At 31.3% G+C, this 57,671-nt stretch carries 50 protein-coding genes and 1 riboswitch (1 of these 51 running past the window's edge); of the genes, 11 read left to right on the forward strand and 39 right to left on the reverse strand.

Annotated elements, in window-relative coordinates; all coding sequences use genetic code 11:
• Positions 1 to 196: 196 nt before the first annotated feature.
• From EV214_RS12110 to bioF, 19 genes are all read right to left on the reverse strand, one after another.
• Entirely contained in the window at positions 197 to 1,300 is a 1,104-nt protein-coding gene (locus EV214_RS12110; RefSeq protein WP_132246147.1) for an NAD/NADP-dependent octopine/nopaline dehydrogenase family protein, read from the reverse strand.
• A 520-nt stretch (positions 1,301 to 1,820) separates the two neighbouring features.
• Positions 1,821 to 2,006 (reverse strand): YibE/F family protein, encoded by a 186-nt coding sequence (locus tag EV214_RS12115; protein ID WP_132246149.1) that lies wholly within the window; start codon positions 2,004 to 2,006, stop codon positions 1,821 to 1,823.
• A complete protein-coding gene (locus EV214_RS18950; RefSeq protein ID WP_207669685.1) occupies positions 1,999 to 2,349 on the reverse strand; it encodes a hypothetical protein in 351 nt (116 codons plus the stop codon). The genes EV214_RS12115 and EV214_RS18950 overlap by 8 nt, the downstream gene beginning before the upstream one ends.
• On the reverse strand, positions 2,306 to 2,695 hold the full coding sequence (locus EV214_RS18955) for an alkaline phosphatase (protein ID WP_243116647.1): 390 nt from the start codon (positions 2,693 to 2,695) through the stop codon (positions 2,306 to 2,308). Before EV214_RS18955 ends, EV214_RS18950 begins: the two co-directional genes overlap by 44 nt.
• Positions 2,649 to 2,807, reverse strand: coding sequence for a hypothetical protein (locus EV214_RS18765; protein ID WP_165916355.1), 159 nt, complete (start codon positions 2,805 to 2,807; stop codon positions 2,649 to 2,651). The genes EV214_RS18955 and EV214_RS18765 overlap by 47 nt, the downstream gene beginning before the upstream one ends.
• 66 nt (positions 2,808 to 2,873) lie before the next feature.
• On the reverse strand, positions 2,874 to 3,923 hold the full coding sequence (locus EV214_RS12125; protein ID WP_132246151.1) for an aldose epimerase family protein: 1,050 nt from the start codon (positions 3,921 to 3,923) through the stop codon (positions 2,874 to 2,876).
• Positions 3,924 to 3,925: 2 nt separating this feature from the next.
• Entirely contained in the window at positions 3,926 to 5,437 is a 1,512-nt protein-coding gene (galT, locus tag EV214_RS12130; RefSeq protein WP_132246153.1) for a UDP-glucose--hexose-1-phosphate uridylyltransferase, read from the reverse strand.
• Positions 5,438 to 5,450: 13 nt separating this feature from the next.
• Complete coding sequence (gene galE, locus EV214_RS12135; RefSeq protein WP_132246155.1) at positions 5,451 to 6,437, reverse strand: UDP-glucose 4-epimerase GalE; 987 nt, start codon at positions 6,435 to 6,437, stop codon at positions 5,451 to 5,453.
• Between the two features lie 14 nt (positions 6,438 to 6,451).
• Positions 6,452 to 7,627: a galactokinase gene (locus tag EV214_RS12140; RefSeq protein WP_132246157.1), complete on the reverse strand. Its 1,176-nt coding sequence runs from the start codon at positions 7,625 to 7,627 to the stop codon at positions 6,452 to 6,454.
• A 140-nt stretch (positions 7,628 to 7,767) separates the two neighbouring features.
• Entirely contained in the window at positions 7,768 to 8,571 is an 804-nt protein-coding gene (locus tag EV214_RS12145) for a GTP pyrophosphokinase (protein WP_132246159.1), read from the reverse strand.
• Positions 8,572 to 8,752: 181 nt separating this feature from the next.
• The gene (locus EV214_RS12150; protein ID WP_132246161.1) at positions 8,753 to 9,430 is read right to left on the reverse strand and encodes an HAD family hydrolase; all 678 of its coding nucleotides are present in this window, start codon (positions 9,428 to 9,430) and stop codon (positions 8,753 to 8,755) included.
• Positions 9,431 to 9,546: 116 nt separating this feature from the next.
• The gene (gap, locus tag EV214_RS12155; protein WP_132246163.1) at positions 9,547 to 10,608 is read right to left on the reverse strand and encodes a type I glyceraldehyde-3-phosphate dehydrogenase; all 1,062 of its coding nucleotides are present in this window, start codon (positions 10,606 to 10,608) and stop codon (positions 9,547 to 9,549) included.
• A gap of 179 nt (positions 10,609 to 10,787) precedes the next feature.
• Complete coding sequence (locus EV214_RS12160; RefSeq protein WP_132246165.1) at positions 10,788 to 11,744, reverse strand: TIGR01212 family radical SAM protein; 957 nt, start codon at positions 11,742 to 11,744, stop codon at positions 10,788 to 10,790.
• A 49-nt stretch (positions 11,745 to 11,793) separates the two neighbouring features.
• Positions 11,794 to 12,198, reverse strand: a complete 405-nt coding sequence (locus tag EV214_RS12165) for a universal stress protein (RefSeq protein ID WP_132246167.1) — start codon at positions 12,196 to 12,198, stop codon at positions 11,794 to 11,796.
• A 285-nt stretch (positions 12,199 to 12,483) separates the two neighbouring features.
• Positions 12,484 to 16,746 (reverse strand): glutamate synthase central domain-containing protein, encoded by a 4,263-nt coding sequence (locus EV214_RS12170; RefSeq protein ID WP_132246169.1) that lies wholly within the window; start codon positions 16,744 to 16,746, stop codon positions 12,484 to 12,486.
• A 336-nt stretch (positions 16,747 to 17,082) separates the two neighbouring features.
• On the reverse strand, positions 17,083 to 18,354 hold the full coding sequence (locus EV214_RS12175; RefSeq protein WP_132246171.1) for a M14 family metallopeptidase: 1,272 nt from the start codon (positions 18,352 to 18,354) through the stop codon (positions 17,083 to 17,085).
• A gap of 77 nt (positions 18,355 to 18,431) precedes the next feature.
• Complete coding sequence (gene bioC / locus EV214_RS12180; protein WP_132246173.1) at positions 18,432 to 19,274, reverse strand: malonyl-ACP O-methyltransferase BioC; 843 nt, start codon at positions 19,272 to 19,274, stop codon at positions 18,432 to 18,434.
• Between the two features lie 107 nt (positions 19,275 to 19,381).
• Positions 19,382 to 20,113, reverse strand: a complete 732-nt coding sequence (locus tag EV214_RS12185) for an alpha/beta fold hydrolase (RefSeq protein ID WP_132246175.1) — start codon at positions 20,111 to 20,113, stop codon at positions 19,382 to 19,384.
• A gap of 4 nt (positions 20,114 to 20,117) precedes the next feature.
• Positions 20,118 to 21,287, reverse strand: coding sequence for an 8-amino-7-oxononanoate synthase (gene bioF, locus EV214_RS12190; RefSeq protein ID WP_132246177.1), 1,170 nt, complete (start codon positions 21,285 to 21,287; stop codon positions 20,118 to 20,120).
• Between the two features lie 158 nt (positions 21,288 to 21,445).
• On the opposite strand from bioF, the gene EV214_RS12195 reads away from it, so the two are divergent.
• The 3 genes from EV214_RS12195 to EV214_RS12205 all read left to right on the forward strand — a co-directional run bounded on the left by EV214_RS12195 (position 21,446) and on the right by EV214_RS12205 (position 24,354).
• Complete coding sequence (locus tag EV214_RS12195) at positions 21,446 to 21,679, forward strand: acyl carrier protein (RefSeq protein ID WP_132246179.1); 234 nt, start codon at positions 21,446 to 21,448, stop codon at positions 21,677 to 21,679.
• Positions 21,680 to 21,694: 15 nt separating this feature from the next.
• Positions 21,695 to 22,936 (forward strand): beta-ketoacyl-ACP synthase II, encoded by a 1,242-nt coding sequence (fabF, locus tag EV214_RS12200; RefSeq protein ID WP_132246181.1) that lies wholly within the window; start codon positions 21,695 to 21,697, stop codon positions 22,934 to 22,936.
• Positions 22,937 to 23,103: 167 nt separating this feature from the next.
• Positions 23,104 to 24,354: an NAD(P)-dependent oxidoreductase gene (locus EV214_RS12205; RefSeq protein WP_132246183.1), complete on the forward strand. Its 1,251-nt coding sequence runs from the start codon at positions 23,104 to 23,106 to the stop codon at positions 24,352 to 24,354.
• Positions 24,355 to 24,450: 96 nt separating this feature from the next.
• On the opposite strand, the gene EV214_RS12210 is transcribed toward EV214_RS12205, so the two are convergent.
• From EV214_RS12210 to EV214_RS12250, 8 genes are all read right to left on the reverse strand, one after another.
• Complete coding sequence (locus tag EV214_RS12210; protein WP_132246185.1) at positions 24,451 to 24,798, reverse strand: hypothetical protein; 348 nt, start codon at positions 24,796 to 24,798, stop codon at positions 24,451 to 24,453.
• Positions 24,799 to 24,838: 40 nt separating this feature from the next.
• A complete protein-coding gene (locus EV214_RS12215; protein ID WP_132246187.1) occupies positions 24,839 to 27,913 on the reverse strand; it encodes an efflux RND transporter permease subunit in 3,075 nt (1,024 codons plus the stop codon).
• Between the two features lie 12 nt (positions 27,914 to 27,925).
• Positions 27,926 to 29,023 carry an efflux RND transporter periplasmic adaptor subunit gene (locus EV214_RS12220; protein WP_132246189.1) on the reverse strand — a complete coding sequence of 366 codons (1,098 nt, stop codon included), beginning with the start codon at positions 29,021 to 29,023 and terminating at the stop codon, positions 27,926 to 27,928.
• A gap of 97 nt (positions 29,024 to 29,120) precedes the next feature.
• Positions 29,121 to 29,705, reverse strand: coding sequence for a TetR/AcrR family transcriptional regulator (locus tag EV214_RS12225; RefSeq protein ID WP_132246191.1), 585 nt, complete (start codon positions 29,703 to 29,705; stop codon positions 29,121 to 29,123).
• 113 nt (positions 29,706 to 29,818) lie between these two features.
• Positions 29,819 to 31,261 (reverse strand): ABC transporter substrate-binding protein, encoded by a 1,443-nt coding sequence (locus tag EV214_RS12230; protein ID WP_132246193.1) that lies wholly within the window; start codon positions 31,259 to 31,261, stop codon positions 29,819 to 29,821.
• A 235-nt stretch (positions 31,262 to 31,496) separates the two neighbouring features.
• Positions 31,497 to 33,242 carry a sirohydrochlorin cobaltochelatase gene (locus EV214_RS19505; protein WP_330571306.1) on the reverse strand — a complete coding sequence of 582 codons (1,746 nt, stop codon included), beginning with the start codon at positions 33,240 to 33,242 and terminating at the stop codon, positions 31,497 to 31,499.
• A 142-nt stretch (positions 33,243 to 33,384) separates the two neighbouring features.
• Positions 33,385 to 34,146 carry an ABC transporter ATP-binding protein gene (locus tag EV214_RS12245; RefSeq protein ID WP_132246195.1) on the reverse strand — a complete coding sequence of 254 codons (762 nt, stop codon included), beginning with the start codon at positions 34,144 to 34,146 and terminating at the stop codon, positions 33,385 to 33,387.
• Positions 34,147 to 34,162: 16 nt separating this feature from the next.
• Positions 34,163 to 35,221, reverse strand: a complete 1,059-nt coding sequence (locus tag EV214_RS12250; protein ID WP_132246197.1) for a FecCD family ABC transporter permease — start codon at positions 35,219 to 35,221, stop codon at positions 34,163 to 34,165.
• A 146-nt stretch (positions 35,222 to 35,367) separates the two neighbouring features.
• Positions 35,368 to 35,545: riboswitch (cobalamin riboswitch) on the reverse strand.
• Between the two features lie 334 nt (positions 35,546 to 35,879).
• Between EV214_RS12250 and EV214_RS12255 the strand changes: the two genes are divergently transcribed.
• Genes EV214_RS12255 through EV214_RS12265 form a run of 3 tightly spaced genes read left to right on the forward strand, consistent with a single transcriptional unit; the run spans position 35,880 to position 38,178 of the window.
• Positions 35,880 to 36,728 (forward strand): ABC transporter ATP-binding protein, encoded by an 849-nt coding sequence (locus EV214_RS12255; RefSeq protein ID WP_243116648.1) that lies wholly within the window; start codon positions 35,880 to 35,882, stop codon positions 36,726 to 36,728.
• Positions 36,729 to 37,460 (forward strand): ABC transporter permease, encoded by a 732-nt coding sequence (locus tag EV214_RS12260; protein ID WP_132246199.1) that lies wholly within the window; start codon positions 36,729 to 36,731, stop codon positions 37,458 to 37,460.
• A 22-nt stretch (positions 37,461 to 37,482) separates the two neighbouring features.
• Positions 37,483 to 38,178, forward strand: coding sequence for a cobalt-factor II C(20)-methyltransferase (locus EV214_RS12265; RefSeq protein WP_132246201.1), 696 nt, complete (start codon positions 37,483 to 37,485; stop codon positions 38,176 to 38,178).
• Between the two features lie 34 nt (positions 38,179 to 38,212).
• Here the strand turns inward: EV214_RS12265 and fabI are convergent, their stop codons facing one another.
• The 5 genes from fabI to pepF all read right to left on the reverse strand — a co-directional run bounded on the left by fabI (position 38,213) and on the right by pepF (position 44,078).
• A complete protein-coding gene (gene fabI, locus EV214_RS12270; RefSeq protein WP_132246203.1) occupies positions 38,213 to 38,989 on the reverse strand; it encodes an enoyl-ACP reductase FabI in 777 nt (258 codons plus the stop codon).
• A gap of 18 nt (positions 38,990 to 39,007) precedes the next feature.
• The gene (locus tag EV214_RS12275; protein WP_132246205.1) at positions 39,008 to 40,411 is read right to left on the reverse strand and encodes a peptidoglycan D,D-transpeptidase FtsI family protein; all 1,404 of its coding nucleotides are present in this window, start codon (positions 40,409 to 40,411) and stop codon (positions 39,008 to 39,010) included.
• Complete coding sequence (locus tag EV214_RS12280; protein WP_243116649.1) at positions 40,404 to 41,630, reverse strand: FtsW/RodA/SpoVE family cell cycle protein; 1,227 nt, start codon at positions 41,628 to 41,630, stop codon at positions 40,404 to 40,406. The genes EV214_RS12275 and EV214_RS12280 overlap by 8 nt, the downstream gene beginning before the upstream one ends.
• Entirely contained in the window at positions 41,627 to 41,986 is a 360-nt protein-coding gene (locus EV214_RS12285) for an FHA domain-containing protein (RefSeq protein WP_243116650.1), read from the reverse strand. Before EV214_RS12285 ends, EV214_RS12280 begins: the two co-directional genes overlap by 4 nt.
• Before the next feature lie 265 nt (positions 41,987 to 42,251).
• The gene (pepF, locus tag EV214_RS12290; RefSeq protein ID WP_330571307.1) at positions 42,252 to 44,078 is read right to left on the reverse strand and encodes an oligoendopeptidase F; all 1,827 of its coding nucleotides are present in this window, start codon (positions 44,076 to 44,078) and stop codon (positions 42,252 to 42,254) included.
• 190 nt (positions 44,079 to 44,268) lie between these two features.
• Here pepF and EV214_RS12295 point away from each other — a divergent pair, with 190 nt between their 5' ends.
• Both EV214_RS12295 and EV214_RS12300 read left to right on the forward strand, forming a co-directional pair.
• Complete coding sequence (locus EV214_RS12295; protein ID WP_132246211.1) at positions 44,269 to 44,607, forward strand: hypothetical protein; 339 nt, start codon at positions 44,269 to 44,271, stop codon at positions 44,605 to 44,607.
• Between the two features lie 11 nt (positions 44,608 to 44,618).
• The gene (locus EV214_RS12300; RefSeq protein WP_132246213.1) at positions 44,619 to 45,911 is read left to right on the forward strand and encodes a [Fe-Fe] hydrogenase large subunit C-terminal domain-containing protein; all 1,293 of its coding nucleotides are present in this window, start codon (positions 44,619 to 44,621) and stop codon (positions 45,909 to 45,911) included.
• Between the two features lie 280 nt (positions 45,912 to 46,191).
• Here the strand turns inward: EV214_RS12300 and EV214_RS18770 are convergent, their stop codons facing one another.
• Positions 46,192 to 46,344 (reverse strand): hypothetical protein, encoded by a 153-nt coding sequence (locus tag EV214_RS18770; protein WP_165916356.1) that lies wholly within the window; start codon positions 46,342 to 46,344, stop codon positions 46,192 to 46,194.
• 372 nt (positions 46,345 to 46,716) lie between these two features.
• Here EV214_RS18770 and ytvI point away from each other — a divergent pair, with 372 nt between their 5' ends.
• The 3 genes from ytvI (at position 46,717) to EV214_RS12315 (ending at position 51,099) form a co-directional block, all read left to right on the forward strand.
• Positions 46,717 to 47,784 carry a sporulation integral membrane protein YtvI gene (gene ytvI / locus EV214_RS12305; RefSeq protein WP_132246215.1) on the forward strand — a complete coding sequence of 356 codons (1,068 nt, stop codon included), beginning with the start codon at positions 46,717 to 46,719 and terminating at the stop codon, positions 47,782 to 47,784.
• A gap of 388 nt (positions 47,785 to 48,172) precedes the next feature.
• On the forward strand, positions 48,173 to 50,107 hold the full coding sequence (locus tag EV214_RS12310) for a type I glutamate--ammonia ligase (RefSeq protein ID WP_132246217.1): 1,935 nt from the start codon (positions 48,173 to 48,175) through the stop codon (positions 50,105 to 50,107).
• A gap of 137 nt (positions 50,108 to 50,244) precedes the next feature.
• Positions 50,245 to 51,099, forward strand: a complete 855-nt coding sequence (locus tag EV214_RS12315) for a mechanosensitive ion channel family protein (RefSeq protein ID WP_165916357.1) — start codon at positions 50,245 to 50,247, stop codon at positions 51,097 to 51,099.
• A 106-nt stretch (positions 51,100 to 51,205) separates the two neighbouring features.
• Here EV214_RS12315 and EV214_RS12320 read toward each other — a convergent pair whose 3' ends face one another.
• From EV214_RS12320 to EV214_RS12345, 6 genes are all read right to left on the reverse strand, one after another.
• Entirely contained in the window at positions 51,206 to 52,291 is a 1,086-nt protein-coding gene (locus EV214_RS12320; RefSeq protein ID WP_330571308.1) for a putative NPN-dependent ornithine cyclodeaminase, read from the reverse strand.
• 193 nt (positions 52,292 to 52,484) lie between these two features.
• On the reverse strand, positions 52,485 to 53,435 hold the full coding sequence (locus EV214_RS12325; protein WP_132246223.1) for a hypothetical protein: 951 nt from the start codon (positions 53,433 to 53,435) through the stop codon (positions 52,485 to 52,487).
• 22 nt (positions 53,436 to 53,457) lie between these two features.
• Positions 53,458 to 53,904 (reverse strand): GrpB family protein, encoded by a 447-nt coding sequence (locus tag EV214_RS12330; protein WP_132246225.1) that lies wholly within the window; start codon positions 53,902 to 53,904, stop codon positions 53,458 to 53,460.
• Positions 53,905 to 53,991: 87 nt separating this feature from the next.
• The gene (locus tag EV214_RS12335) at positions 53,992 to 54,450 is read right to left on the reverse strand and encodes a GNAT family N-acetyltransferase (RefSeq protein WP_132246227.1); all 459 of its coding nucleotides are present in this window, start codon (positions 54,448 to 54,450) and stop codon (positions 53,992 to 53,994) included.
• A gap of 198 nt (positions 54,451 to 54,648) precedes the next feature.
• Complete coding sequence (locus EV214_RS12340; RefSeq protein WP_132246229.1) at positions 54,649 to 56,997, reverse strand: ATP-dependent DNA helicase; 2,349 nt, start codon at positions 56,995 to 56,997, stop codon at positions 54,649 to 54,651.
• An 82-nt stretch (positions 56,998 to 57,079) separates the two neighbouring features.
• Positions 57,080 to 57,671, reverse strand: the final stretch of a protein-coding gene (locus tag EV214_RS12345; protein ID WP_132246231.1) for a sensor domain-containing diguanylate cyclase. It continues 1,301 nt past the right edge of the window; the window shows 592 of its 1,893 coding nt (coding positions 1,302-1,893); its start codon lies off the right edge, out of view; the stop codon is at positions 57,080 to 57,082.

A 57,671-nucleotide genomic window follows, 5' to 3' on the forward strand; every position in this document is an offset into this window, starting at 1 on the left:
CAATATCTATAGGATAAAAGAAATAACGCTCGAAGCCAACACGTTTCATAGCGTTTTGTGCCTTGAGCGAAGCGAAAGGAATGGATATAATTATGTATAAAATTGCCTATTACTTTTTCGAAAATAAAAAAACGAGATATTTTTCCTCGTTTTTTTTAAGATTCTACTTTAAAAATATAATTCACTCAGATTGATCCTATTTTTTATATCCATTTTGTAGAAAATCTTTTATTTCTTCCAAATTCATTCCACTAAACCCTAACGCTTCAATTGTATTCCCACTTTCCCAATAGTTTTCATCTTTTAGCGCAGAAGCTAGTGTGATTACAGAATCCATTACAGGTGTTTTAACACCCACTAGATCTCCCATACTAGATAAGGCTACTAGAGAACAAGGAGTATCTTCTGTCAGATATCGACTATTCAAATCATTTGGTCCCTTAATTCCACCAAAAGTCTCACTGTCTCTATAACTTTCGTACAAGGTTTCTCTTTTAGGCGCATAGCCCATTTTATTTAATCGATCTCTCACATCAATAGGCATATATCCGAATTTTTCACAAATTGCTTGTCGTTCTTTATCAATTTTTCCAATAACTCTCGCAACAGATGGTGTAATGCCTTCTCTATAATGATAATGCTCCTCTTCAAAATACTCAATTTTACCAGCATTTAATACAACAGGGGCTGGATGTGATACAGGGTTTCCATTGTTTAGTGAACTTTCTAAAACATCCTTTACCAACTCAACTGCTGGATAGCATGGCTTTACACAATCAAACATTTCTTGGTTATATTTAGCTGGAAAAGCAGCAAAATATAATTTTTTACATTCTAATATGATGTGTACACTCGTTGCGCTTGTCTTTCTACAAGCATATGGCAATGTATTTATTTCAGCAATTTTTATCCCATCTAATTTACCTTTTTCATGTAATGCTTTTGCTACAATTAATGCCCCACCTGTGCTTCCTGGCGTTAAAACGATTTTATCTCCTTTTTTCAGATAAGAGGCTATTTCTTCTGCAAACCCTTTTAATGCATAGGATGGTAGTACTGGCATAATTAAATCTGTATCTTTTATAGCTTCCTCTAAATCTGTTGTTACTTTATGAAGCGTTGCTTCCCCCGATTTTGTGGCACCTGTTAAGGTAATCGTTTTCGTTTTTAATAATTCTTCTATATGTCTTTTATGCTTTTCATCCGCATATAATGTAATTTCATATCCCCTTAATGTTAAATCAGCTGCAGCAGCAAAAGCCCCATTTCCTACGCCAATAATGGTAATCTTTTTTGTCATAATATTTATCTCCTTCTTTCATAAATATAATAATAAAACCACTATAAACTATAAGCAGCTCGTAAAAATAGTAACTATTACACACCCATTAAAGCTTGGGTATTTATTAATTATACAAAGCGCAATTCTATGATAGTTCCTTCGTTATTGACAGTATGAATACAATAGAAGGCCTCCTATAATAGGATTTTTTATACAACAATTAAACTTTCATGCAATATACAATCAAAAATATTGGTAGTATAGCACATAATTTTCTGTACTATTTTTAGGCAAAAAAAGTGGACAAAATGTTCATACATTTTGAAAAACAATGATGTGTTATATAATAGTTTTCCTATTGAAAGGATCATATGATGAGAAAATAAACAAATATACAAAGCTTTCTTGAAGAATTTGGAAAAGCTTAATTTTTGCGTAGTTATAAAAAGAAACGTAATTTATTCAACTTTTGATACAATTATACTATATTTTTAGAGGTTTGTACACAATTTTCTGTGAATTATCCATAATATGTATATTATATCTTTTTAAATCTATTTTTGTTCTGTTCTTTAGTAAAATCATAACTTAAAATCACTCCTGCAACAATTGCTGTGATCGGTGCAACTAAAACTAATCCAATACTGCCAACAATGGTCCGCATCATCTCTGCTGTTACAATTTGTAGATTAATCATTCTAACAAAGCTCGTATTCTTACTCATAAAAAGCAAATCCTGACTGTATTAATCCTTTCATGTTTATGTCAGGTTTTTTATATTTAGCAAGCTGCCAATCTTGTCTGTAAAGTTCTATGGCTACAGGACCATATCCTCCGTATTCATTACCTCCTAGTTCTGTTCCTTTATCTACCATATCCATAGTTTTTTCAATTTTTCCTTTTTCTTCAGCTTTTAAAGCATCTAATCCAAAGTTTTCTTTTATATACCCAAAATATGCATCTCTATCTCCTGTATATTTATTTTGCAAAACATCTTCAACAGAAATTTTCACATCTAGAAGTTCATTCATTTTTAAGAAATAATTGTTTCCAAAGCCTAATCCCATACCTCCAGCCCATACCTCCAGTTTCATGATCTCCAACAACTACAATTAAAGTTTCATCTGGATGTTTTTTGTAAAATACATAAGCTTTTTTTACAGCTTCATCAAATGCAAGGGTGTCATATATTGCGCCTGGCGCATCATTGGCATGACAAGCATGGTCAATTCTTCCACCCTCAACCATTAAGAAAAATCCATTTTCATATTTAGATAAAACATCTATTCCCTTTTCTGTTATTTCTGATAAGCTTGGTATTTCTTTCTTTTGCATTCGATCTATTTCATTTTCATTATCTCTGCTTTTATTGTGAGATGCAAATACTACTTGCAATCTGTCTTTGTGATGCACCTAAACCATCTCCTATGAAATAAAATACATATTTAGGTACTTCTTTCGATACTGCTTCTGTTACATTTCCAGAAAAGGTACTGCTTCTAGAAAAGATCCTATTCTCGTCCATAAGAATATCTCTAATAAATAGATGTTTTACACTACTATCTCCCTAAGTTTTTTGATAATACCTTGACTATTTTATATGAAATTTATATTTTGTATAAGCTTCATATGCTTCTGCTGGACGATATATTTTCGTAGGAAAATGATCTTGATTAATCGCATCTGGATAATCTTGTGTTTCAAGGCATATCCCTAAATTTTTCTCTGATTTTCTATTGCCACTTAATATTAAATCTTCTCCTATTTGGTTTCCTGCATAGCATACAACGATTGGTCGATCTGTAGTGACTTCCATGCTTCTTCCGCTGTTTTCGTCTTCCAGTTTTACTTGGAATGCATGATCTTTATTTAGTATCCAAGGATGATCATAACCCCCACAATGAATCAATTGCACTTCTTCTTTTTTCATATCTGTTCCTACTTTTTTTCCTTGTCTAAAATCAAAAACACCTTTTTCTACATCTACAAACTCTCCTGTAGGTATAGTTTCTTTATCTACAAAAGCCACTTGATCTGCATTAATCATTAATTTATGATTTAATATATCTTCTTTTAGATTTCCTGAAAGATTAAAGTACGTATGATTGGTTAAATTAATGATTGTTTTTTGATCACTTACGGCACTATATCTTATTTCTAATTCATCTTGGTTATTTAAAGTATAAGTCACTTCTACACTTAGATTTCCTGGAAATCCTTCTTCTCCATCACAGCTTAAATAACCCATCTTGAGCCTAATATGATTTTTCTGTATGATTTCTTCTACTTTCCAAATAACCTTATCAAATCCTTTATTGCCTCCATGAATATGATGTTTTCCATTATTTTTGACTAATTTATATGTATTGTTATCTATTTTAAATGAAGCATTTGATATTCTACCTGCAACTCTTCCAACGATTGCGCCAAAATAGGGTGATTTTTCTTCATAATCTCTTATATGATCAAAGCCTAAAACAATATTTTCAAATTGTCCATGCTTATTTGGGGCAAGCATTGCTCTTATAATTCCACCATAATTCAATATTTTCACTTTAAAACCATTTTCGTTTATCATGCTATATTCTAAAACTTCTTCACCACTTTTTAATTGCCCAAAACATTCCTTTAGAATCTTCATCCTTATTCTCTCCCTATACCTTCTAAAAACTTCATAAATCCTTGTTGTCCTTTTGGATCACGTTTAAACACTCCAGCATGTTCAAGTCCTGTCATAAACTTTTTGCCTACTTCATTATTTAGTATTTCTTCTACATTGTTTCCGTTGATCTCTGGATATTTAGATTTTAAATCATAAAGCCATTCCTCATGTTTTACCATGTCTTCATCTTGATTGATTCCTCGTTGATCTTTTAATAAAAACTGAGCAATCTTTTCTAATTCATCTTTTAATCTTGCAGGTAATACAGCTAATCCCATCACCTCTATCAAACCGATATTCTCTTTTTTTATGTGGTGAATCTCATCATGAGGATGAAAAATTCCTAAAGGATGTTCATTACTGGTTCTATTATTTCTAAGGACTAAATCTAATTGAAATTCCTTTCCTCTTATTCTAGCAATTGGTGTGATTGTGTTGTGTGGCATATCATCCGTATGGGATAATATTTGAACCGCTTCATCCGTATAGCTTCTCCAGCTATTTAAAATAATCCCTGCTAGTTCTGAAATTTTTCCTTTGTTTTCGCCTTGTAATCGAATAACAGACATTGGCCATTTCACAATACCTACTTCAATATCAGCATACTGCCTATATTGAATATTTCTTTCTATATATGTCTTTGCCATAGGAAATTCATAATTTCCACTTTGGAAATGATCATGGGAGAGAATAGAGCCTCCTACTATCGGTAAATCTGCATTCGATCCTATAAAATAATGCGGGAATTTTTCTGTAAATGATAATAATCTATCAAAAGTATTTTGAGATATTTTCATAGGTGTATGGACTGCCTTTAAAACAATACTATGTTCATTATAATAAGCATACGGGGAATATTGCAAAAACCACATTTCATTTTCTAATGTGATGGGAATAATTCTATGATTTTGTCTAGCTGGGTGATTCACACTTCCAGCATATCCTTCATTCTCCTTACATAGCAAGCATTTAGGATACCCTGTCGCTTTCATAGCTTTGACTGCTGCAATGGCTTTAGGATCTTTTTCTGGCTTAGAAAGATTAATCGTTATATCGATCCCTCCATAAGGCGTTTCTACTTGCCAAATCTTATTTTTAGCAATCCTCGCTGTTCGAATATAGTTCGAATCTTTACTCACTTTGTAGTAGTATTCTGTTGCCTTTTGGGGACTTTCTTCATAATTTTTATAAAAGTTTGCGATTACTTCAGAAGGTCTTGGCATAACACAATTCATTATTTTTGTATCTAATAGATCTCTATAAACAGAACTATCATGTTTTAATACCCCCTGATTATAGGCTAAATTAAGTATATTCTCTATAATTTCTACTGGATTTTCTAATCCTTCTTTAGGAACTTTTACTTCTTGATAATCTTTTAAGCTTAAAACTTCTAAAATCATATTCCTAGAATAGATGCGATCTTCTTCTTTCATCAACCCTTTACCTAATGCATATTGTAGTAATCTTTCGATTTGTACATAAATGTCCATCTACACTCACCTCTTACTCTTCAAATCCATTAGGTTTATTTTGATGCCATTTCCATGCACTTAAAATAATATCTTCTATATTTGTATACTTAAGATGCCATTTTAATTCATTCGTAGCCTTTTTTGCAGATGCTACTAATGTTGCAGGATCTCCTGCTCGCCTATCTGCACTAACTGTTTTAATCGGATGATTCGTTACTTTTCTTGCGGCTTCTATCATTTCTTTGACGCTAAAACCTTCTCCATTTCCTAAATTGTAAATCTTACTATTGCTTCCTGTTCTCAATTTTTCTACGGCTAAGATATGTGCATTTGCTAGATCTGTTACATGGATATAGTCTCGAACGCACGTTCCATCATAGGTATCATAGTCCTCTCCAAATATAGATATATGTTCTCTCTTCCCTAATGGCACTTGTAAAATCAATGGAATTAAATGGGTTTCTGGATTGTGATCCTCTCCAATTTGTGCACTTACATGTGCTCCTGCCACATTGAAATATCTTAAAGAAATATATTTAATGCCATATGCAAAATCAGCCCATTTAAACATTTTTTCCATCGCTAACTTCGTTTCCCCATATGCATTGGTTGGTTCTGTTCTATCATTTTCCCTAATCGGAATATTTTCAGGTTCTCCATATGTTGCAGCAGTTGATGAAAATACAATTTTCTTCACATGATGCTTATGCAAAGCTTCTAACAACACTTGTGTACCATATACATTATTATCATAATACTTAAGAGGATTTTCCATGCTTTCCCCTACTAAAGAGTTTGCTGCAAAATGAATGACTGCATCTATTTCATTTTCACGAAATACTCTATCTAAAAATGTTCTATCTTTAATATTGCCTTCATAAAATTTGGCTTTTTTATGAATTGCACCTTTATGACCTGTTTGTAAATTGTCTACAATAATCACTTCTTCTCCTTGATCAATTAATTCAAATACTGTATGACTACCAATATATCCTGCGCCTCCACATACTAAAATCATACGATCACTCCTTTTTATTCTAGTTCTCTCGCGCCATCCCCAATTGAAACCACATAAAAACTTGCTTCATAACCAATTATTTCAGCATATTGACTGCCTACATTTTTTATAAATGCATCGACCTGATCATTTTTTACAATGCTTACTGTGCAACCACCAAATCCAGCGCCTGTCATTCTTGACCCAATCGTACCTTCTTGCTTCCATGCTAATGCGGCTAAAGTATCTAATTCTTTCCCTGTTACTTCATAATCATCTCTTAAAGATACATGCGAAGCATTCATGAGTTTTCCAAACTCTTCAACACCTCCTTTTTCAAGTACTTCAACGGCTTTCAATGTACGTAAATTTTCATATACAGCATGTTTTGCACGCCTTCTATCTATTTCATGATCAATCAAATGTTTATTTTTTTCAAATTGTTCTTCCGTTAACTCTCCTAATGATTGTATATCTAATTGTTTTTGTAGCTGAGAAAGCGCCCGATCACATTCTGTTCTTCTTTCATTGTATTTTGAATCTGCTAAGTCTCTTCTCTTATTAGAATTTGCAATGATAATGGATGTATCTTTTAAGGCTATATTTGAATATTTGTATTCTAAAGTATTGCAATTTAGTAAAATGGCCTTTCCTTCTTTCCCCATACCAATAGCAAATTGATCCATAATACCACAGTTTACCCCTATAAACTCATTTTCAGCTCTTTGGCTCATCTTAATCATTGAAATCATATCTGCATCTATGTCAAGTAGTCCTTTTAGTACTACAGAAGTAACCAATTCTATAGATGCTGATGACGATACGCCAGCACCATTTGGAATATCACCAAAAAATAAAATATCTATGCCATAATCAATATTATATCCTTCATCTTTAAAAGCTTTTATGATGCCTTTAGGATAATTGGCCCATGCATGATTTTCTTCAAAGACTAATTGATCTAAAGTGAATTCAATGATTCCTAAATCCTTAAAATTATTCGAATAAACCCTTACTTTTTGATCATCTCTTTTCATTGCAACTGCATAGGTTCCAAAATTAAGTGCACAAGGAAATACGTGCCCCCCATTATAATCTGTATGCTCACCGATCAAATTCACACGTCCAGGAGCAAAAAAAAATCTTGTTTTTATCCCTTCATTATTAAATATATTCGTGAAATCTTTATTAATGTCTTGAATCGAAGTCATAATATCATTCCTTTCTCTCTGATCTTCCCTTTGAACGATTTCATTATTCTTGTAATTTATATTTTAGAAATATTACCTTATTCTAGAAATATTTGTATCAAGTATGTGAAAAAAATAAAGAGATGTGCAACCATCTCTTTCTAGTCAAATGCTTTGTATTTGTCAACCATATATTTTATATCATCTGATAAATCATTCAATTCAACAATATTTCCCTTTCCTAGGACTTTATCAAATTTTTCTTGAAATGCATTTACTTCGTTTTCCTTTCCTATATATTGCAGAATTTGAATATTATTTACAATACTAGAAACCGTATTGGATTTTATTTCAAACAATTTTTGTGCATTAATCACTTCATGTCTAATCTCCCACATTTCCTTATCTAGATGATAAGCAGCTTCTGCAGATTTTTTCAATCTTTCTTTAATAGGCTCTGGCACATTTTTTTTGTACTTATAATTAATTGAATGTTCAATGGTAGCCCAGAAATTCATAGCTAGCGTACGTATTTGAATTTCAGCCAAGATCTCTTTGTTTCCAAAGGCAGTTTGTATAGGATATTTTATAATCATGTGATAACTCCTATAGCCACTTTCCTTACGATTTTTTATATAATCTTTCACATAAACAATCTTCAAATCTTTTCCATCTCTTTGTTCAATCAATTCTACTACTTTATATATGTCATCCACAAATTGGCACATGATTCTGATTCCAGCAATATCTTCTATCTTTTCTTCAATTTCATTCTCTGCAAATCCATATTTTTTTGCCTTTTCTAAGATACTAGATACTTTCTTCACCCTTCCTGTCACAAATTCTATTGGAGAATACTCACTAATTTCTCTCAATTCATTTCGAATGGCCTTAAATTTTACTTTTAACTCTTCTACTGCTTGTTCATAAGGTATGAGGATCTTTTTCCAATGTCTCAATCCCATCCCACCTCTCATTCAATTTCTTATGCTTTTTTTATAATAATTTAAACTTTTATTCCATTCAAATAATATCTGCTAACTCTTCCTTTGATACCTCTATTATACATGATTATCCAATATTATTGTAAGATAACACCAACAATTATTCAAGATATTCCTTATCTGTAAATACACGGTGTCCATTCTATTTAAATATGCTTAAAAACCTCACTATATTTCCTAAATTTTCAAACATATAATCTGGTCTATGTTTTATTAATTCTTCTGCACCATGTGCTCCTGTGCATACAGCAATACTTTTTATTCCTAATATTTTTCCACATTCAATATCAAGTGGCGTATCCCCTATTACATAAATATTGTCATAATCATATGTTATACCCTTGAATTCTTGTGCATTTTCTACCGCTTTATGTATAATATTCCACCTTTCTAATGCTTCATCCCCAAAACCTCCGGTCTGAAAATATTTATTTAAATCATGAGATTCCAGTTTTATTCTTGCACCTTTTTCAAGATTTCCTGTTCCTAAAGCATGAAAAAAATTGTAGTTTTCACTACCATATTCAAGAATCTTTTTTACTCCTGGTAAAACTTCAATATATGTTTCTACCTTAAGTAGATCCGTAAGTATATTACAATAGGTATCAAAAAACAATGATATATCTGCATCTATAATATTATTTTTTTGAAAGGCATCCTTTACAATCATAGCATCTAATCTTCCTGCCATTTTTATATCTGTGAAACCATTTTCTACACCAAACATGGTATGAAATGCTTTTTCCATGGCCTCTCTGCCACAACCCCTACTATTGATCAATGTGCCATCAATATCCCATACAATTAAAATTTCTTTCATATGTAGCCCCCCCTTTCAAAAATTTATTTCTTCTCTATTATATCATTTTCTTCCTAGAATTCATTAAAAAATAATCCTGCTTTTCATAAGCAGGATTATTTTTTCTTTCGTCATTATTATGCCATACAATAACTTTCAACATATATTTTACAGTTCTCACAATTATGAATACATTCCATTTCTCCCATATATGAAGCTAAATCAATCACACGATTAGAATATCCCCACTCATTGTCATACCATGCAACAACTTTTAACATATTATCCCCAGTCATCATCGTAGATAAAGCATCTACTATAGATGAACGATAATCCTTTTTGTAATCTATTGAAACCAATGGTTCTTCTGAATATCCAAGGATTCCATAAAGCGAACCTTCTGCTGCTTCTCTTAATTTTTCATTTACCTCTTTTGCTGTAGTAGATTTTTCTAATTCAACCACCAAATCGACTACTGAAACCACTGGAATCGGTACTCTCATAGCCATTCCATTTAGTTTGCCTTTTAAATCTGGCAATACTTTTGCTACCGCTTTTGCAGCCCCCGTTGTTGTAGGAATAATAGATTCAGCTGCAGCCCTTGCTCTTCTCAAGTCTTCATGAGGTAAATCTAATACATTTTGATCGTTTGTATAAGCATGTACAGTTGTCATCAAACCCTTTACGATTTTAAATTCATCGTTAAGCACTTTTGCAACTGGCGCTAAACAGTTTGTTGTACAGGATGCATTAGACACAACATGATGTTTCTCTGGGTCATACTCAATATGATTTACACCCATAACAATTGTTTTATCTTCATTTTTCCCTGGTGCCGTAATAATTACCTTCTTTGCACCTGCTTCAATATGTTTTTGGCAGTCTTCTTTGCTTGTAAATTTCCCAGTAGATTCAATTACAATATCAACACCTAATTCTTTCCAAGGAATTTGCGCAGGGTCTCTATGCGCTGTAAATATGATTTCCTTTTCTCCTATTATAATTGAGTTTTCGGTAGCTTTCACTTCATAAGGAAGGATTCCATATAAGGAATCATATTTAAATATATGTGCATGTTTCTCAGGTCCACTTGTACTATTAATCGCAACAATTTCTATATCTTTCTCTCTTTCTAACCATGCTCTTAATACATTCTTTCCAATCCTACCAAAACCATTAATCCCTACTTTAATTGGCATATTATACCCTCCTATTAGTAGATATATATTTATATATCATTATATATAGTTATTTGTATGTACTATTTATTATATATGTTATATTATATTAAAATAATAACATATATAATGCTAATTGTATACATTATTATATGTTTTTATCAACAAAAAAATCTGTAGACAAAATCATATGATTTTGTCTACAGATTTTTAAATTTTCTTAAAGCTTTGCCATTTAAATAGCTACATCCTTTTCCTTGATAACTATCTAATTGTTCCATTTTTTCATCAATTCTATCTTTTATTTTCCACCAACTCGTATTCCAATTACAAAAAAGTGTATTTTCCTTTGGTGCTCTACCAATTAATCTCTGAAGCACCATATTTGGATTTAAATATTCTAAAAAAGCGATAACATGATCCACATATTCTTCCATAGAAATAATTTCAAATTCTTTATTTTGATACATATTTCCCATCATTGTATTTTTTACAATATATAAGGAATGTAATTTTACTTGCTCTATTTTCAAAGCTGAAAGAATCTTTGCCCCTTCGATAATATCTTCTAATGTATCCCAAGGAAGATTTAAAATCATATGGGTACAAATTTCAAACCCATACTTCTTAATATACATCACCGCATCTATAAACTCTGCAAGAGAATGTCCTCTATTGATTTTTTTTAATGTATGATAATTCACACTTTGTAGTCCCAATTCTATAGATATGTTAATGTCCTTCATTTCTTCTATTTCTTTAAGAAAAGAAAGATAGCTATCATTTATACAATCTGGTCTTGTCGATATAGCAATTTCTACGATATTCTCCCTACAAGCAGCATTTATATATTCCTTAAACTTTTCTAAAGGTAGATAGGTGTTGGTAAAGTTTTGGAAATAAGCAATAAATTTGTTAGCTTTATACTTTTTTTGAATATATGTTATGTTTTTATTCAATTGATCTATTACAGATATACTATTCTCTAAATTTTCAAAGCCTGCGCCTTCTTCGCCACAAAATATACACCCACCCACGCCTACAGTATGATCTCTATTTGGACATGTTACAGGAAGATTTATCGGAATTTTATATATCTTTTCTCCATATTTTTCTTTTAAATATTGTGAATATATCCTATATCTACTGTTTTGCATAGATTATTTCTCCTTTTATAATGAGAAAACTTGATGCATCGTGTGTCTTCTATCCTACTTTTTCTTCTTTCTCTATCGGTACAATTTCAACCTCAATATCTTTAGGTAATTGCTTTTCCAATTTATTTGACACATTTTTTTCATTTTTTTCAAAAGATTGACCTAAAACAATCAAATCTATATTATTTTTCTCTGTTAACTTTTTTAAAGTTTCAAGTACATCATGTGCTCTTACTACCGTCAAATTTGCACCATACGCCTTTGACTCTTCAAATAAATAATCTAGCGCATCGCCATCTTTTGATGTGCCTAAAAAATGATCCCCTTCTTTCGCTACATGTATAACAAATAATTCTCCATTATACGTATCTCGTATTTCAGCACCTCTTCTAATAAGTCTTTCACAGGTCTTTTGCTGTGTTACACATACCATAATATTTTGTATCGTATTCATTATAAGACCCCTTTCGAAAATTCAAATATTTTCTATTCGTCTTTTCTTTTTTTATAATGCTATTTCCTCTTACATTATACTACAAAGAATTATCTCCTGCTAGTATACATAGGATCATAATACATAATACATTTATATATAGCATATTTTAAACATAAGTTTACGCATCTTACTTGTTATTTTAACATTTTTCTTTCAATACCTATTTTTGATACCTAAATTTGTTAGATTTTTTATTTTCGACTTAAACTTTTTATAGGTATTATTGGGATTAAAATCATTCTTCTAATATTTTTGTTCTATTTTTTCTTGATAAATAGGCGAACTTACTTTTACGAATTTATGCACATATGAATACCAATTATCAATTATTTTTTTAGCCTTCCTACTATTTGTCCACTTATAATGTTCATTAATTAGATTTTTTACGTTCTCTATATCATTTGATTTTTCTAAAAGCTTTATTTCTACGATTTGCTTATTGCACTTATTATAAAAGTCTTTATTTTCATCAAGTATATAAGCTACGCCACCACTCATTCCTGCTCCAAAATTTCTGCCTACTGATCCAAGAATCACCACTGTTCCTCCTGTCATATACTCACAGCCATGATTTCCAACACCTTCAACAACAGCTACAGCTCCGCTATTTCTTACACAAAATCTTTGTCCTACTAAACCTTGAATATAAGCTTGCCCAGATGTTGCACCATAAAACAATGTATTTCCAGCAATCATATTTTCAGATGGAATAAATGTTGACTCCTTTGGGGGGGTTATAATAATTTTACCCCCTGATAAACCTTTCCCAAGGTAATCATTTGCATCTCCTTGAAGAATAAAAGTAAGTCCTTTCGTCAAAAAAGCACCGAAGCTTTGACCTGCTGAACCTTCAAATTTAAACTGAATTGTATCATCAACTAGCCCTTTATCTCCATAACGTTTTGCGATTTCACCACTAAGCATCGTTCCTACCGTTCGATCTGTATTTTTAATTTTGAACGTTGCCTCAGTCTTTAATCCTTTTTCTAAGGCATCTTTTGATAACTTAATTAACATTTTATCTAAAATATCATCAATTTTATGATCTTGTTTAATCCTACATTTGTCGATAATGCGAGATGGAAGCTCTGGTCTATAAATAATAGGATATAAATCTAAATTTTTTAATTTCTCTTTATTAAAATCCTTTACCTCTAATACATCAACCCTTCCAACCATTTCATCAATAGTTGCAAATCCAAGCTTAGCCATTATTTCTCTTATCTCATCTGCTACAAAGGTTAAATAAGCAATCAAATATTCTGACTTTCCTTTAAATCTTTCACGAAGCTTATGATCTTGTGTTGCAATTCCAACTGGACATTTATTTATATGACATTGTCTGCACATTACACACCCTAGAGAAATAAGTCCTGTAGTAGCAAATCCATATTCTTCTGCTCCAAGGAGTGCCGCAATGACAACATCTCTTCCCGATCTCATCTTCCCATCAACTTGCACCGTAATTCTACTTCTTAAATTATTAAGCAGCAATGTCTGTTGCGTTTCAGCAAGTCCGATTTCCCAAGGAAGTCCCACATATTTCAGCGAACTTATTGGCGATGCACCTGTACCGCCATCATGTCCACTAATCATAACCACGTCAGCATGACCCTTCGAAACTCCTGCTGCAACGGTTCCAACCCCTACTTCTGATACAAGCTTTACACTAATTCTCGCTGTTGCATTTATATTTTTTAAATCATATATTAATTGTGCCAAATCTTCTATTGAATAGATATCATGATGAGGCGGTGGAGAAATCAAATCTATTCCTGGTATTGAATGTCTCACCTTTGCAATTGCTATTACTTCATGTGCTTCCTTGCTTATCGATCCAAACGACATCCCCGAAATGGTAAATCTCTTTAAAATATTCTCTACAGATTCAACCGCTTCTATAGGAATCCATTTTCTTTTCTTAAATTTTAATAAGCCACGAATGGTTGCTATTTTTGTGTTTTGTTCATCTACAGCTTCAGCATATTCTTTATAAAGCCTATAGTCATTTTCTAAACATGCTTTTCCAAGTTTTTTTACTACTTTTGGATTCAAAATATGATATTCTCCACCCTGTTTATGATAAATTTCTCCACCTATATCTAGTGTTTCATCTAAATTTTCTGTATCTTCATATGCAGATGCATGTCTTTTTATCACTTCACTTGCAATACCATCTAACCCTATTCCAGAAATCTTAGATGGTGTATCTCTAAAATATTCATCAATGACACTTTGATGCACCCCTATAGCCTGAAAAATTTGGGCTCCATTATAACTTTGTATTGTAGATATTCCCATTCTTGAAATAATTTTTAGAAGTCCTGATGAAATTGCTTTACAATAATTATCAAAATATTTTTCAATTTCACTGATGTCTTTTCTATATTTATCATTTTCTACCATCTTGGGGATAATATTGTACACCATATATGGATTTATTGCCTTTGCTCCATAACCCACTAAAAGAGCCATATGCATAACATCTCTCGCATCTCCTGCTTCTACAATCAAATCAGCGGACGTTCTTAATTTTTTACGAATCAAGTGATGATGAACAGCACTTACTGCTAACAAACTTGGTATGGGTGCATTATATCTTCCTATATTGCTATCACTTAATATAAGAATATTATATCCTTCCATCACACTTTCCTCTGCACGTTTACAAAGATATTCTAATGCTTGTTTTAATCCATTTTCTCTATCAATTTCAAAAGTAATTGGAATCGTAATCGCCCTAAAATGATCATCATTAAGATGTCTAATATCTTCTATTTGTTTATTACTTAAAATAGGATGTGCTATTTCAATGTATTTATGCTCTTTTTTTGTTTCTATTTCGTCTAATAGCTTCCCATGACTGCCCATAAACTGTGTTAAAGACATGATTATTTCTTCTCGAATCGGGTCTATTGGTGGATTCGTAACCTGCGCAAAATTTTGCTTAAAATAATTGAATAAAAGCTGGGGTCTTTCAGATAAAACAGCTAATGGAATATCTGTACCCATTGATCCAATTGGTTCTTTACTATTTTTCACCATAAATCGAATAACTTTTTCTAATTCTTCCTGCGTGTATCCAAAAATCTTCTTTTTTAGCCTCAAAGTTTCCTTTCTCATCTTTTTTATCTCATAATGTTGTTTTATATCATCGAGCGTTACTTTATTTCTTTGTATCCAATTTACAAATGGTTTTCTGTTAGCCACTCCTAACTTTATTTCATCATCTGAGATCATTCGTCCTTCTTTTGTATCAATCAACAACATTTTCCCAGGTTCAATACGTCCTTTTTTCTTTACGTCTTCTTGTTTTATTTCAACTACCCCAACTTCAGACGCCATAATAACCAGGTCATTCTTTGTAATCAAATATCTAGCAGGTCTTAATCCATTTCGATCTAATGTTACGCCTACCTTTATTCCATCTGTAAAAGCAATAGTAGCGGGTCCATCCCAAGGCTCCATTAATCTTGCAGTATATTCATAAAATGCTCTTTTTTCTTCATGCATATTTGAATCATTTTGCCATGCTTCCGGTATAAGCATCATCATTACATTCTCCATAAAATGCCCATTTGCAATAAAAAGTTCTAATGCATTGTCAAGTGATGCAGAATCACTACCCCCTAATTCAATAATAGGTAAAATTTTCTTAAAAGTTTCTCCAAATAGCTTAGAATGCATTCCTCCTTCTCTCGCATTCATCCAGTTTACATTTCCTCTTATTGTATTTATTTCACCATTGTGTGCTAGATATCTAAAAGGCTGGGCAAGTTTCCATGATGGAAATGTATTTGTACTATATCTTTCATGCACAATTACAATTGCAGTTTTCATATCTTTATCTTTCAAATCCAAATAAAAATCTTCAAGTTTATAACCTAATATAAGTCCTTTGTATACAATTGTACGGCTAGACAAACTACAAATATAAAAACTCTCTGTATGTGTTTTTCTTGCATTCATTATAATATTTTGCACACGTTTTCTAACAATTAGTAGCTTTCGTTCAAATTCATCTGTACTTTGATTATTTCTATGAATAAATAGCTGCATAACTATTGGTCTTGTTGCGCTCGCTAATTCACCACAAGCTTTTTCATTAACAGGTACTTCTCTCCAACCAAGTAATTTCTGATTTTCTTCTCTTACAACTCTTTCAACAATTCCCTCACAAAAAATACGTACATTTGGTTCTTGTGGTAGGAAAACCATCCCCACAGCATAATTACCATCATCTGTCAATTTTATATCTACTTTTTCAACCTCTTTTTTAAAATAATCATGAGGAATCTGAATCATAATACCAGATCCATCGCCAGTACTAGCATCTGCCCCAACAGCACCCCTATGCTTCAAATTTTTCAATATTTCCAATCCTTTTTTCAATATATCATGACTTTTCAATCCTTTTATGTTTGCAATAAATCCAACGCCACAACTATCTTTTTCCATATTCGGATCATAAAGTCCTTGCTTTTCTGGAAATCCATTTTTATTCATAAAAATCATCCTCCATATTTCTATTTGCGATATTTAAAAGTATGCACTAAAAAGTGTTCCATATGAATTTATATAAAAATACGCCCAACAAATAGAGCATTTAAAATCCCTATTTTGTTGGACGCCATTGCCCACAAAAATATTTATTTTTGAATATTTAAAACATTATATAATATTAAAAATATTTATACAAGTATTTTTTTATTATTTCTTAAAATCTTTGATTTATAATCTTCTTAACCAATTTACTATTCCTCATATATAAGATCAGAAATGTATACCTATATAATCAACTTCACCCAACGCACTACACAATAAAAGTGGCTAAAGCCACTTTTACACAATTGCTGCTAATAACAACAATTCTTCATTATCATTATATATTTTATTAAACTGTTCTATTGGAAGGGGATTCTTCCCTTTTCCTACTTCAATGGTATATCCTGGTCTTCTATACGCATCTATAAACCAATCCTTATATCCAGCATAAGAAGCGATTCCATAAGTTTCATCTAAAGTATATCCACTTACTTTTTCAAATAATTCTCCAATTCTTTTTGCCTCTGGCGGAGCAAGGTTTTCAAAGTTCCAATAAATCACTTCTCCTTGACTATGGTAAGCAAGTACTAGCCTAAAGTTATTCTTTCTTGTAAAATCTGCCACTGTCTTTGATTCTGGTTCAGATTCTGGATATGGTCCTGAATATCTTGTAGGACCTGGCCCATAAACACCATACTCTTCTTCCGCTTCCTTCGACAGTTCCCAAAGTGCATCGTAGTTATGATTTAAATCTACGCCCCGATTGTTTGCCTGCCAATCTTTTGAAAAGTCTGTACTTCCGTTATTCCATGCAATCAATTGATCATAATATGGATTATCTTCTTGTAGCCCATTTAATACTAAATCCACCCCATCTGGATTTACCATAGGCATGATATAAATGGTGCTCTTTTCCAAAATATCTTTTAGATCATATCCTCTTATATCTTTTTCCACAGCATAAGCCTTTGAAAAATTCTCAACAAATTTCATAAGTAATGGCGATGTAATCCATTCTAATGCATGATGGGCAGCATTATAAAAAACTTTATTGGGTCCATTACCTAATTTTATATAATATAAATTTTTCCCTAAAACACTTTTTCCTGCAATCCCCACTTCTAAAAATGGATATCTTATTTTTAATCCTTCAATATCTCTTTGCATAATATCATAAGTATAATCAATATTTGTATCTACCACATCTATCCCATACGGTACAATGATTTTTTGTCCTATTTGTAAATTGTATGGATTCACATTTGGATTGGCTGTAATGATTTTTGTGACATTTGTATAATATTTTCTAGCAATTTGATACATAGTATCCCCTGGTCTTATGGTATAGATATCATAGCCCAATAAAAGTGGTTCTAAAGCCTTTTGTGTATTAGGTCCAATAATCCCATCAGGAGTTAATCCATTATCTCTTTGAAAATTCATTACTGCTTGCTCTGTTTTTGCCCCAAATATGCCATCAATTGGACCTGGATCATATCCAATTTTTTTTAGTAGAGCTTGTATTTCCATTACGTCAGTTCCCTGAGAGCCTCTCTTTAATAATCTCAATAGCATCATCTCCTATTGTTTGCTACTATTTATAATATCGTGAGACTTTTAGATGTGTGCTTATTCATTATTTCAATTTAAAAATTTGTCATCGTCTCATCCATATTTTTGCATTGCATATAAACAAATAGATTATTATACGTTGCTCTTACTTGATCATTTTCTAAATAATCTCGATCATAAATCGCTATCACTTTTTCTATAAAATCAGGATTTATTTTATTTCTGTTATTTTGACTATTATTCGCACCAATTTTTTTAACGGAGTATAAAAAATCTTTGCAACCATTAAAATATTCATATTCATATTTTTCTAAAGCGTCCATCTCCATCTTTTTAAAATGATTTTTCGTAACAACATGCTTACATATTTCTTGCAATTCCTCTAATGAATAAAAAGACTGCCCAGCAGAAATGTCTTCTTTTATTTTTAGTAGATCTTTGGTTTTATCAAAAGACTGATGAAGTTCACAAAATGTATTTTTGCCAAAGGTTGAAAAACATAGTATTCCTTCTTCATCAAGCAATTTGATTAGTTTCGTTAGTGTATGATCCAATTGATTAAACCACTGAAAAGTTGCATTGGATATGATTAAATCATACTTTTCATCTAAAATCATTTCTTCAATATCTCCACAAATAAATTCAATTTCTTCGCAATTCATCGTTGCTTTTACTTGTTCAATCATCCCTGGAGCAATATCTACCGCAGTGATTTTAGCACCTTTAAAGTGTTTTTTTAAAGCTCTTGTTACATAGCCTGTCCCACAACCTACTTCTAGTATATTTTCAAAATCTATTCCTGTATTCTTTATATGGGCAATCAAGGTATCTCCCATTATTTTTTGAACCTTTGCATATTGATCATATTGTTTTGCATTCCTACTGAATCGTCTCTTTAGTTTCTCCTTATTAATCATTACGCGCTTCCTCTCTATTTCGTTAAAGATCTTCTAAAAAATAGTTTAATAGTTCTTAAATATAGATAACCAACATCAAAAAAAGTTATCGGGTATGAACGTTCTTTCTATATTGAATTTACATATTCTAATATCATTTGGTAACATTCTTTTGATTTTGTAAAAAAAGGCATATGCCCAGTTTCACGCAATATTATAAATTCAGATTTTTTTATATAGTTATTTATATACGTTCCTGCTTCAACAGGACAAATCATATCCTGATCTCCGTGTATGATTAATACTTGTTTATGAATACTTTTCACCTTTTCTCTAAAGTCTTTCATCATTAAATATTCTAATCCTAAACATAAGCTTTCAATACAATATTTTTTATTTAAATTTTGTATTTTTTCAATCAATAAATCATACTCCCCATTTTTTATTTCTACATCTGAAAAGAGATTTTTATAAAATGTATTTAAAGTTTTTTCTGGGTCTTTTTTTAGCATATCTATCATTCTTAGAACAATCTTTTTATGCCAGCCAAACACATAATTTTTATCTTGTGTAAATTTACTTGTAGGATTAAAAAGAATCAAATGTTCAATTTTTGATGGATAGCTTACTACTAAATCCATGGATACTAATGCTCCTAAAGACCATCCGATCAATGAAAAATGCTGAATCTCTTTTTCATTGATTAAATTGATCACATTCTGTTTAAATGCATCTATTGAAATCATATGATCCCAATCTACAAGTATGATTTCAAAATCGTTACATAATAAATCAGTAATCGGCTTCCAAACCAATTTGTCCACTGCCCAACCAGATAATATGATTAAAATTTTTTTCATGTAATCATCCTTCAATTATTTTCAGTCTTTTTCCATGAAATTGCATAACCTTGAGTACATATTCTAAATCTTTAGACCTATGGGTTGCCATCAGTGATATTCTAAGCCGAGCTGTTCCCTTTTGTACTGTAGGCGGTCTTATAGCTGGCACATAAATACCTTCTTCTAACAAGCTTTCACTAAATAGTGTAGCCTTTTTCGCATCGCCAATGATGGCAGGAATGATTGGGGTAATCGTGTCTGTAATATGAAATCCCATAGCCTTTAATTCTCCTTTAAACCAATTAGACAATTCTATGAGCTTTTGTCTCCTGTCTTTATCCTTTTCAATTATTTCAATTGCTTTTAATGAAACTGCAATACTTGCAGGAGGTAATGCAGTTGAAAAAATAAAACTTCTAGAGACATTCTTCATGTAATCAATCATCTCTTTTTTTCCTGCAACATATCCACCAATAGAAGCAATTGCTTTGCTTAATGTACCTATTTGCATGTCTATATCTTTATTTACACCAAAATATGAGCACGTTCCAGAACCCTTTTCGCCTAAAACACCTACCCCATGAGCATCATCAACCATAGTAAACATGTCATACTTCTTTGCTAATTTTACAATATGATCTAGTGGTGCCACATCTCCATCCATGCTAAATACCCCATCTGTCACAATTAAATTAACCTTTCCTTTATACATGTTTATTTTTCTTTCCAAATCATCCATATCACAATGTCTATATCTTACAAGCTTTGCACCACTTAGCAAACATCCGTCTATAATACTTGCATGATTATATTTATCACAAAAAATTACCCATTTTTTATCACATAATGCTGAAAGGATTCCTACATTTGCCATATATCCTGTATTAAAAACTAAAGCATCTTCCGTTCCTTTAAAATTTGCTATTTTTTCTTCCAGTTTTTTATGCAAATCATAAGAACCTGTGGTTAGTCTTGATCCCCCTGACCCCACACCATATTCTTTCACTGCACGAATAGCCACTTCTTTTAAACGCACATCATCACAAAGTCCTAGATAGTTGTTTGACCCTAATAAAATAATTTCTCTACCTTCAACCAAAGCCTTAGGACCTTGTCCAGAATTTAAGTATTTAAATTCCCTATATAATCCATTTTCTTTCATGTTGGATACGTATTTTGAAATATTTTCCATATATTTTCTCCTAAATAGAAGTTATTTTACTATAAAAATATATTAACGCAACTCAATTGTCAACCATTTTATATTTCATGTTTACAATATATAAAAAAATAATATATAATGCTATTAGTATCTAAGAAAAAATAATAATCTTAATGGAGGTTTTAATAATGATATTTGAAAAAGTAAAAAATATAATGATGGATATTATGGGAATTCCTGAGGATGAGCTTCTGCTACAAAGTCATCTTTACGATGAATTAGACGCTGATTCTTTAGATCTTTCTCAAATTATCGTTGAACTAGAAAATGCGTATCAAATTGAAATTGAAAATGAAGACATTGCAAATTTTGAAAAAGTTGAAGATATTGTAAAACATGTCGAAAATAAAATAAATGAATAACTAATGGAGAGTCCTATGAAAAAAAGAGTTGTAATTACTGGATTAGGTGCCATTACACCTATTGGCAATAATGTGATAGATTTTTGGAATCATGCAAAAAAAGGTTTATGTGGTATTGACTACATAAAATCCTTTGATATAGGAAATTCAAAAGTAAAATTGGCTGCAGAATTAAAAGAGTTTGATCCAAACAATTTTTTTGATCGAAAACAAGTGAAAAGATTAGATCGTTTCTCCCATTTAGGGATTACAGCAACAAAAGAAGCTTATGCGGATTCAAGGCTAGATAAAGCAAAAATCAATCGAGAACGCTTAGGTGTGATCATCGGTAATGGGGTAGGTGGCATCACGACCATTGTAGAAGAAACGAACAAATTACTAAATGGTGGCATGCATATGGTATCCCCTCTATTTGTTCCAAAATCTATTCCCAATATTGTAGCAGGTAATATTGCAATCGCTTTTGATGCAAAAGGAATATCCAATACAGTTATCACTGCATGCGCAGCAGGAACAAATGCCATTGGCGAAGCTTTTAGATCAATACAATATGATGATGCAGATATCATCATCGCAGGAGGTAGTGAAGCTTGTATCACACCCCTTATGCTAGCAGGCTTTACAAATCTCAATGCTTTATCTTTAAAAAACGATCCAAAACGAGCTTCTATTCCTTTCGATCAAGAAAGAGATGGATTTGTTATGGGAGAAGGATCAGCAATTTTAATATTAGAAGCGCTTGACCATGCATTAAAAAGAGATGCTAAAATATATTGTGAAATTGTTGGTTATGGTTCTACCTCTGATGCCTATCATTTAACATCTCCAGCTCCAAAAGGTGAAGGGGGCGCTCGTGCAATGAAACTCGCACTAAAAAACGCAGGAATTCCTCCTAAAGAACTATCTTATATCAATGCTCATGGCACTTCCACGCCTCATAATGATCAGGCAGAAACTGAAGCCATAAAAACAGTTTTTGAAGAATATTCTTATAAGATTCCAATTAGTTCAACAAAATCTATGATTGGCCATTTATTAGGGGCAGCAGGTGCAGTAGAAGCAGTTGCTAGCATAAAATCACTACAAGAAAATTATATTCATCCTACCATTGGCTATAAATTAAAAGATAAAACATGTGATCTTGACTATGTGGTAAATAAAGGACGTCGTGTAGATTTAAATTATGTTTTATCCAACTCATTTGGTTTTGGTGGTCATAATGCTTCAATTATTTTTAAGAAATGGGAAGAAGAATAAAAACGTTATTTTTCTTCCCCACTTAAAACAAATTTTATCTACAAATATACGCAATCACTGCTTCATCTTATGAAATCCTCATAAGGAATCATGGTTAAACAAATCAAAAAAAGCAAATATTATATAGCAAAAGCATACAAATTTCAAAATTCTTAGGAGTTGATGCTGTGGGAACCCACATATTAGATGAAGCAAAACGATGCCTTCAATGTAAAAATCCAAAATGTCAAAAAGGATGCCCTGTAAATACACCCATACGTGAAATGATTGGCTTGCTATTAGAAGGAAATATTAATACTGCTGGTGAAAATTTATTCCAGAACAATCCGCTATCCATTATATGTTCTTTAGTTTGTCCCCATGAAAAGCAATGTGAAGGAAATTGTGTATTAGGCATTAAATCAAATTCTGTTCAAATAAGTGCAATAGAAAACTATATTTCTGATTATAGTCTGAATGTAATGGATTTAAAACCTAAAGAAAATTTAAAAGGAAATATTGGAATAATCGGTTCTGGTCCCGCCGGAATCACGATAGCATTTATCCTCACTTTAAAAGGATATCATGTAACAATATTTGAAGCGCATGATAAAATAGGAGGCGTATTAAGATATGGTATTCCAGAATTTAGACTACCTAAAGATGTACTTGATCGATTAAAAGAGAAACTAACCGAGTTGGGTGTAGTCATTCGACCCAATACCTTAATAGGCCCAGTTATAACCATTGAAGATCTTTTTAGAGATGGTTTTGATGCGCTGTTTATAGGAACAGGTGTATGGAAACCTAGAAAATTAAATATCAAAGGTGAAAGTCTAGGACATGTTCATTATGCCATAGATTATTTGAAAAATCCTGATGTTTATACCTTAGGAAATAAAGTATGTGTAATTGGTGCCGGAAATGTAGCTATAGATGTTGCTAGAACAGCTTTAAGAAAAGGATCAAAAGAAGTGTATATAATGTATAGAAAAGGTATAGAAGATATACCAGCCGAAAAACACGAATTAGAATATGCTAAAATTGATGGCGTCAAATTTGAATTATACAAAACACCTATTGCGTTTACACATGAAGGCGTACTTTGTATTAAAACAAAAAAAGTTAACAATGAAGATGGAGAAAAAATAATCAACATTGATGATTCTGAGGTATTATTTAAATGTAATTCCATCATTATAGCTATCAGTCAGGGTCCTAAAGCAAATATCGTTTCTACTACGAAAGGAATAGAAGTAAGTAAATATGGTCTTGTTATCACAGATGAATGTGGAAGAACCACCAAAGAAGGCGTATTTGCATCTGGAGATGTAGTCACAGGTGCTAAAACAGTAGTAGAAGCCGTAAAGTATTCGAAGAAAGTTAGTAAAGCGATACATGAATATATTTCAAAAAAGTATAAAGATCGTAATGACTAAGTAGTTTTCTAATCAGATTTAAAAGACTCCCATCACCCATAATTTTGATGAAGGCTATCTCAAATTTATTTACTTGAGACAGCCCCTTTTTTTTGTTTATATTTTTACTTTATATTCCACATGCTTAGGATTTGGAAAATCATCTACAATCTCTACTTCAATTTCATTGCCTATAAAATATTTTTTTGTTTTCTTTATCGTCTGCGTAATTTTTTCAGTTCCCATATCAAAATATAATCCTATATGAGGAAAAGGGATCACCGTCACACTAATCTCTTTTAATTCTTCACAAACAATAATTGTATGCATAATACGTTCTTTCACATATGCAATATACTGATCTTCTAGATTCTTATCAAAATAATCTTTTAATCTTTCTTCTTTATTCGTATGAATTTCCTTTTGAATCTGTATTGATTTTTCAATCTCGGTTCTCATTCCCATAAAAATTCTCCCTTTATAAAATTTGTCTTTAATATAAGCATTATTCTTGAATAATAACTTTCTTTTTACCTTTTACTTTTTCAAGCCATGTTTCAACTAAACTGTATACAACTGGTATAACTACCATTGTTAAGAATGTTGATATGATAAGACCAAACATTAATGATATTGCCATAGGTGCAAACAATCCACTTCCTGATATTGCAAGAGGTACAAGCCCTATAACGGTTGTCGTTGCACTAAGAATGATCGCATTAAATCTCTTGCCTACTGCATCTATACAAGATTCATCAATAGAATATCCTGCTTTTCTTGCATCATTAATATATTCTATTAAAAGTATACCATTTTTTACAACCAATCCTATCAATGCAATGATTCCTAAAAATGCTGTTAATGATAGTGGCTTATTGAATAGATATAACCCGAGAATAGAACCGATTAAAGATAATGGAATCGTTATTAGTATAACTACTGGTTGCATAAATGAATTAAACTGAACCACTAATATCACATAAATAACAAAGATCGCAAATATTGCTAATAACCCTACTACCCCAAAATTTTCTGCAATATTTTCCCTTTCACCATCAAAATCAATTTTCACTCCATCTGTATCAATCTTCGGTAAAAGCTCAAACTCAATAATATTTTCTATATCTGTTGGATCATATCCAGGTAATTCATTTACTAATAATTGAACCGATTGATCTCTATTATACGTATTGATTGTATCTTCTTTTTTCCCATACTTTACTTGTGCAAACTGCTTTAGCGGAATTTTATTTTGTGTCATAGAAGAAGCAATTTCTAAATTTTTAAGTTCTTCTATGCTATTAATGGTACTATTTACCTTAATATTAAACTCATTTCCATCTCTTCTAAATACAGAAGATGTACTTCCATATAGTGCGACGTTAATTTGCTTTTGAATATCATATTTTGTGATTCCTAAATTACTCGCCTTTTCTTCATCTACTTTTACCTCAAGTTGATAAGTACTATCTTTCATATCATGACGTACATTTGTCGTTCCAGGTATTTTCGAAATTTCATCCTTTAAAATATTGGATACTTCCCTTAATCGATCTAAATTATCACCCGAAATTCTTAATATTACCTTCGCATCCGCTGGTTTTGCATTTGCTAAAAGTCTTGCTGAACATTTTCCTCCTGCAATTTTTTCATCTAATTGATTTTGGATATAGTTAATAAATTCAACATTATTATTAAATCTTCTATTTTTTTTATCTCCTAAATCAAATTTACATATCATTTGACCATAGTCATCTGATGGACTTACGATAGGTGCTGAAATATAGTATTTAGGTACACCATTTCCTACACCAACCGTATAACTTGTTATTTCAGATTCATTTGATAATAAATCTACAACCTCATCTGTAAGCTTTTCAGTCGCATCGATACTTCCTGTTATTTCCGTAGTCATTTCTATATAAAATAAATTTTTATCTACATAAGGGAAAAACTCAGATGGAAGCTGTGGCATTAATAGTTTCACAACTAAAATCAATACTAAAAATGTAGCAATAATCGTCACTGTTTTGGCTTTTAGCGCTAATTGTAATGCTTTTTTAAAGAATACCCTTACGATATTTTCTTTGTCACTTTTCTTTTTACTTGGTTTAAAAGATATTGCTGCCATAGCAGGCGTAATAAACATAGAAACAATATATGCAGCGATAATAGAAATAATCAATACCCTTGGTATAGATCCTAAAAATTCTCCTGCAACTCCTGGCATACCCATAAGCGGTGAAAATGCTGCAATCGTCGTCAAAGTTGCTGTGAAAATAGGGGTAGATGATAGTGCCGTACCATTGTAACATGCATCTAATTTATTTTCTCCATCATCTATTCTTACTTGAATCGTGTCACTTATAACGATGGCGTTATCAACCAAAATACCAAGCGCTACAATCAGTGCGGTAAGAGACATTTGGTGAATATATATTTTCATTAAATACATTACCCCAAAGGTCATAAGTATAGATAATGGTATGGCAGTTGAAACGACGAGTGCATTTCTAAGTCCCATCCCTAAAAATACAATGATCACAACTAATGCGATTCCTTCTAAAAGATTAATCATAAAATCATTTACGGATTTACTTACATCATCTGGTTGATAAATAACTTCTTCTACAATTAAATCTTTAGGTAATTGCGCTTTCACTTGATCTAGTGCTAGACGTACATCTTTCCCAACTAAAACCACATTTTTACCTTCTTCAAAATATCCTGTTAAAAGTACTGCATTTAATCCGTTTTGTTTATATTTTTCTACACCATCTTCTAAATCCATATAAACATTTGCAATATCAGATAATCTAGTCACTACACCTGTTTCTCTGGATACTGATATGATTGTATTTTTAATGTCCTCTATATTATTATAAATTCCTGGCGTTTTTACTGTGATTTCACCAGATTCATATTCTATTTTCCCTGATGGGATTTCAATATTCTGTACTTGTATTAAACTATCTACATCCGCAATAGATAAATCTAGTTGATTCAGCTTTGCAATATCTATATCTACTTTTACTTCTTTATCCACTTCTCCTTCTATTTCAAATTTCGTGATACCATCAATATCTGTCAATTCGTCTTTAAACAATTCTCCAAAAGATCCTAATTGTTCATAAGAATAATTAGCCCCTGATAAACTAATAATCATTCCTGCTGTTTCTACTAAATCCGTATTTATTTCACTAATAAAAGCGCCATTTGGCAGTTCTGATTCAGCGTCAGCTACTGCATTCCTTACATCTTGCATTGCTTTATTATATTCTGTATCAACGGTAAACATTACAACCGTAATAGATAACCCTTGATTCGATATCCCTTTAATTTCATCTATCCCATCAAGTTCTGCTAATTCATCCTCTATTTTAGTTGTTACTAAATCTTTTACATCTATAGGGGATGCACCTGGATAAGGAGTGATAATCATTGCTGCTGGAAACGATACATCTGGATTTTCTTGTCTTGGCAATACATAGTATGCGTAAATCCCTAAAAAAGCAATAATTGCTGCTAAGAACAGGGTTACCTTTCTTTCTTTTATGAGCTGCTTGATTAATTTATTCAATGTAAGTACCCCCTATTCTACAATATTCACTTTTGATCCATCATTTATATTTTTCATACCACTTATCGCTAACATTTCTTCAGGTTCAATCCCTTTTACCATTACTTGATCTTCATGATTTTTAAGCAATGTAACCGTTCTTTTAAAAACTCTATCTTCTTTGACGATGTATACATAGTCTTCTCCATCTGAAAAAATTGACTGCATAGGAATCCATATCCCTGTTTCATCTCCTATATCAAATGATAGTTTTGCAATAGAACCTAAACGATAATTTTTGTCTTTAACATATACTTCTGCATTGTATGTTCTAGTTGCCATATCTGGTGCTTCATCAATATTTTCAATAATCCCATGCGCTTGGTCTCCATCTACATCAATCACAGCTTTTATACCTATATTTATTTTATTTAAATCCTTTTGCGCGATTCCAACATTCACAACCTGCTTCATACTTCTTACCTTAACAATAGTTATATAATTCATAGAAGGGCCCGCAATTCGTTCTCCTTCTTCATGCGCTACATCCATAACAATCCCATCTTCTTTTGCATAGATCACTGATTCATCCATTAAAGTACTCTTATATTCATAATCACTCTTTGCAATATCATATTGTGATTTTGATTGATTATACGTTGATATTGAAGTATCTCTTTGTAACTTTATTTGATCATACTGATTTTTTGCCACACTACCTGCCTCATATAATTTTTTTATTTTATTAAATTGATCTTCATTGTAATGCATCGCATCTTCAGCTTTTATTATATTTTCTTTTGCTAAATCTAAATTTGCTTTTGAGGTATCTAGTTGAATTTTTATATCACCTGTATTTAATGCTGCCAAAGGATCTCCTTTTTTTACTTTGTCTCCTTCTTTTACATACACCTTTTCAAGTTTCCCTCCTGTTTTAAAGCTATAGTCCGTAATATCTTTTGAATCAACTGTTCCAATATAGTTAAGCTTCACAGGATTTTTGCTTTCTTCAATCTTTTGTACTTTAACAGCTCTTACTTTTTCCTCTGGCATATTTTCCTCTGCTTTTGCACATCCTACTAATGTCAGTAGCATACTGCTTATTGTGAACATGACTAACAATTTTTTCATCAATATTTCACCCTTTCTTATTTAACTAATTATTCAATATATGTAAATACTTGTAATTAATGAATGATTGATTATTCATTAATCATTCAAAAAAAAATCATTTTAGTGCATTGATACAAATTTCAGCAATTCTTTTTGCTGATTTTTCATTGAGTAGTTCTTTATAATTTTCTTTTTCTATTTTTTGTGCTACATACATAAAAGGTATAGTGGTCAATACAATAATTACTTCTTCTACGGTTACTTTCTCATTAATTTCTTTCCTTATCAAACCTATATCTACAATTTTTTGCATACATTCATGCAATTCTTTTTCTTTTTTTTGGGATTTTCCTTCGAATGTGCTTTCAAACATAAGGGTTATTATAAACTTCATAATAAACAAATCCTCTTTCGCCTTTTGAAATAAAATCCACACAAAATCATAGATCATTTCCTGCCAGCTTTTGTTTTGACTAAAAGTTTTCGTCATACCCTCTTTGGTTTCTTTTATATAAGTTTCTACTAAATCTTCTACTAATGCTTCTTTACTACTATAATATCTATATAAGTATCCTGTTGAAACACCTGCTTTCTTTGCAATATTCGCAATAGATGCTCCTTTATAACCATACTGAATCATCATTTCTATTGCAGCTTTTTTTACCTTTTCTATTTTTTTGGGATCTATTTTTCTTGCCATTTTCTTCACCTTTTTAATGAATTTATGTTCATTTATAATAATAAACCTTTTTACAAAATAAAGCAATGATTATTTTGCATAAATTTATAAATATTTCTTCGTCGATACAAGTATTACTGTTTGCTTTTTTTTATTCTTTCCATACTTTCTAACGCCTCATTTTCAGTTACAACACGTTCTGGATAAAACTTACCTTCTTCTAATGCCATCAAGCCATTTTCTACAACTACTTCAACCATTCTAACATCATCTATTTTTTCCATATCTTCTATATTAGGTGTTCCCGCTTGATCTTTTAAATCTGTTAGCATATAAAGAGTTTTGGCAAAATCTCCTCTTGTAACTTGATCCTCTGGATGAAACTTATCCTTTTCTGTTTTTATATAACTAGAAAGAGCTGCTGTTTCAATATAGTCAAAATTTGGATGATCCATTGTTACATCCTCAAAGGTTCCATAAACATGATCATTATGTTTTTTCCCATAATACTTTGATGTAGGTACAAATATTCCTTTGTGATTAAACATAACTGTCATCTTTGCTAATTGCTCTCTTGTTAGCGTTTTATCTTTCTTAAATTCATCTAAACTATCCATTTTTTCAGGATAGAACATACGGGATAATTCTTTTACTCCTTTAGAAAATCTAAAAGTTGGACTTGAAACTAATTTCTCGTTAATCTCATAAACACGTTTCTCTTTCACTGCTTTTATTGTTTCAAATCCAGGACGAATAGAAATAGCATGTAGATTTCCCCCTGCATTCATCGCCCCTCTTTGTGAAACATAAACATCTATTTTTTCAGCATTTTCTAATATTCTTTCCTCTCCATAAGAAGCAATACTCGTTCCTCCATGCATTGGTTTTGCATCTGCTGCAATATTATTTCCTCCCGCAAGTTTCATTGCCCTTGCAGCCATGGAATCATTCGTTACTGTACGGTACTCTGTCTCAGTGGCTTCAAAGAAAACATTTACTTTCGGTTCTATATTTTTTGTTATTGCTTCTAATTCTTTTAAATCTTTTTCAAATTTCGAAAGCATTTCTTCTGCCTTTTCTTCTTTTCCTGTTAACATGGCAAGTTTTTTAATATAATCAGGAAATTCTTTGAATTTATTCGGGTATAAACTCACTACTTTAATCCCTGCATTTTCAAGAGTTTCTACAAATTCAGGATTGCTTTTTTTTATAAATGGGCGAATCAGCACTAAGTCTGGATCTGCTACAATGACTTTCTCTGGATCAGAACGATAATCGTATACTTCTTTTTCTGTTACTTTAGCAGGATAAGCATCACTTTTTCCTACCCCTATAATTTCTTCATCAAGTCCCAAAGCAAATAAATTTTCAGTATGTGCCGAATATAATGAGATAATTTTTTTAGCTTGTTTATCCATTTGAACCAATTGCCCTAAATCATCTTCAAATTGAATTTTTACTTGAGCATTATCCTCTGTTTTTACTTCACTTTCACTTACAGTATTTTTTTTAGAGCAAGCTCCTAAAATAATCATACTCAGTAATAATATCAATAATATGGCTATTTTCCTTTTCATTTTTTTTCCTCCAATTATTATTCTCTATTCTTTTTTTGAGCAAATCATAACATTCACTGACACGCATTATAATTTGTTCCTAGCAATTCAATACAATACACATCAATATCCATAATAAATCGGGTACTATCATTCAGTTATATTTGTAAATACATATAGATTTTAACAACCATTATGATATAAAACAACAAGTAAATAGGATTCCCCACTTACTTGTTATCTATTTATTATATTCTTATTCTTCTTCGCCTTCAATTGCCTTCTTTGCATGGTCCACATAAATGTCTTGATATTTTTTGTTTTCTCCTAATCCATGAAGATAAGTATTTACGCTAAATCCGTCCCCTTTCAGGATTGTTTTCCATGAATCTTCTTCATCTCCTGCCATATCGTTATTCGCATGATCTCCTGCAACTAACATATAAGGCATTAATGTTACTTCTTTAATATTATCTTTTTTTAATTTTTGGGTAACATCTTCGAGTGTTGGATACCCTTCTACCGTTCCTACATATACATTTAAACCTTCATCATCAATCATGCTTTGTAAGCATGCATAACTTGCATTGGATGGATGATGTGTTCCATGTCCCATTACTACTACGGCTTGATCTTTATTCAACTTTGGCAATTGTGCTTTTAAAGCTTCTACAGCTACCTTATGATCTGCTGGTGTATCTAAAATTGGCTTTCCAACAACAATCTTTTTGAATGCTTTTTCTTCATACTTTTTCACGCTATCTAATAAATCATTATATTCAGCCCCTGCCATTATATGAAGTGGCTGCACAATCACTTCTTCAAATTCTTGTTCTTGCATTTTCTTAAGCGCTTCCTCTGGTGTATCTATTAAAATACCATCTCTATCTTTTAACTTCTTGATAATAACATCAGAAGTAAATGCTTTTCTTGTTTCATATTTTGGGAAAGCTTTTGCTATTTTTTCTTCAACCGCATCAATTGTCACTTTTCTTGTATCTGCATAACTTGTTCCAAAGCTTACTACAAGCAACCCTTTTTTCCCTTCTTGCCATGCTCCTTTTTCTACGCTAACTGCTTTTTTTGGAACCACTTCGCCTTTTCCTTCAATGGCATCTTTTACATGCTCCACATAAATATCTTGATATGCTGCATTTTCACCTAATCCATGAAGATACGTATTGACAGTAAAACCTTCCCCTTTAAGGATTGTTTTCCATGAATCTTCTTCCTCTCCTGCCATATCATTATTCGCATGATCTCCCGCAACTAGCATATATGGCATTAAAGTTACTTCTTTAATTTTATCTTTCTTTAATTTCTTGATCACATCTTCTAGTGCTGGATATCCTTCTACTGTTCCTACATAAGCATTTAGTCCCTTTTTATCCATTACGCTTTGTAAATCTGCATAGCTTGCATTTGCAGGATGATGTGTTCCATGTCCCATAAATACAACAGCTTGTCCCTCAGTAAGTTCTGGTAATTGTCCTTTTAAAGCTTTTACAGCTTTTTCATAGTCTTCTTGCTGTGTCAATATTGGTCTTCCTAATACTAATTTTTCAAAAGTTCCATCATTAAACTGTGAAACTTCTTCCAAAATGTCAGTATATTCAGCACCCGCTATAATATGTAATGGTTGAACAATGACTTGTTGAAAACCTTCTTCCTTTAACTTGTTTAGCGCTTCTTGAAGTGTATCTACTGAAATATTATCTCTTTCTTTTAATTTTTTGATAATAATGTCAGAAGTAAATGCTCTTCTCACTTCATAATCTGGAAAAGCTTTTGTAATTTTTTCTTCAACTGCCTCAATGGTAACTTTTCTTGTATCTGCATAGCTTGTTCCAAAGCTTGTAACTACGATTGCTTTTTTCATTTCTTTATTCTCCTCTATTCTTTTTTGCTCTGCTGCAACTGCTTCTTTTTTCGCACATCCAGCAAAAGACCCTACTACTAGTATAAGAGCTAGCATCAAACTTAAAATTTTAAATTTTTTCATCATTACACCCCTTGTTTTATTTATTTCAACCATTAAGCACTATGGTTAAATTTTAACGATACCTATTCAAATGTAAACCATTTATTTCCAGTTAGATTTTTCCTCATCCCCTTTAGATCTTAACTTTTTTATCTATACCAAATTATATTGTAGGAAGAATGACCAAACCTTTTTCTTCATTCTTTCTTACATTTACACCAAATAATTCCTTTATTAATGAGGGCCTAATTACTTCTTGAGTTTTACCATATTCAACCATTTTTCCATTTTTAAGCGCCAATATTTGATCACTAAATAGATCTGTTAAATTTAAATCATGCATAATAGAAATCACTGTAAGTTTTTCTTTTTGCACCTTATCTTTTAAAAGATTTAAAAGCTTTATGGTATACTGAATATCCATATTAGAAAATGCTTCATCTAGGAACAGTACTTCAGGGGTCTGAGCTAGCGCTTTTGCAATCATTACACGTTGTCTTTCTCCTCCACTTAAATTTGTAATCGATTTATTAGCAAATCCAAGGGTTTCTGTCATTTCCATACACTTCAAAACAACATCTAAATCCTTTTTATTTAAATTTTTCATGCGACTTTTAAATGGATTTCTTCCCATCATAACCACTTCCATACAAGTAAATGGAAAATGGACCTCTACATTCTGAGACACAATAGCTGTTTTTTGACTTAGGGCTTTTATACTATAACTTTTTAATAATTTATTTTGGAAACAAATCTCTCCACTACATACATCCAGTTGTCCTGTGATTAAGTTTAGCAAAGTGGTCTTTCCAGAGCCATTTGGGCCAATAATGGTTGTAAGTTTGCCTCGTTCAATAAAAAAGTTAATATTTTTTAGAATCTTTTGATCTTGATATGAAAAATATAGATTCTTTACACTATACATAGCTCTCCCCTTTCTTTTATTGAATGGATTTGTTTCTAGTCATAAATATATAAATAAAAAATGGACCTCCTAAAAGTGTTGTCAACACCCCTACAGGAATTTCTACATTCATAAACGATCTCGTAGCCGTATCCGCTAACAGTAACAATTCTCCACCAAGTAATGCAGAAAGAGGAATCAAAACACGGTTATCTGAACCAATAGCAAATCTAAGCATATGGGGAACAATAAGTCCTATAAAGCTAATAATCCCACTCACTGATACACATACAGCAGTAATCAATGACCCACAGATTAAAAATATTCTTTTCGTATGCTGTGTATCAACACCTAATGCTTTCGCTTCTTTTTCACCTAAGCAAAGTAGATTTAAATCCTCTGAAAAATATATACAAACAATGATACAAATCATAATAATCGGAAAGCTTATAAAAACATGTTCCCAACTACGAGACGCAAGACTTCCCATCAACCAATTCACAATTACAGAAACATTTTCTCCCGCTAAACTTTTTAAAAATTTAATTCCTGCTGAAAGAATCGAAGTTACAATAATCCCAGCGATAATTAAATTAGAAGAACTTAAATACCCTTTTACTTTTGCAATAGAAACGACAACACCTAAAGTTAGAAATGCGCCTATAAATGCACAAAGTGTTATAGAAAGATGAAATCCATCTATAAACATATTCACAAACATAGCGATGGTTGCTCCAAAAGCTGCCCCTGATGAAACCCCCATTGTATAAGAATCCGCTAATGGATTCATAAGTAATGACTGAAATACAGCTCCTGAAACAGCTAGTCCACTGCCTACGATAATTGCCACAAGCACTCTTGGAATCCTTATATTCCAAATGATTGCCGCATAGGATTCTTTGATAACCGCATACATTTCATGCTGATCTGCAATCTTTCCCAATATCACACGTATCACATCATTGGTGCCAATATTGGCTCTCCCTAAATTGATAGATGAAAAAAAAGTAATCATTAATAAAACAGCAAAACCAAATCCTATCCATTTTTCTTTATAATATTTTCGTTTCAATGTCATCGCTAAATTGTTTTCCATAATTCCTCCAGTGGTAAAGTTTTTTTGTAAAATTGTACATAAAAAAAGAGCTTTTCAGGAAGCTCTTATATATACATGAAAAATGGCATAAACTAAATAAAATAGCCAAATTTACACAGTACACACTACTTTCCCTCCGAAAGAACGATAAATGTATATATTAGGCAGGTCTCCTGACTCGGCTTCGTATTACTCCTTCACCTTCCCAAAGCATAAGCTTCAGTGGTTTTTAAGTTTCATCCACCTCACAGTAGCGGGGGCTGTAGTGGCTTTTACCACTTTCCCTTTTCATTCTAAACAGAAACCTAATACTTTATATGGAATGATCAATTTCATATAAAATTATATATGATGTTGAAAATCATGTCAATATCATAACCTAGTTTTGTTATGAAATATCAATTTATACCCTGCTCATCATTATATAGAAATTTAAATTATTTCCAAAGTGTTTAACCATGTGTTATTGGAGATATATAAAACTAGCATCCTAAAAGCAGGTTATTTTTTATAAACAAAATGTATTTTAGTATTATTTTACATAATGTATGAATTTTAAAGCGCTTATTGATTAATTATATTTATTCTGTTAGAGTTATAAGAGAATTTTATAGTATGTAAATAATATCTATATCTTTCATTGTTGAAGGAGGAAATAATGGATCATATTATTGAAATCAAAGAGGTTTTAAAAAAATATGAGGATTTTACAGCTGTTGATCATTTGAACTTAAACATTAAAAAAGGAAGTTTCTTTGGTCTTTTAGGTCCAAATGGTGCTGGAAAAACTACACTGATTAAAATGCTTGTGGGTTTATTACGACCCAACAGTGGCGATATTTTCATCAAAAATCAAAAAATGACACGAGATAATGTTTTTTTAAAAACCAAGATGGGCATCGTTCCACAGCATATCAATCTAGACAAAGAGCTTTCTGTAAAAGAAAATCTCATTTTTTCCGCTAAACTTTATAAATTAAAAAGAGATCCACAAGAAAAAAGAGTAGAAGAATTGCTTGCTTTTTCTGAGTTGAAACCTATAGAAAATAAGCTTAGTAAAAACTTATCCGGGGGAATGCAGAGAAAATTAATGATTGTCAAAGCCTTGATCAATGACCCTGAAATCATTTTTTTGGATGAACCTACGGTTGGCATTGATGTGAATACAAGAAGGAAAATATGGGACATGCTAAAAGGTATGAAAGATATGGGCAAAACAATTATTCTTACAACCCACTATATTGAAGAAGCTGAATATCTCTGTGATCAAATCGCCTTAATGGACAAAGGTAAGATTTTCCATTTAGATACAAGTAAGCATTTAAAAAGTAATCTTGGAACATTTACTGTTGAGTATTTTAACGATGCAAAAGTTACAGAATATAAATATTTTCAGTCTATTGAAGACGCTAAGCAGTATACTCATGCGCTTTGTGGTAATTACATATTAAGAGATACAAACTTAGAGGATGTTTTCTATAATTTTACGAATAGGAAGGTACGATAGATGGAAGTTTTCACGATACTTTGGAGAGAGTTTCTATTTTTTAAAAAAAGAGCTTTTAAAATCACTTCTTCTGCTGTGATCACACCCCTTTTGTATCTACTTGCCTTTGGCTGGGGACTCGGGTCTAATGTTTCAGTAGAAGGATTTAATTATATGTATTATATCATCCCTGGCATCATTGCTATGTCTACTATGAATACAAGCTTTAATGCAGTAGCCATAAGGATTTCTGTTGCAAGACTTCATGAAAAAAGCTTTGAGTATTATATGACAGCACCTGTAAATATGTATTTATTAACATTAGGCTATGTCCTATCAGGCGCACTTCGTGGACTCTATGCAGGTATGATTATTTTATCCATCACCTATCTGTTTGGCGTGTATATAAAAATCACTTTTTCTTTTTTATTCATATGCTTTTTAAACAGTATGCTTTTTGCTGCTTTCGGCTATTTTGCGGCAATGACTATAAATACCCATTATGATATGAATCGTTTTACAAGCTTTGTTATTACACCTATGACTTTTTTGTGTGGCACATTCTTTTCTTTGGAAAGGATGCCAAACTTTCTCAAAAACTTTATAGAGCTATTACCACTTACCCATGCAATATCGGGTCTTAGAAACATTGCTCTTGAAAATATAACTAATCATTTTTCAATACTTATATTATTTATGTATTTCTTAGCATTTTACGCTTTAGGCGTTTATGCAAGCTATAGAGAAATTTAAAAATTAGAGAGGGGACATGATCATGTCAAAATTTTATGGAATTGGTACAGGGCCTGGAGATAGTTCTTTGGTTACAATAAAAGCAGTCAACACGATTAAAAGCTTAGATATTCTTTTTACCCCTGAACCAAAGATGGGTGGAGAAAGTTTAGCTTTATCTATTGTAAAAGAGTATATTGAACCGAAAACTGAAATAAGACAAAGACATTTTCCAATGAATTTCAATACGAATGAAAAAAATGAAGCCTGGAATACAATTGCTTTAGAAATAGAAACTGAAGTAAAAAATGGAAAAAATGTAGGATTCGTTACCTTAGGCGATTCAATGATCTACAGTACTTATGTATATATTCTTGAACTTTTGAGAGGAAAAATCGAAATAGAAACAATCCCTGGAATCAGTTCTTTTTCAAACATTGCTTCAAGCCAAAACTTTCCTCTTGTCATGGATCGAGAAGCTTTAGTTGTACTCCCATGTACAGCCAGTGAAGAAAAAATTAATTTTACACTAAAGAACTATAATTCTATTGTATTAATGAAAGTATATAAAAATTTCAAAGAAATCATCCAAAAATTAAAAGATTATGATTTAATAAAACATGCAATCCTTGTAAGTAACTCTTCTAGAAATCAAGAAATTGTATATAGAGATTTAGAGAATATAAGTAAAAACCAAATATCTTATTTTTCAACGATATTAATTAATAAAGAACTATAAAAAAGCATGGGATAAGTATTTTATCCCATGCTTTTTAATAACCTAATATATTATAGCCACCATCTACATGAATCACTTCACCTGTAATGCCACTACTTAAACCACTACATAAAAACACAGCCGTGTTTGCTACCTCCTCAGTCTCTACTAATCTACCCATAGGAACTTTCTCTTCAAACTGCTTCAAAAGGCTCCCAAAGTTTTTTATGCCTTTTGCTGCGAGTGTTTTAATAGGCCCTGCTGAAATCGCATTCACCCTTATATTTTCTTTCCCTAAATCTGTTGCTAAATATTTTACACTGGCTTCTAATGCTGCTTTGGCTACGCCCATTACATTATAATTCTTTATAACACGCTCTCCTCCTAAATAGGTTAAAGTTACAATACTTCCCCCTTCATTCATAAGAGGCTTTGCATATTTTGTAACAGCTACTAAAGAATATGCACTAATATCTTGTGCCATGGCATAACCTTCTCTAGAGGTATTTAGATATAATCCTTCTAACTCTTCCTTCTTTGCATGGGCAATACTATGTACAACACCATCTAATTTCCCAAATTCATCTTTTAATATATTAAAAGAATTTTCTATTTCTTCATCCTTTGTCACATCACATGGAATTAAAAGTGCGCTATTCATATCTTCTTCTGCCATTAGTTTTTCAATGCTTTTTTTTGTTTTTTCTCCTAGGTATGTAAAGGCTAGTTTTGCCCTTGCTTGATGAAAAGATTTAGCAATTGCCCAAGCAATACTCCACTTATTTGCTACACCCATAATTAAAATATTTTTGTCTTTTAATAATGTATTCATGATATCCTCCCTTATAAATTACTTTAATATATTTAATGCAGCTGCCATGATGTCTCTTGCAATAGGTGCTGCACTTTTACCACCAGTTGAACCTTCGTTTTCTAACACCACAGCGATTGCCACTTTGGGATCATCTGCTGGTGCAAATCCAATAAACCATGCATGTTCTTTTTCTGTATCATTTTCTGCTGTTCCTGTTTTACCAGCCACCTTCACATTTTTGATCCTTGCATTTTTTCCTGTACCTAATTTTACAACATCAATCATCATTTCCTTTATTGCCTCTGCAATATTTTTACTACTTACTGTTGATAAAGTTTGTGGTAAGTTTGTATGAATCGTTCTTCCTTTAGGATTAATCACCTCCTTCACCAAAAATGGTTTCATCATTTTCCCATCATTGGCAATAGCAGATGCCACCATCGCCATATTGAGGGGGGTAACCAGTATCTTCCCCTGCCCAATAGCAGTAGCTGCTAGTTCTGGTCTAGACATATTTCTTTTATGTGGAAATACAGAATTTTTTGTCAATAACTCAAATGGAATAATTTTATTAAGCATATATTTTTCTGCTGTATTTTTTAATTTGTCTTCCCCTAGGTCAAGCCCAATCTGACCAAAGGCCACATTACAAGAAACAATCAAGGCTTTTTTTAAGTCCACTTTTCCGTGGGCAGTTCCTTTATAATCTTTTAGTACATATCCATTAATATTTATAGACCCTTCACATTGAAAAGTTTTCTCTATATATTCATTTTCTAAAGCACTTGTCGCAGTTATAATTTTAAATATAGAACCTGGGGTATAAAGTCCCATAGTTGCTCGGTTTAAAAGGGGACTATTTTTGTCTTCTGTGATTTCTGCCCACTTGTCTTTCATCGTAGAAGGATCAAAATCAGGCTTACTTACCATCGCATAGATTTCACCATTTTTAGGATTCATCAGTACAATGGCTCCTTTTTTTCCTTTTAAACGTTTTTGTGTATAACTTTGCAGATCATGGTCAATCGCCAAAATTAAATTATTTCCTTCTTCCTTAGGTCCTGTAATCTTCTCTGTAATCTCTCGTATTGGGTTTTCATTGTTATTTAATAATTCCTTATTATAAGAAGATTCTAATCCTGCTTTTCCATACTCTTTAAAACTATATCCTATAATATGACTATACAACTTGTCAAACTTGTATGTACGAATTTGTTTATTATCTATTTTTCTACTACTTGCTAAGGTTTTTCCATTTCTATCCGCAATAATCCCGCGAAGTACATATTCCTCATTTACCCATTGCCTTTTATTGTAGTTGTTATTTACAACCTGTTCGGCCTGAAAAATTTCAAAGTAACTTAAGTATACCACTAAACTTATAAACAAAGTACTATATACAATAAGCACTTTAATCATGCGTCTAGAGAATTTATCCATTTTCCTCCTCCTGTTCCAAATAGATATCCTCAGAAGCTACCTGTAGTATCCCTAGTGCTGCAAAGCTTGATACCAGCGAACTTCCTCCATAACTAACAAATGGCAATGTTACCCCTGTTAATGGAATCATCTTTATTACTCCCGCAATAATAATAAATGCTTGAAAGCCTAGCATAGCAGTCATTCCTATGGCAACAATTTTGAAAAATTGATGTTGCTGATTCAAAGCAATCTTAAAACCCCTATATAGAAAAATGAGAAATAATAGAATCACACCAATACCACCGAATATACCCATTTCTTCACAAATTGCTGAAAATATAAAATCTGTATGTACTTCAGGGATAAATTCTGGATGTCCAAGTCCAATCCCTGTACCAAAAAAACCGCCTGAACCAATTGCAAATAAGGATTGGGTAATTTGATATCCCTTGTTGTCAATATAACGCCAAGGATCAATCCATGTAATCACTCTCACACGCACATGGTTGACTAAAAAATAGCTCAAGACCCCTATAATTACAGCTCCTCCTAGATTATAATAGATTAATTTTCTTTCTTCTTCAAAAACATAGAGTATGGTTATAAAAACAAAATAAAAGATCATCGCAGTTCCTAAATCTCTTTGAATAAATAAAAATCCTATATAACCATATACAACTCCTAAAAATATATACGGATGATTCATTTTTTCTCTATCAACATAGTATGAAGCTAAAAAAAATACAAACAGTATTTTTATTATTTCTGCAGGTTGAAAACTAAGTCCTCCTATTTTTATCCAATTTATAGCACCTTTTATCCTTACCCCAAAAATTAAAGTTGACAAAAACAAAGCCATAGATAATACGACATATACTTTTGTCCACTTTTCTAATCCTCTTATATTTTTCGTCACCGTATAAAATAAAAAAAAAGTTATAATCCCTATACCAAACCAAGTAATCTGCCGAAAACCATAGCTCGGGTTAATTCTATAAATCATAATGATTCCTATGCTTACAAGCATGGTCATAATTAAAAATATATAATGATCTCCTGATGACGTCTTAAGTAGCATAAAGTTAGATATATAGATAATAAAAGTGAGCAGTATTCCAGAAGTCAATATAAATTTATCAAAACCATCTTTGTAAAAATAAAGAAGCAGCAGTGCCATAACATTTACTAAAAAAATTAGATTCTGCGGCATTTTATAGCTCAAAACTTTCTTAATCATAAGCACACCTCATTACTTACATATAAAAATTCCACTTGACCAAATTTGATACGATCTCCATTTTTTAATTTAAAAACATCTACGATTCTATCGCCATTTAGATACGTACCATTTGCACTATCTAAATCTTCAATAAAAACTTCTCCCTCATCTAACGTAATCTGTACATGCTGATTGGATATATAAGGGTCATTGATTGCTACATTATTTTCCTTTTTTCTTCCAATCGTAATCGTATCTTCTAATGTATAAACTTCCTTAATCTTAAACGGCAAGCTATCCTTTCGATTAATTAATTTTAAATATGGATAATGATTCATGACATTACTCATGCTCTTAATATCTAAATAAATCAATCGTATAATCCCCAAAATAAATAAATAGATAATAAGTATGAATAAATATCGAAATATCAAAGATAATAGATTAAACATTTATGCACCTGCCATATTCTCTACTTTTTTTATAATACCATTATACAAGATAATCCTATAAAATAGCATCACTTTTCGATAAATTTCTATTTTTTAGTAATTTTACCCATATATATATAAATGCATACCCCTTATATTATTTCATAAAACATAAGGGACACTACCTTTTCGTAGTATCCCTCATGTTTTATGAAAGCATTTTTTCCATTTCATCTACCAACTTTTTAAAAACCTTTAGTGCATGATGTATAGGATCCGTTGTTGTCATATCTACACCTGCTCCTTTTAAAAGATTAATTGGATAATCTGATCCTCCTCCTTTTAAGAAATTTAGATATTTCTCTACTGCCACATCTCCTTCTTTTAAAATCTTTTGGGATAATGAAATCGCAGCAGAATATCCAGTAGCATATTTATATACATAAAATGCATTATAAAAATGAGGAATTCTTGCCCATTCCATTTTGATTTCATCATCAATCACGACATCTGGTCCATAATACAATTTATTCAAATCTACATATATTTCACTAAGATTCTCAGGTGTTAAAGCTTCTCCATTTTCTAATTTTTCATGAATGATTTTTTCAAACTTCGCAAACATAGTTTGTCTATAGACAGTTCCTCTAAATTGTTCAAGATAATGGTTCATGAGATACATCTTTTTATTTTTGTCTTGGGTAGTTTTTAGTAAATGCTCCATAAGCAAGGCTTCATTTACCGTTGATGCAACTTCTGCAACAAATATTGTATATCCACCATAAACATATGGCTGATATTTGTGAGAATAATAAGAATGCAAGGAATGCCCCATTTCATGGGCAAGGGTAAACATATCATGAGCAGTATCCTGATGATTTAACATTACATAAGGTGGACTTGAATAGGTTCCAAATGAATAAGCGCCACTGGTCTTTCCTTCATTTTCATATACATCAATCCATCCCTCATTAAATCCTTTTTCAAGTATTTCTATGTAATTTTTTCCTAGAGGTTTTAACCCTTCTTTCACTTGTTTTTTCGCTTCCTCATAAGGTATTTCTAGTTCTATTTCTTTTACAATCGGTTTATATAAATCATACATGTGAAGTTCATCTACCCCTAGTGCTTTCTTGCGAAGTTTCATATATCGATACATGGCATCTAAATTTTCTTCTACCGTTTCAATTAAGTTATCATAAACAGATAAAGGAATATCATCCCCGTCTAGTGATGCTTGGAGCGCTGATTCATATTTTCTTACCTTTGCATAAAAAACATCTTTTTTGACACTATAATTTAAAGTAGATGCAATGGTATTTTTTTGTTTTTCATAAGCACTATATAGCGCTTTAAATGCATCTTGCCTTACCCTCCTATCGCTACTTTCTAGAAATTTTATATATCTACCTTTCGTTACCTCGACCGCTTCATCATTTTCATCCATAATCGAAGGAAATTTTATATCCGCATTATTAATCATGCCAAATACATTTTTAGGTGCTGCAGCCAATTCCCCCATTTGGGCTAGAATTTGCTCTTCTTCTTTCGATAGAATATGCTCTTTTTGTCGAAGCAATTCTTCTAGATAGAAAGTATATAATCTTAAATTTTCATTTTCTTTTAAAAATCGTCTAATTTTTTGTTCTGAAATACTTATGATTTCTGGTACCATAAAGGATAAGTTACTTTGTACTTCTACCGCCAATCCTTGTGCTTTATCACTCATAGCCTGATATTTGGTTACCGTATTATCTTCATCTTTGCGCATTCTTGCATATACATATACATTCTCTATCTTTTGGGAAATTTCATCATTCAAATGGAGTGCACCAAATAAATTTTCTGCACAATCCCCTAATTTACCAACGTATTTTAGCATTTCCTCTACACTTTTTCTTACATCCACTATATCATTTTCCCAAAGTTCATCACTTTCATACATCTTCTCTAGCTTCCATTTAAAATTTTCAGGTATATCTTTTCTTTTTAGAATTTGTTTTTGTTTTTCCATATTATTTTGTGGTAAAACCACATCCTCCTCTCATATTTAGCATTTCATATCTATCTTAAATCTTTTGATTCTTTATTAAATATTATACCCATATTATCATATTTTTCCAACCACCACCTGTCTACCATATTATTGTTAAATAATAAACTTTTCCCAAACTGTTTTACATATCCTAAACCTATAGTATAATGTTTTTATTGGAGGTGTTTATTTGAAATTATCAGAAATCATAGCTATTCTTTCTGCAAAATCCTATACAAACAATGTAGATTTGAATCTTTCTATCGCGTCCTGCAGAGCCTCTGATTTATTAAGTGATGTTTTAAGAAATCCTATAGATAATTCTATTTTACTTACAGGATTAATCAATACGCAAGTCATACGAACAGCAGAAATAATGGATATTCTAGTTATTGTTTTTGTTCGAAATAAAAAACCTTCCAAGGAGATAATGCAACTTGCATTAAATAATGATATCATCTTACTGGGTACTGAGTACAAACTGTACGAATGCTGTGGCTTGTTATATAGTCATGGTCTACGTAGTTAGGAGTGATTGATATGGATGAACATTTCCACTCTGTTATATTAGAAGAAGATAAATGTATTGGTTGTACAAATTGTATTAAACGATGTCCTACAGAAGCAATCCGAGTAAAAAATGGAAAAGCAAGAATCATAAAGGAAAGGTGTATTGACTGTGGTGAATGTATTCGTATATGTCCACAACATGCAAAAAACAGTATCACCAATCCTATAGAAAAAATAAATGATTTTAAATATAAGGTTGCCCTTCCTGCACCTACTTTGTTAGGTCAATTTAATGAGGATACGGATCCTAGAAAAATTTTATCTGCATTAAAATCCCTTGGATTTGATGATGTATTTGAAGTATCTAGAGGTGCTGATATTGTATCACATTATACGAAAGAATTATTAAAAACAGCCTCTAAATTTCCACTAATTTCATCAGCATGTCCTGCTGTTGTACGGCTCATACAAGTTAGATTTCCTAGCTTAATTGATCACATTATCCCAATTGAATCTCCTATGGAGGTAGCAGCTATGCTTGCAAGACAAAAATCCGCTCAAAAAACTGGTTTATCTCCAGAAGAAATTGGCATATTCTTTATTAGTCCCTGTCCTGCAAAAATAAGTAGTGTGAAAAATCCACTAGGAAATACGTATTCAGATGTAGATGGTGTAATTTCTATTAAGTCCGTATATCCATGTATTCAAAAAAATCTTAAAAAAAATCTACAAAGTGAAGAAACTGAATTTTATAACTCTGGTAAGGCGATCGGTTGGGCAAGATCTGGTGGTGAAACTTATTCTCTCAATATAAAAGATTATCTATGTGTTGATGGCATAGAAAACGTCATCAAAATATTAGATGAAATTGAAAATGGTAAATTAAATGATATTAAGTTTGTAGAATGTTTAGCCTGTATTAATGGCTGTGTGGGGGGTTGCTTAACAGTTGAGAATGGGTTTGTAGCAAGAAATAGAATTAGAAAACTTTCCCAAAAATACATGCAAAACAAAGAAATTCAATTAAATAGAACCATTCAAGATTTCTTGTTAAAAGAAAAAATTCTTCCTAAAAATGTTCGAAAATTAGATGATAATATTATGGAAGCAATGAAGAAAATGGAAAAAATAGATTATATTTATGATCTGTTACCTGATTTAGATTGTGGCGCATGTGGTTCTCCTTCCTGTAGAGCTCTTGCTGAAGACATTGTTTTAGGCTACTCTGATTTAGATGATTGTATGATTCTATTTAGAGATAAAGTCAATGCGTTACTTTTAAAAAATAATAATGATTCAAAAACAAAAGAGAATGAGGTGTAATTTTAAAAATTTCACCTCATTATGCATTTAATAAATCTTTTTCTAGTTTATTTCAATTTTTATTATTTTCATCATCCTCTTAAATTTTGGAATTATAAATAAAAGCCTCATATTTTTCCATCTATTACCTGCTAATTTTTTAAATAAATCCTTTAATTGTTTAATGCTAAAATCTTTGAAATACTTTAGGATCTTCTCCTAAAACATAAATCTGTATCTTCTTATCCGTATCAAATGCTTTTATATTAAATGTACTTTAAATACCTAGTTTTTACTAATTTTATACTATTTTGATGACTATGTAATCTTCTCCAAATGTTTTTTTCACTTTATAATAAAGTGATTTCCCTACATCATCTGTAAAAATCCCAACTTCTTTATTCATTTTTAAAAAATAATCATCCGTATCCTTAAAAATAATCTTCTTTTTCATACTCTCCCCCATTAAAATTTATATTTTCCTCAATCGATAATGATAGTCATTATTATATCATATTTTATTATATTTATGTCATTCTAAAATTTATTCACTTAGATTTATATCTTTAAATTAAAATAGCTTGTAAATGATAAAAAACATTTACAAGTTGTTGATTTAAGTAATTTGTACAGAGGTATGCCATATCACATGTATTTCTCAAAAAAGCAGTACTTTAACACCCACATGTTTATACGCAAACTATAATATCAAACATATAACCGATCAAATAAATTTTCTTATTCTAAAAAAATACAGATTGTCTTTTGTAGTATTGGATTTTCATAAAACATATAATTATATATAAATTGAATTAGAGGTGTTATTATGAATAGTCCTTTTGAAAAGTATCTACCTATCTTATCTAGAATCTTTATTATATGCTTTATTGTCTTAGGAACATATTTTATGTCTACAACCTTTATATTCTATATATTGCCTTTTATAATTAGTTGGATCCTGTCGTCTGTTCTTGAACCTGTGATTCTTTTTTTTACAAAATACTTAAAGCTTTCTCGTAATACCGCTACATTTATTGCTGTATTATTTTCTATTTTATTTATGGGTACCCTCATTGCACTCATTGGTGGCATGATCATTATTCAATTAACGAAGCTCTCTATGGAACTTCCTCAGTATTCAAGAAACCTGTATTTTCACAGCAATCATCTGACTAAGAAGTTAGAACACTTATATATACAATTGCCTCCTGATATTGCCCAGTCTATCATCAATGGCATCAATGGACTTTTTCAAAATTTAACAACCATTATAGGAAAATGTATTTCTTCTTTGCTAAGCTTCATTTCAGCTATTCCAGGTTTTTTTATATTTTTATTGGTAACCATAATGGCCACTTTTTTTATAGCACGGGATAAACCTAAGATCAAAAAATTCATTATAGCCCAACTTCCTAAAAATACAATTTCTAAAAGTAGAATCATAAAACAAAATCTATTATTTGCTTTAACAGGCTATATAAAAGCTCAATTTATTTTAATGTTCATAACCTTTGTAGAAAGCACAATAGGGTTAACAATTATAGGTATTGACTACGCTGTACTCATTGCATTTTTTGCTAGTATCATTGATGCACTCCCTATATTAGGAACAGGCTTTATATATGTTCCGTTAATATTATTAAAATTTTTAACACATTCTTATGACCAATGTCTTCACCTAAGTATATTATATGGTATCATTATCCTGGTAAGACAATTATTAGAACCCAAGATTCTAGGCAATCAAATAGGTCTTTATCCACTTGTTACACTCATATCTATGTATGTTGGACTAAAACTATTTGGCATATTAGGATTACTGATCGGTCCCATCTCTGTAGTTATTTTTACCACATTTCAAAAAATCGATCTCCTTCCTAAATGGAAAAATTGACTCTATTCCGGAACATTTTTGTTTTTTTTACTCGAATTGTTCGTTTTTACAGTTTGTATATTTATTCATTCGTATGTATTTAAATTTAATTTATTCATGAAATATGCAATTTTAAAATACTACTAAACTCAATTTTCTCATCCTTCAAAATATATTTTTCATTTGTCTCTATCTACACTTAATAAATGTAATTTTACACATCCACTTATAAAGTGTTACGAATGATAGGTTTTAAACTAGATTCCTATTTTGAAATTTTCTAACTCGTTTAAAACACGTTTTTTATCAATAATAAAAAATATTTTTTTTGATTTATTCCCCTTTACAAAAAAAATATTTATGCTATAATTATTCGATATAGTGACAATTCAAACAAAGAGGTGATCCTATGTCAAAAGATGTTTTATGTTCTGAAATTGATAAATTATTATTTTTACTTCCTGCATCACAACATGAGCCGGAAGAAATTATCTCCCTATTGGGAAAACACCCTGAAATAAAATTTGTTTCATTGGTAGGTGTAGATTTAGGTGGAAATGATACGGATGAAAAGATACCAGTAGCTCTATTTTTAAAAGATCTACATACCTTTTTAGCTCATGGTGTTCAAACAGATGGTTCTAGTGTAGTCCTTCCTGAAATCGCTACATTAAATAATGCACAAGTTGATATCATTCCTGACCTATCTGTTAACTGGTTTGTTGACTACAATTTTGACCATATAGACGAGCATACGAATCTTCCTACAGGAACCCTTAGAATTCCTTCTTTTCTCGTTCACAATGAAGTAATGGTTGATTCCCGTTCTATTTTATTAAATGCTGTAAAACATTTTAAAACCCAAATACTTTCCCTTATGAAAAACCACCCTTATGTCTTAGCATCCTTAGGGTTATCATCTGTTGATGAAATTGAAGACGTTATATTGACTTCTGCGACAGAACTTGAATTTTGGGTGAAAACACCAGATGATAAAGCAGATGTAGAACAACTTTCGACTTCTCAAGTATTAAAAGAACAATACTGGAAAAGGACAATCGGTCCAGTTCGTACAGCCATGGAACAATCTCTACTATATCTAGACTCTTATGGATTAGAATCAGAAATGGGACATAAAGAAGTAGGCGGTGTAAAAGCGAAACTTACAGGTAACGGAAATTTTGATCACATCATGGAGCAGTTAGAAATTGATTGGAAATATAGTAGTGCATTACAATCCGCTGATAATGAACTCATTGCACGTGATGTAGTAAAAGATACTTTTATAAGAAATGGCTTGGAAGTTACATTTATGGCAAAACCAATCGAAGGGGTTGCTGGTAACGGAGAGCATACTCACGTTGGTGTATCTGTAAAACTCAAAAATGGAAAAATGAAAAATATTTTTGCGCCACTTGATATGAAAAAAGAGTTTATGAGCCCTATCGGTTTTGGTGCACTTATGGGTCTATTAAAAAATTATAAAGTAGTAAATCCTTTTGTTACATCTACAAATGATGCTTTCAATCGTTTAAAGCCAGGTTTTGAAGCGCCTATATGTACCGTATCATCATTAGGCCATGCACCAAATTCTCCTTCACGTAATAGAACTGTTTTGGTAGGTCTTATACGCGATATGTCAAATCCAATGGCTACTCGATTTGAATTGCGAGCTCCAAACCCTACAAGTAACACTTATCTAGTCATTGCTTCTATATATCAAGCAATGTTAGATGGCATAAAAGCTGCTTTAGAAAATAATAAAACATCTTTTGAATTAGAAGCAGCACTTTCAAAAAAATCTGGAGAATCTTGTTTTTATCTCGAAAAAGATTTTGCTTATAGAAGCGAAGAAGAAGTTTTCGAAGATTTTACAGAAGAGGAAAGAAATGCTTTGTTTGGAAATCCACCCGCTACCGTATGGGATAACCTAGTACATTTTGATAAGTATCCAGAAAAAAAATCTGTTTTACTTGAAGGAGATGTTTTTAATGAAGCAATCATTAATTCCTATAAAGTGGCTACTTTAACCCAGTGGACAACAGAGCTGTATAACAGAATTATCCTCGAGAATATGGAAATTGTAAGAAGCTGTAAAAAACTACACAAAAGCGAAGATGTATCTGATTTAGATGTAGTAAATTGGGAAAAAATCAATTATTTAAGATTTGATTTAATGAAAGATAGCTTAAATAAAAAATCTTTATTTACTCAAATAAGAGAAGCTATTGATACACAAGATTATGTGACAGTTTCTATCCTTCAATTAGAGATGCAAAGCAAAATAAATGAACTGAAAGATTTATATATAATCTATAAAAGAAATTTGTTTGAATTTAACTAAAGAACAACCCCACTATGATCGTTATCCCCTTCATAGCGGGGTTGTTTTTTATAAAAATTTTTTTAATAACAAGAATAGGGCATCGAATCATTGTAGAAAATACTAATGGATAAAAAAATTTCATGAGAGGTGAAAAGATGGATTTATCATTTTTAAAAAATATTCGATTTACAAATAATATTAAACCTTTTTTCACTTCATTAGTCATTGTTTTTATATCTTTTTGCTTAATTCGATTTGTCATGTTCCTTACGAAGAAAATTATTCACATTACAAAATTCAATGAAGAACGTGAGATGACAATTAAAAGCATCGTCGACTCATTATTTGCTTATTTCATTCTCACGCTTGCAATTCTTAATATTTTAAGTGAATTTGGAGTAATAAAAGAATCTACAATCCTAACAGGCGCTAGTATTATTACTGTAGTTGCAGGTCTTGGTGCACAAAATCTCATAAAAGATATTATTAATGGTTTTTTTATTTTATTTGAAAGACAAATGAAAGTGGGCGACTTTGTCAGCATCAATGAGCAGTATCAAGGAACCGTCGAAGAGATTGGCCTTCGCTCCACAGCCATTCGAGAATGGTCTATGAGAAAGGTATACATTCCCAATGGACAAATCAAAACCTTAAAAAATTTTTATAAGGAAAAAGCAAGAGTGATCATAGAGATTATTGTTCCTTTTGAAGAAGATCATCCGTTGGTAGAGCATACGCTTAATCATGTTTGTGCATATATTAATGAAAAATATGAGGATAAATTATATAAGATTGGCAATGTAAACTATTCAGAATTTAGCCTCTTAGGGGTTGTATCCTTAGACGGAAAGTTAGGTGGAGCAAAATATATTATTATCGGTGTAGTGAATCCTCATTTTCAGTGGTTTTTGAGAAACAGAACTTATGAATATATTCTAAGCGCTTTTAAAGAAAATCATATACAGGTTGCTTATCCTAAATTTCTTTTGCATGATGATGCATCCTTATAAATAGTAAGCAACAGCATCATTTCCTTTTATTTTATATTTCACTACATATACCTATGCCATGTTCAAAACGCGGATGTATTTTACATCGTCGTTTTAAAATGATGGTTTAATCTATTAAATGATCACTTAATTTACCTAAAAAGTCTTGTATATTTGCAACAATCGTTGTTACCTCTAATGTTCCTCTATCTCTTAATTTGTTTAGTACAAATTCTGAAACATCTACAGCATAAATAAAAACAGGTCTTATCTCTTCATCTACAATGGTATAAGAAGGTGTCATATTGCCTGCAGCAATCGTATGCAGTTGTGTCGCTAAACAAATCAATGTGGTCGCACGTTTCGCATGGTTTCTCATTGCATCTTGGGCATCATATACATTTGCAAACACACTAGGAAGCGGGCCATCATCTCTTATGGAACCTGCAAGTACTAAAGGAACATTATTTTTTACACAAGAATAAACAATCCCCTCTTGTATGTCTTCATTTTCTATAAACTTCTCGATAGAACCTGCATTTCTAGCTTTATTAATGGCATCAAGATGATGATAATGTCCATTATGCTTTGAATCTTGATCACGAATATCTTGTCCTAATGCTGTATGAAATAATGCCCCTTCAAGATCATGGGTCGCAAGGGCATTTCCTGCTAAAACTGCATGGGCATATCCATTTTCTATTAATGCTGACATAGCCCTCCTTGATTTATAATCAAAGGATACCGCTGGACCTAATACCCATACAATATTTCCATTTTCTTTCTCATGTTTTAAAAGTTCAAATAAATCCTCATAATCTTTTGAAAAAGCGGTCTCTCTAGATCTTCCACTTCTAAATGCAAATACATCTTTCTCTCCCACTTCTTTAACAAATCCATTTGCGTGTAGATAAATGCCTTCACTTCCATCTTCTGTTCTTCCTATAATCACTTTATCTCCAATACTTAAATTTCTAAATTCTTTTGTCTCAATTCTAGATTCACCTACTATTACTGGTGCACAATCCATTCGACTATTCTTTGTGAGCATCCACTCTCCATTAACTTTAAAATATTCAGGATACATAGAAGTTATATGATAATTTTCTGGTGCAACCCCTTCTTTTTTTACATTCGCTACACGAACATTTGGCGCTGACTTAAATTTCTTATTGTTAAAATCAGGTTTTCTATATTTAGGTAATTCAAACATAATGATACTCCTTCCTTATTTCTTAAGACAAATGTTGTCATTTTTATATCCTTTGATTTAAACATGTACCATTTCTCAAAACCTTGTCGTTATTTCGAATTATTTATCACATATTGTTAAACTATTAACTATAATATCATAACTCTATTCCTTCTATCAAGTCTTATTCTCTTCATCTCTAATTAAAATATGCTTACCTAAATTTCACTTCTTCTTCTTTTATATCTTTTAAATAAAATTTTCCACTGACATTATAAATAAAATATGTAGTATCATTGATTCTTTTCATTATTTCTTTAATATCCCCTTCAAACTCTATAGGATAATTTTTTTCTAAATCATTTATTTGATATTGTAGGTCTTGAAATTCTTTCGATTCTTTTATTGTATTAATAAATTCTATATATTTCATATTTAAAAATTCATTATGATCTTGCTTTAAAAACTCTCTAAATGCATTCGAATGAAAATCTTTCTTAATTTTCTCTTGTAATTCATCTTCTTTATATTTTAGTGAAGCCGTATTTATAGTTATATAATCTCCAATAACTTCAAATGAATTATCTACACTAATAAAATGATCTAGCACAAAATATCTATCATCTGTCTGTTTGGCTTTTTCTTTTACCTCACCATTTTCTATAATCTTAATCTTTTTACCTACAGCCATCTCATTTTGAAGTCCTCCGTCATAAGATATTTCGTAGTAAGTACCATCAGCTAAATATACCCCTTTATTTTCAATCCATGAAAAAACAACACAATCTTTTATAGGAATTAATTTATCATTTTTTAAATCATATATACTATCAATAACATATACATAATTACTATCTTTACTCCATTGAATTTTATATTCATCAAAACTCCATATAGAATATGGATTTGTAGTAATATCTCTGTAGTTTTCACATATAACTTTTTTACCATTATGAGATACTAAAATTAATTTTTTATCTTCAGTACAGTAAATTTCTTTCTCTCCATCTTGAGATTGACTGATTTTGTATCCATCTATATTTTTGCTTATATCCATGCCATTTGGTACTTGTTTTACATTCTCTGATTTGTTACATGATGTTAACAATGTAATTATCATTATTAATATTATTAGATTTAATATCCATCTTTGCATTTTATTCATATTTTTCCTATTCCTCCAATACTCATTTTCTTGGGTTATATTTGTCACCATATTCTTCTTTCGCCTTTTCTGTATATTTAAGAATTAAATCAGATTTAGCATCTGTATATCCATCTCGGTCATGCTCATATTTCTCTATCAGACTTAATTTAAGCTTACCGTATTCGTTAGCAACTTCGCCATGTTCTATAAGGTAGTCTCTAAAATATAATTCATTCCAGTTATCATAGTATCGAACATGCAAGTGATATACTTTTTCTGCAAATCCTTCTTTTGTATATCCTTTATTAAACGCCATTTTCACATATGGATTTTTTTGGGATGACATCAATATCCAACCATTATGTAATAGGATATCTGTTAATTGTTCAATATTGCTTTCATTATCTATTTCCAATAAAATATCGACTATTGGCTTAGTGACGTCAATCTTTCCCGAAACAATAATTTTCCGATGTCTGCTAAGGATCTGTTATAGGAAGTGATGACTCTTTTCACCTCTATAATCCTTCGAATACATTAGAAAATTACTCACTACATTAACTAAAAATTATGCTCATTTGGTGAGATTTATTTCATATATTTTAGAAGGCTCTCCATTGGGGTAAAAACCTTCTTCGATATAGCGGAAACCATTTTTTTCATAATATTCATTTAACTCAGTGCAAAGATAAATTCTCTCAAATCCTTCTTTCTCAGCTTCTTTCTTTACCTGCTCAATCAGTAAAGCTCCCAATGCTTTTCCACGATAATCTTTTTCGATATAAAGCGAACATAACCATGGAGATAAGTCTGTTCTACTTATAAAATCATGGTCTATCAATCCTATACAACCGACAATTTTCTTATCACTTTCCAGCAGATACCAATATGGCACAGGCTCCTTGGTGCTTACACAACCGAATATACTATCTTCATATAATTGGTAATTAGTTTCGTTTCCCCATTTACTGTGAATATATTTTGCAGCAACTTCTTTATAGTCACACTCCTGCCTTACAGAAATAATTCTCATTTGTATTCTCCTTCTTGTTATATAAATAATCTTTGCTTGTCAATTTTCAACAAATACGTCACAAACATGTACCGTGAGCTGACCAATAGTTTTATAAAGACTCTCCACTTTGTTTTCATAGGCAATTTTTTCTAATACAAAAGCTACATCTTTTGTATTAGAAAAAGTATTGGACGCATTGGCAAGAAATTCTTTCTTCTAATTCTCATCATAAAATTTCTCCAATGTCTTAATAATCTCATCTTCTGATTTTATATTTATCCTATGATTCCACTCTCTTGGAAATATTCTTTTATAGTTTCCGTAGTTAAATCTTTCATCGATTAGAAGCACTACCCCTTTATCCTTTTCTGTACGAATGACTCGTCCAGCTGCTTGTAATACCTTGTTCATTCCTGGATACGTATAGGAATAATTAAACCCATTTCCATTTTTTTCATTAAAATAATCTTTTATGATATCTCTCTCTAAACATATTTGCGGAAGCCCTACGCCTACGATGATTGCACCTATTAATCGATCTGCTTTTAAGTCAATTCCTTCACCAAATATTCCTCCCATTACAGCAAAACCTACTAATGTATCTTTAGGATCTTTTTCAAATCCTAATAAATAAGCTTCCCTTTGTTCTTCGCTCATTGTATTTAATTGAATGATTGTGGCATATTCAGGATACTTTTCTTGAAATCTTTCATGAACATCCTGCATATATTTATAGGATGGAAAGAATACTAAATAATTCCCTTTTTTCTGAGATATAATTGCCTTTATATAATCTGCTATACAATTGTAGCTATATTCCCTATCCTTGTATTTTGTTGAAATGTTATTGGCAATCATTAGACAAAGATTATTCCGATCAAAAGGAGAAGATAACATAATCGTCTGATCCGTTTCATCTCCACCCAAAATATACTTAAAATATTCTATAGGCGATAATGTAGCTGAAAAGAATATGGCTGACTTCCCCCTTTTGATCGCTTCACTTAATAGATAAGAAGGATCAAGGCAGAACATTTTTAGCATTACATCTTTATTTTCCTTCTCTATGTAAGTTACATATCGATCATCATAAATCTCTAATATTCTTATAAAAGCTAAGCAATCAAAAAATAATTCTAATATTTCCTTATATCCTTTTGTTCCTTTTTTAGTGGCTAAGAGTTCTTCGCTCTCAGATATGAGTCTGTTTAATAAATAAGATATATTCTCTGGCATTTCTTTTTGTATATACACTTCTTTATCTCCACAAAGTTTCTTCATCTTAAGCATATACCCATTGAGTTTATCTAAAGCTTTAGCAATTGTAGGCTCTTTATCTTTAAATATTCTTTTCAGCTCTAAAAAATGATTTTTATAAAGGTTTGCTGAGAACATTTCACGTGCTCTATCTACTAAATTATGGGCCTCATCTATTAGAAAGGTATAGTCGTTATCTCCAAAATCAAATAGGCCTTTTAGATATACAGTAGGGTCAAATATATAATTAAAATCACAAATAACGGCATCTACCCATGTAGCTAAATCTAGTGAAAATTCAAAAGGACAGATATGATACTTTCTTGAATATGATTCTATTATAGCCCTAGATAATTCATCTTCATTTTGGAGTATATCAAGAATAGCCTCGTTTACTCTACTAAAATGTCCCTTTGCATATTCGCAGTATTCTGGTTCACATCTTGACTCTTCTTTAAAGCAGATCTTATCCTTCGCTGTTAAAGTTAATGTTTTAAAGCGCAATCCTTTTTCTCTCATTTTTATAAAAGCTTCCTCAGCAACCTGTCGTGTGATCGTTTTTGCCGTAAGATAAAATATCTTTGAAGTATATCCTTCACTAAATGCCTTCACTGTCGGAAAAAGAGTTGATATAGTTTTCCCTATTCCTGTTGGTGCTTGTGCAAATAACTTTTTCTGATCTCTAATCGTTCTATAGACCGAAATTGCAAGTTCCCTTTGTCCAATCCGATATTTTTTAAATGGGAATACTAAATCTTTTACTGAGTCATCACGAAGTTTACACCAATCAGAAGTGAAATTTGCAAAAGCCATGTATTGATCTATGATTTGATAAAAAAACACTTCCAAGCTTATAAAACTAAAATTTTTCCTTATATTTTTAAGCAATTCAGTTTCTAAATGAAAATAGGTTAATTGCACATCTATTTTGTCTAATTTATTTTGCAACGCATATATATAAGCATAACATTTTGCCTGCGCCCAATGGAGCTCATTATAATTTTCATGGATTATTTCAAGGGGTTTTGTAGTAGATTTTATTTCATCTATACAAATACCATCGGATTCTTTTATGATGCCATCTGCTCTACCTTCTATTAAAAATGTATACCCTTCATGTTCAAGTTTATGTTTTAGTGTAACCTCAGCTTCATAATTTTCAGCTTGATTCTTTTGTACCTTTTGATGCGCTCTTGTGCCTTCTACAGCTCTTGTCATACTTCTAAAGCTTGTGTCCAAATCTCCAGAACGCAAAATAAATTCAACTAGATTTCTAACAGATATTTTTATCTCATTCGTATTATGCATATGACCAGCCTTTCAACTTATTTCATACCTAATTATACAATTTAAAAACAAATCCCACAATATTACATTATTGTAGGATTTATTAATCAACTATTTTATTTTTCAGCTTCTGCTTATATGCATACATTCGCGTATCGGCAGTTTTTACTAATTCTTTATAATTCTCACACTCCTGAGGGAAGTTTGCAATACCATAGCTGAAACTACAAGTAATATTATTACCTTCAAATATAATGGGATCATTGATAAAATTCTTTGCTATTTTTTCAAATTTTTCTACTAAGCTTTGCGTATTGGTCTCAAAGAAAACACAAATAAATTCATCCCCACCATATCTTGCAAAGATGTCTGAATTTCTAATTGCATCTTTAATTCTACCCGCAAAGTTCTTAATTAACTGATCTCCTGCCAAATGTCCATAGGTATCATTTACAGCTTTTAATCCATTTAAATCAAATACCACCAACAAAAATATTTCATCATATCGAATGGCCTTCTGTATATTCATATCTAATAGTTCTTCAAAATACCTTCTATTATAAACATTTGTTAATTTATCATATCTAGATAAATAAATAGTTTCTTCGTAAAGCTTATGTTTACTAATAGCAATTTCAAATTGATTCCTCATATACTCCATCACATCTAAATCCGTTTCATCATAAACAAAATTC

Origin of the sequence: Marinisporobacter balticus, from assembly GCF_004345705.1 — a bacterium.
Lineage (GTDB): Bacteria > Bacillota > Clostridia > Peptostreptococcales > Thermotaleaceae > Marinisporobacter > Marinisporobacter balticus.

What these genes read in the sequence shown, in the direction of transcription:
- EV214_RS12265 (WP_132246201.1), top strand. Translation starts at nt 37,483, where the DNA reads ATGTCAAAATTTTATGGAATTGGTACAGGGCCTGGAGATAGTTCTTTG.
- EV214_RS12315 (WP_165916357.1), top strand. Translation starts at nt 50,245, where the DNA reads ATGGATTTATCATTTTTAAAAAATATTCGATTTACAAATAATATTAAA.
- EV214_RS18950 (WP_207669685.1), bottom strand. Translation starts at nt 2,349, where the DNA reads ATGGGATTAGGCTTTGGAAACAATTATTTCTTAAAAATGAATGAACTT.
- galE (WP_132246155.1), bottom strand. Translation starts at nt 6,437, where the DNA reads ATGATTTTAGTATGTGGAGGCGCAGGATATATTGGTAGTCATACAGTA.
- EV214_RS12210 (WP_132246185.1), bottom strand. Translation starts at nt 24,798, where the DNA reads ATGGGAATGAGAACCGAGATTGAAAAATCAATACAGATTCAAAAGGAA.
- EV214_RS12320 (WP_330571308.1), bottom strand. Translation starts at nt 52,291, where the DNA reads ATGTTTGAATTACCTAAATATAGAAAACCTGATTTTAACAATAAGAAA.
- EV214_RS12150 (WP_132246161.1), bottom strand. Translation starts at nt 9,430, where the DNA reads ATGAAAGAAATTTTAATTGTATGGGATATTGATGGCACATTGATCAAT.
- EV214_RS12255 (WP_243116648.1), top strand. Translation starts at nt 35,880, where the DNA reads ATGGATCATATTATTGAAATCAAAGAGGTTTTAAAAAAATATGAGGAT.
- EV214_RS12140 (WP_132246157.1), bottom strand. Translation starts at nt 7,627, where the DNA reads ATGACTTCGATTCAAGACATTAATAAAGATTTCACGAATATATTTAAT.
- EV214_RS12340 (WP_132246229.1), bottom strand. Translation starts at nt 56,997, where the DNA reads ATGCATAATACGAATGAGATAAAAATATCTGTTAGAAATCTAGTTGAA.
- EV214_RS18770 (WP_165916356.1), bottom strand. Translation starts at nt 46,344, where the DNA reads ATGAAAAAGAAGATTATTTTTAAGGATACGGATGATTATTTTTTAAAA.
- EV214_RS12280 (WP_243116649.1), bottom strand. Translation starts at nt 41,630, where the DNA reads ATGATTAAGAAAGTTTTGAGCTATAAAATGCCGCAGAATCTAATTTTT.
- EV214_RS12300 (WP_132246213.1), top strand. Translation starts at nt 44,619, where the DNA reads ATGGATGAACATTTCCACTCTGTTATATTAGAAGAAGATAAATGTATT.
- EV214_RS12230 (WP_132246193.1), bottom strand. Translation starts at nt 31,261, where the DNA reads ATGAAAAGGAAAATAGCCATATTATTGATATTATTACTGAGTATGATT.
- EV214_RS12185 (WP_132246175.1), bottom strand. Translation starts at nt 20,113, where the DNA reads ATGAAAAAAATTTTAATCATATTATCTGGTTGGGCAGTGGACAAATTG.
- galT (WP_132246153.1), bottom strand. Translation starts at nt 5,437, where the DNA reads ATGGACATTTATGTACAAATCGAAAGATTACTACAATATGCATTAGGT.
- fabI (WP_132246203.1), bottom strand. Translation starts at nt 38,989, where the DNA reads ATGAATACATTATTAAAAGACAAAAATATTTTAATTATGGGTGTAGCA.
- EV214_RS12325 (WP_132246223.1), bottom strand. Translation starts at nt 53,435, where the DNA reads ATGAATAAAATGCAAAGATGGATATTAAATCTAATAATATTAATAATG.
- EV214_RS12160 (WP_132246165.1), bottom strand. Translation starts at nt 11,744, where the DNA reads ATGCAAAACAGTAGATATAGGATATATTCACAATATTTAAAAGAAAAA.
- bioF (WP_132246177.1), bottom strand. Translation starts at nt 21,287, where the DNA reads ATGGAAAATATTTCAAAATACGTATCCAACATGAAAGAAAATGGATTA.
- EV214_RS12170 (WP_132246169.1), bottom strand. Translation starts at nt 16,746, where the DNA reads ATGAATAAAAATGGATTTCCAGAAAAGCAAGGACTTTATGATCCGAAT.
- EV214_RS12310 (WP_132246217.1), top strand. Translation starts at nt 48,173, where the DNA reads ATGTCAAAAGATGTTTTATGTTCTGAAATTGATAAATTATTATTTTTA.
- EV214_RS12250 (WP_132246197.1), bottom strand. Translation starts at nt 35,221, where the DNA reads ATGGAAAACAATTTAGCGATGACATTGAAACGAAAATATTATAAAGAA.
- EV214_RS12225 (WP_132246191.1), bottom strand. Translation starts at nt 29,705, where the DNA reads ATGGCAAGAAAAATAGATCCCAAAAAAATAGAAAAGGTAAAAAAAGCT.
- EV214_RS12145 (WP_132246159.1), bottom strand. Translation starts at nt 8,571, where the DNA reads ATGGGATTGAGACATTGGAAAAAGATCCTCATACCTTATGAACAAGCA.
- EV214_RS12335 (WP_132246227.1), bottom strand. Translation starts at nt 54,450, where the DNA reads ATGAGAATTATTTCTGTAAGGCAGGAGTGTGACTATAAAGAAGTTGCT.
- gap (WP_132246163.1), bottom strand. Translation starts at nt 10,608, where the DNA reads ATGCCAATTAAAGTAGGGATTAATGGTTTTGGTAGGATTGGAAAGAAT.
- EV214_RS12110 (WP_132246147.1), bottom strand. Translation starts at nt 1,300, where the DNA reads ATGACAAAAAAGATTACCATTATTGGCGTAGGAAATGGGGCTTTTGCT.
- EV214_RS12125 (WP_132246151.1), bottom strand. Translation starts at nt 3,923, where the DNA reads ATGAAGATTCTAAAGGAATGTTTTGGGCAATTAAAAAGTGGTGAAGAA.
- bioC (WP_132246173.1), bottom strand. Translation starts at nt 19,274, where the DNA reads ATGATTAATAAGGAGAAACTAAAGAGACGATTCAGTAGGAATGCAAAA.
- ytvI (WP_132246215.1), top strand. Translation starts at nt 46,717, where the DNA reads ATGAATAGTCCTTTTGAAAAGTATCTACCTATCTTATCTAGAATCTTT.
- EV214_RS12220 (WP_132246189.1), bottom strand. Translation starts at nt 29,023, where the DNA reads ATGAAAAAATTGTTAGTCATGTTCACAATAAGCAGTATGCTACTGACA.
- EV214_RS19505 (WP_330571306.1), bottom strand. Translation starts at nt 33,242, where the DNA reads ATGAAAAAATTTAAAATTTTAAGTTTGATGCTAGCTCTTATACTAGTA.
- EV214_RS12195 (WP_132246179.1), top strand. Translation starts at nt 21,446, where the DNA reads ATGATATTTGAAAAAGTAAAAAATATAATGATGGATATTATGGGAATT.
- EV214_RS12115 (WP_132246149.1), bottom strand. Translation starts at nt 2,006, where the DNA reads ATGAGTAAGAATACGAGCTTTGTTAGAATGATTAATCTACAAATTGTA.
- EV214_RS12245 (WP_132246195.1), bottom strand. Translation starts at nt 34,146, where the DNA reads ATGTATAGTGTAAAGAATCTATATTTTTCATATCAAGATCAAAAGATT.
- fabF (WP_132246181.1), top strand. Translation starts at nt 21,695, where the DNA reads ATGAAAAAAAGAGTTGTAATTACTGGATTAGGTGCCATTACACCTATT.
- EV214_RS12275 (WP_132246205.1), bottom strand. Translation starts at nt 40,411, where the DNA reads ATGGATAAATTCTCTAGACGCATGATTAAAGTGCTTATTGTATATAGT.
- EV214_RS12260 (WP_132246199.1), top strand. Translation starts at nt 36,729, where the DNA reads ATGGAAGTTTTCACGATACTTTGGAGAGAGTTTCTATTTTTTAAAAAA.
- EV214_RS18765 (WP_165916355.1), bottom strand. Translation starts at nt 2,807, where the DNA reads ATGGACGAGAATAGGATCTTTTCTAGAAGCAGTACCTTTTCTGGAAAT.
- EV214_RS12165 (WP_132246167.1), bottom strand. Translation starts at nt 12,198, where the DNA reads ATGAATACGATACAAAATATTATGGTATGTGTAACACAGCAAAAGACC.